The 57,078-nt window shown below is 71.6% G+C and carries 44 protein-coding genes and 5 pseudogenes (2 of these 49 running past the window's edge); 30 read left to right on the top strand and 19 right to left on the bottom strand.

Features of this window, described 5'->3' with window-relative positions; all coding sequences use genetic code 11:
- The 4 genes from ACYVMZ_RS28810 to ACYVMZ_RS28795 all read right to left on the bottom strand — a co-directional run.
- On the bottom strand, window positions 1-448 hold the 5' portion of the coding sequence (locus ACYVMZ_RS28810; RefSeq protein WP_461084721.1) for a carbohydrate ABC transporter permease. It extends 440 nt beyond the left edge of the window; the window shows 448 of its 888 coding nt (coding positions 1-448); its start codon is at window positions 446-448; the stop codon falls past the left edge of the window.
- Window positions 445-1,404 carry a carbohydrate ABC transporter permease gene (locus tag ACYVMZ_RS28805; protein ID WP_461084719.1) on the bottom strand — a complete coding sequence of 320 codons (960 nt, stop codon included), beginning with the start codon at window positions 1,402-1,404 and terminating at the stop codon, window positions 445-447. The genes ACYVMZ_RS28810 and ACYVMZ_RS28805 overlap by 4 nt, the downstream gene beginning before the upstream one ends.
- Window positions 1,405-1,481: 77 nt before the next feature.
- The gene (locus tag ACYVMZ_RS28800; protein ID WP_461084717.1) at window positions 1,482-2,831 is read right to left on the bottom strand and encodes an ABC transporter substrate-binding protein; all 1,350 of its coding nucleotides are present in this window, start codon (window positions 2,829-2,831) and stop codon (window positions 1,482-1,484) included.
- Window positions 2,832-3,047: 216 nt separating this feature from the next.
- Complete coding sequence (locus ACYVMZ_RS28795) at window positions 3,048-8,255, bottom strand: family 43 glycosylhydrolase (protein ID WP_461084715.1); 5,208 nt, start codon at window positions 8,253-8,255, stop codon at window positions 3,048-3,050.
- A gap of 383 nt (window positions 8,256-8,638) precedes the next feature.
- On the opposite strand from ACYVMZ_RS28795, the gene ACYVMZ_RS28790 reads away from it, so the two are divergent.
- From ACYVMZ_RS28790 to ACYVMZ_RS28775, 4 genes are all read left to right on the top strand, one after another.
- On the top strand, window positions 8,639-10,477 hold the full coding sequence (locus ACYVMZ_RS28790) for a S8 family serine peptidase (RefSeq protein WP_461084713.1): 1,839 nt from the start codon (window positions 8,639-8,641) through the stop codon (window positions 10,475-10,477).
- Window positions 10,478-10,507: 30 nt separating this feature from the next.
- Window positions 10,508-11,587 carry a ComEC/Rec2 family competence protein gene (locus ACYVMZ_RS28785; RefSeq protein ID WP_461084711.1) on the top strand — a complete coding sequence of 360 codons (1,080 nt, stop codon included), beginning with the start codon at window positions 10,508-10,510 and terminating at the stop codon, window positions 11,585-11,587.
- A gap of 74 nt (window positions 11,588-11,661) precedes the next feature.
- Complete coding sequence (locus ACYVMZ_RS28780; protein WP_461084709.1) at window positions 11,662-12,864, top strand: patatin-like phospholipase family protein; 1,203 nt, start codon at window positions 11,662-11,664, stop codon at window positions 12,862-12,864.
- Window positions 12,865-12,955: 91 nt separating this feature from the next.
- Window positions 12,956-14,515 carry a serine/threonine-protein kinase gene (locus ACYVMZ_RS28775; protein ID WP_461084707.1) on the top strand — a complete coding sequence of 520 codons (1,560 nt, stop codon included), beginning with the start codon at window positions 12,956-12,958 and terminating at the stop codon, window positions 14,513-14,515.
- A 173-nt stretch (window positions 14,516-14,688) separates the two neighbouring features.
- Here the strand turns inward: ACYVMZ_RS28775 and ACYVMZ_RS28770 are convergent, their stop codons facing one another.
- On the bottom strand, window positions 14,689-15,756 hold the full coding sequence (locus tag ACYVMZ_RS28770) for a LacI family DNA-binding transcriptional regulator (RefSeq protein WP_461084705.1): 1,068 nt from the start codon (window positions 15,754-15,756) through the stop codon (window positions 14,689-14,691).
- A 289-nt stretch (window positions 15,757-16,045) separates the two neighbouring features.
- On the opposite strand from ACYVMZ_RS28770, the gene ACYVMZ_RS28765 reads away from it, so the two are divergent.
- The 5 genes from ACYVMZ_RS28765 to ACYVMZ_RS28745 all read left to right on the top strand — a co-directional run bounded on the left by ACYVMZ_RS28765 (window position 16,046) and on the right by ACYVMZ_RS28745 (window position 22,194).
- The gene (locus ACYVMZ_RS28765) at window positions 16,046-17,341 is read left to right on the top strand and encodes an ABC transporter substrate-binding protein (protein ID WP_461084703.1); all 1,296 of its coding nucleotides are present in this window, start codon (window positions 16,046-16,048) and stop codon (window positions 17,339-17,341) included.
- Window positions 17,338-18,318 carry a carbohydrate ABC transporter permease gene (locus ACYVMZ_RS28760; RefSeq protein ID WP_461084701.1) on the top strand — a complete coding sequence of 327 codons (981 nt, stop codon included), beginning with the start codon at window positions 17,338-17,340 and terminating at the stop codon, window positions 18,316-18,318. Before ACYVMZ_RS28765 ends, ACYVMZ_RS28760 begins: the two co-directional genes overlap by 4 nt.
- The gene (locus ACYVMZ_RS28755; protein ID WP_461084699.1) at window positions 18,315-19,148 is read left to right on the top strand and encodes a carbohydrate ABC transporter permease; all 834 of its coding nucleotides are present in this window, start codon (window positions 18,315-18,317) and stop codon (window positions 19,146-19,148) included. Before ACYVMZ_RS28760 ends, ACYVMZ_RS28755 begins: the two co-directional genes overlap by 4 nt.
- A 34-nt stretch (window positions 19,149-19,182) precedes the next feature.
- Window positions 19,183-20,859, top strand: a complete 1,677-nt coding sequence (locus ACYVMZ_RS28750) for a glycoside hydrolase family 13 protein (protein WP_461084697.1) — start codon at window positions 19,183-19,185, stop codon at window positions 20,857-20,859.
- A 135-nt stretch (window positions 20,860-20,994) separates the two neighbouring features.
- The gene (locus tag ACYVMZ_RS28745) at window positions 20,995-22,194 is read left to right on the top strand and encodes a CaiB/BaiF CoA transferase family protein (RefSeq protein WP_461084695.1); all 1,200 of its coding nucleotides are present in this window, start codon (window positions 20,995-20,997) and stop codon (window positions 22,192-22,194) included.
- 54 nt (window positions 22,195-22,248) lie between these two features.
- Here ACYVMZ_RS28745 and ACYVMZ_RS28740 read toward each other — a convergent pair whose 3' ends face one another.
- The 3 genes and pseudogenes from ACYVMZ_RS28740 to ACYVMZ_RS28730 all read right to left on the bottom strand — a co-directional run bounded on the left by ACYVMZ_RS28740 (window position 22,249) and on the right by ACYVMZ_RS28730 (window position 25,219).
- Window positions 22,249-23,316: a LacI family DNA-binding transcriptional regulator gene (locus ACYVMZ_RS28740; RefSeq protein WP_461084693.1), complete on the bottom strand. Its 1,068-nt coding sequence runs from the start codon at window positions 23,314-23,316 to the stop codon at window positions 22,249-22,251.
- Window positions 23,317-23,439: 123 nt separating this feature from the next.
- Window positions 23,440-24,600: pseudogene (locus ACYVMZ_RS28735) on the bottom strand (beta-galactosidase); the annotation flags it as partial.
- Between the two features lie 298 nt (window positions 24,601-24,898).
- A complete protein-coding gene (locus tag ACYVMZ_RS28730) occupies window positions 24,899-25,219 on the bottom strand; it encodes a DUF2795 domain-containing protein (protein ID WP_461084691.1) in 321 nt (106 codons plus the stop codon).
- A 159-nt stretch (window positions 25,220-25,378) separates the two neighbouring features.
- On the opposite strand from ACYVMZ_RS28730, the gene ACYVMZ_RS28725 reads away from it, so the two are divergent.
- From ACYVMZ_RS28725 to ACYVMZ_RS28715, 3 genes are all read left to right on the top strand, one after another.
- Window positions 25,379-26,872, top strand: a complete 1,494-nt coding sequence (locus tag ACYVMZ_RS28725) for a purine-cytosine permease family protein (protein WP_461084689.1) — start codon at window positions 25,379-25,381, stop codon at window positions 26,870-26,872.
- Complete coding sequence (locus tag ACYVMZ_RS28720; protein WP_461084687.1) at window positions 26,869-27,423, top strand: cysteine hydrolase family protein; 555 nt, start codon at window positions 26,869-26,871, stop codon at window positions 27,421-27,423. Before ACYVMZ_RS28725 ends, ACYVMZ_RS28720 begins: the two co-directional genes overlap by 4 nt.
- A gap of 176 nt (window positions 27,424-27,599) precedes the next feature.
- Window positions 27,600-28,004: an SseB family protein gene (locus tag ACYVMZ_RS28715; protein ID WP_461084685.1), complete on the top strand. Its 405-nt coding sequence runs from the start codon at window positions 27,600-27,602 to the stop codon at window positions 28,002-28,004.
- Window positions 28,005-28,028: 24 nt separating this feature from the next.
- Here the strand turns inward: ACYVMZ_RS28715 and ACYVMZ_RS28710 are convergent, their stop codons facing one another.
- The 5 genes from ACYVMZ_RS28710 to ACYVMZ_RS28690 form a co-directional block, all read right to left on the bottom strand.
- Window positions 28,029-28,433: a MarR family winged helix-turn-helix transcriptional regulator gene (locus ACYVMZ_RS28710; protein WP_461084683.1), complete on the bottom strand. Its 405-nt coding sequence runs from the start codon at window positions 28,431-28,433 to the stop codon at window positions 28,029-28,031.
- A 128-nt stretch (window positions 28,434-28,561) separates the two neighbouring features.
- A complete protein-coding gene (locus ACYVMZ_RS28705; RefSeq protein WP_461084681.1) occupies window positions 28,562-29,593 on the bottom strand; it encodes a LacI family DNA-binding transcriptional regulator in 1,032 nt (343 codons plus the stop codon).
- Window positions 29,590-30,498, bottom strand: coding sequence for a carbohydrate ABC transporter permease (locus tag ACYVMZ_RS28700; protein WP_461084679.1), 909 nt, complete (start codon window positions 30,496-30,498; stop codon window positions 29,590-29,592). Before ACYVMZ_RS28700 ends, ACYVMZ_RS28705 begins: the two co-directional genes overlap by 4 nt.
- The gene (locus tag ACYVMZ_RS28695; RefSeq protein WP_461084677.1) at window positions 30,495-31,472 is read right to left on the bottom strand and encodes a carbohydrate ABC transporter permease; all 978 of its coding nucleotides are present in this window, start codon (window positions 31,470-31,472) and stop codon (window positions 30,495-30,497) included. The genes ACYVMZ_RS28700 and ACYVMZ_RS28695 overlap by 4 nt, the downstream gene beginning before the upstream one ends.
- A complete protein-coding gene (locus tag ACYVMZ_RS28690; protein ID WP_461084675.1) occupies window positions 31,469-32,788 on the bottom strand; it encodes an ABC transporter substrate-binding protein in 1,320 nt (439 codons plus the stop codon). Before ACYVMZ_RS28690 ends, ACYVMZ_RS28695 begins: the two co-directional genes overlap by 4 nt.
- A gap of 230 nt (window positions 32,789-33,018) precedes the next feature.
- On the opposite strand from ACYVMZ_RS28690, the gene ACYVMZ_RS28685 reads away from it, so the two are divergent.
- The 13 genes and pseudogenes from ACYVMZ_RS28685 to ACYVMZ_RS28625 all read left to right on the top strand — a co-directional run bounded on the left by ACYVMZ_RS28685 (window position 33,019) and on the right by ACYVMZ_RS28625 (window position 46,318).
- Window positions 33,019-35,040: a beta-galactosidase gene (locus ACYVMZ_RS28685; RefSeq protein WP_461084673.1), complete on the top strand. Its 2,022-nt coding sequence runs from the start codon at window positions 33,019-33,021 to the stop codon at window positions 35,038-35,040.
- 111 nt (window positions 35,041-35,151) lie between these two features.
- Window positions 35,152-36,711 carry a glycosyl hydrolase 53 family protein gene (locus ACYVMZ_RS28680; protein WP_461084671.1) on the top strand — a complete coding sequence of 520 codons (1,560 nt, stop codon included), beginning with the start codon at window positions 35,152-35,154 and terminating at the stop codon, window positions 36,709-36,711.
- Window positions 36,712-36,943: 232 nt separating this feature from the next.
- The gene (locus ACYVMZ_RS28675; RefSeq protein ID WP_461084669.1) at window positions 36,944-37,201 is read left to right on the top strand and encodes an ArsR/SmtB family transcription factor; all 258 of its coding nucleotides are present in this window, start codon (window positions 36,944-36,946) and stop codon (window positions 37,199-37,201) included.
- Between the two features lie 17 nt (window positions 37,202-37,218).
- A pseudogene (locus tag ACYVMZ_RS28670) lies at window positions 37,219-38,084 on the top strand (SMP-30/gluconolactonase/LRE family protein).
- 164 nt (window positions 38,085-38,248) lie between these two features.
- On the top strand, window positions 38,249-38,710 hold the full coding sequence (crcB, locus tag ACYVMZ_RS28665; protein ID WP_461084667.1) for a fluoride efflux transporter CrcB: 462 nt from the start codon (window positions 38,249-38,251) through the stop codon (window positions 38,708-38,710).
- Window positions 38,707-39,141, top strand: a complete 435-nt coding sequence (locus tag ACYVMZ_RS28660) for a DUF190 domain-containing protein (RefSeq protein ID WP_461084665.1) — start codon at window positions 38,707-38,709, stop codon at window positions 39,139-39,141. The genes crcB (ACYVMZ_RS28665) and ACYVMZ_RS28660 overlap by 4 nt, the downstream gene beginning before the upstream one ends.
- Window positions 39,138-39,512 carry a fluoride efflux transporter CrcB gene (crcB, locus tag ACYVMZ_RS28655; RefSeq protein WP_461084663.1) on the top strand — a complete coding sequence of 125 codons (375 nt, stop codon included), beginning with the start codon at window positions 39,138-39,140 and terminating at the stop codon, window positions 39,510-39,512. Before ACYVMZ_RS28660 ends, crcB (ACYVMZ_RS28655) begins: the two co-directional genes overlap by 4 nt.
- A gap of 98 nt (window positions 39,513-39,610) precedes the next feature.
- Entirely contained in the window at window positions 39,611-40,447 is an 837-nt protein-coding gene (locus tag ACYVMZ_RS28650; RefSeq protein WP_461084661.1) for an undecaprenyl-diphosphate phosphatase, read from the top strand.
- A gap of 152 nt (window positions 40,448-40,599) precedes the next feature.
- Window positions 40,600-41,277 carry a FadR/GntR family transcriptional regulator gene (locus tag ACYVMZ_RS28645; RefSeq protein WP_461084735.1) on the top strand — a complete coding sequence of 226 codons (678 nt, stop codon included), beginning with the start codon at window positions 40,600-40,602 and terminating at the stop codon, window positions 41,275-41,277.
- Window positions 41,274-42,713 (top strand): amino acid permease, encoded by a 1,440-nt coding sequence (locus tag ACYVMZ_RS28640; RefSeq protein ID WP_461084659.1) that lies wholly within the window; start codon window positions 41,274-41,276, stop codon window positions 42,711-42,713. The genes ACYVMZ_RS28645 and ACYVMZ_RS28640 overlap by 4 nt, the downstream gene beginning before the upstream one ends.
- Window positions 42,714-42,757: 44 nt before the next feature.
- A complete protein-coding gene (locus ACYVMZ_RS28635) occupies window positions 42,758-43,780 on the top strand; it encodes an asparaginase (protein WP_461084657.1) in 1,023 nt (340 codons plus the stop codon).
- A gap of 155 nt (window positions 43,781-43,935) precedes the next feature.
- Window positions 43,936-45,348: an aspartate ammonia-lyase gene (gene aspA / locus ACYVMZ_RS28630; RefSeq protein WP_461084655.1), complete on the top strand. Its 1,413-nt coding sequence runs from the start codon at window positions 43,936-43,938 to the stop codon at window positions 45,346-45,348.
- A 37-nt stretch (window positions 45,349-45,385) separates the two neighbouring features.
- On the top strand, window positions 45,386-46,318 hold the full coding sequence (locus ACYVMZ_RS28625) for a glutaminase (RefSeq protein ID WP_461084654.1): 933 nt from the start codon (window positions 45,386-45,388) through the stop codon (window positions 46,316-46,318).
- Window positions 46,319-46,328: 10 nt separating this feature from the next.
- Here ACYVMZ_RS28625 and ACYVMZ_RS28620 read toward each other — a convergent pair whose 3' ends face one another.
- A complete protein-coding gene (locus tag ACYVMZ_RS28620) occupies window positions 46,329-46,787 on the bottom strand; it encodes a DUF6234 family protein (RefSeq protein ID WP_461084652.1) in 459 nt (152 codons plus the stop codon).
- A 128-nt stretch (window positions 46,788-46,915) separates the two neighbouring features.
- On the opposite strand from ACYVMZ_RS28620, the gene ACYVMZ_RS28615 reads away from it, so the two are divergent.
- From ACYVMZ_RS28615 to ACYVMZ_RS28605, 3 genes are all read left to right on the top strand, one after another.
- A complete protein-coding gene (locus ACYVMZ_RS28615; RefSeq protein WP_461084650.1) occupies window positions 46,916-48,235 on the top strand; it encodes a hypothetical protein in 1,320 nt (439 codons plus the stop codon).
- Between the two features lie 104 nt (window positions 48,236-48,339).
- Entirely contained in the window at window positions 48,340-49,734 is a 1,395-nt protein-coding gene (gene mptB / locus ACYVMZ_RS28610) for a polyprenol phosphomannose-dependent alpha 1,6 mannosyltransferase MptB (protein WP_461084648.1), read from the top strand.
- A 2-nt stretch (window positions 49,735-49,736) separates the two neighbouring features.
- Window positions 49,737-51,116: a glycosyltransferase 87 family protein gene (locus ACYVMZ_RS28605; RefSeq protein WP_461084646.1), complete on the top strand. Its 1,380-nt coding sequence runs from the start codon at window positions 49,737-49,739 to the stop codon at window positions 51,114-51,116.
- Between the two features lie 59 nt (window positions 51,117-51,175).
- On the opposite strand, the pseudogene ACYVMZ_RS28600 reads toward ACYVMZ_RS28605, so the two are convergent.
- Window positions 51,176-52,015 (bottom strand): annotated as a pseudogene (locus ACYVMZ_RS28600) (D-alanyl-D-alanine carboxypeptidase family protein); the annotation flags it as partial.
- Window positions 52,016-52,136: 121 nt separating this feature from the next.
- Window positions 52,137-52,829 (bottom strand): annotated as a pseudogene (locus tag ACYVMZ_RS28595) (hypothetical protein); the annotation flags it as partial.
- Here ACYVMZ_RS28595 and ACYVMZ_RS28590 point away from each other — a divergent pair.
- Together ACYVMZ_RS28590 and ACYVMZ_RS28585 are read left to right on the top strand one after the other, a co-directional pair.
- Window positions 52,752-53,042, top strand: a pseudogene (locus ACYVMZ_RS28590) (PadR family transcriptional regulator); the annotation flags it as partial. The pseudogenes ACYVMZ_RS28595 and ACYVMZ_RS28590 sit on opposite strands and share 78 nt — an antisense overlap.
- A 9-nt stretch (window positions 53,043-53,051) precedes the next feature.
- Entirely contained in the window at window positions 53,052-53,777 is a 726-nt protein-coding gene (locus tag ACYVMZ_RS28585; RefSeq protein ID WP_461084644.1) for a class I SAM-dependent methyltransferase, read from the top strand.
- A 478-nt stretch (window positions 53,778-54,255) separates the two neighbouring features.
- Here ACYVMZ_RS28585 and ACYVMZ_RS28580 read toward each other — a convergent pair whose 3' ends face one another.
- From ACYVMZ_RS28580 to ACYVMZ_RS28570, 3 genes are all read right to left on the bottom strand, one after another.
- Window positions 54,256-55,077, bottom strand: a complete 822-nt coding sequence (locus ACYVMZ_RS28580) for an alpha/beta fold hydrolase (RefSeq protein ID WP_461084642.1) — start codon at window positions 55,075-55,077, stop codon at window positions 54,256-54,258.
- Window positions 55,078-55,236: 159 nt separating this feature from the next.
- The gene (locus ACYVMZ_RS28575) at window positions 55,237-55,977 is read right to left on the bottom strand and encodes a GntR family transcriptional regulator (protein WP_461084640.1); all 741 of its coding nucleotides are present in this window, start codon (window positions 55,975-55,977) and stop codon (window positions 55,237-55,239) included.
- Between the two features lie 131 nt (window positions 55,978-56,108).
- Window positions 56,109-57,078: the 3' portion of a serine hydrolase domain-containing protein gene (locus ACYVMZ_RS28570; protein ID WP_461084638.1), read on the bottom strand. The gene runs 197 nt beyond the window's last position; 970 of the gene's 1,167 nt are visible here — the last part of the coding sequence; its start codon lies beyond the right edge, outside the window — the gene reads right to left on this strand; it ends in the stop codon at window positions 56,109-56,111.

Here is a 57,078-nt window from a genome sequence, read left to right as displayed (position 1 = left end):
CGATCATGTAGACCGGCAGCAGGGCCGCGATCGCCGGGAGGAACTTCGTGGACAGGAAGAAGAACATCACATCCGTCCACTTCTCGACCGGCTTGATGGACAGCGCGTAGGCCGTCGGCACCGCCAGCAGCAGGACCAGCAGGGTCGACATGACGCTCGCCATGGCCGAGTTGAGGAGGAACGGGCCGATGTCCCGGCCCAGCAGCGTCTCGTACTGGTCGAAGGTGAGCGGCGCGAACGGCGACGGCGGGTTGGTCGCCGCGTCGGCCTCCTGGTGGAAGGACGTGAGCACCATCCACGCCACCGGCGCGAAGAACGCCAGGGTGGCGAGCCAGGCGACGAACGTCCACAGGGGCGTCAGCCGCGGCGAACCTCCGTGATCCGCCTGGCGGTTCAGGAGCTTCTTGACGCGCGCCCCGGGCGCGGTGACGGCCGTGTGAGCGGTCATCGGGACACCTCCTCGCGGAACAGCGACGCGATGGTGCGCAGCGCGAAGGTCGCGATCACGATCGAGCCGAGCACGACGACCACACCGGCGGCGGCGGCCTCTCCGTACTCGTACTTGCGGAACATGGTCAGGTAGATCTCGTACGGCAGGTTGGTGGTCTCCGAGCCCGGGCCGCCCTGGGTGATGGTGTAGACCGCGTCGAAGGTCTGCACGACGTAGATCGTGCCGAGCAGCACGCCCAGTTCGATGTACTGGCGCAGGTGCGGCAGCGTGATGAAGCGGAAGGTCTCCAGCGCCGACGCCCCGTCGACCCGGGCCGCCTCCAGGACGTCACCCGGCTGTGCCTGCAGGCCCGCCAGGAGGATCAGCATCATGAACGGGGTCCACTGCCACACCAGCGCGATCACCAGGGCGGGCATCGGGAAGGTCGACACCCAGTCGACCGTGGGCCCGTGGCTCGCGCCGAAGAGCTGGTAGACGGCGTTGAGGGTGCCGTTGAGGAGCCCGTAGTCGGGGTTGTAGACGGCGTGTTTCCACAGCAGCGCCGCAGCGACCGGCATCACCAGGAACGGGGCGATGAGCAGGGTGCGCGCCAGGCCGCGGCCAGGGAATCGGCGGTCGAGCAGCAGCGCCAGACCGAGGCCGAGGACCACGCTGAGGATCACCACCGACGCGGTGAGGACGACGGTGTTGAGCACGGCGGCCCGCAGGCGTTCGTCGGTGAAGACGAAGGTGTAGTTGGACAGGCCGATGAAGTGCCGGTCGCCCGGCTTGAGGATGTTCCACTGGAACGCGGAGATCACGAGCGTGGCCACGAAGGGCAGCTGCGTGACGACGACGGTGAAGACCAGCGCCGGCAGCAGCGGGATGCGCCGCCGCCACTTGCCGGGGCCGGAGTGGGCCCGGGGACGGGTGGGTGGTGGTGCTGTCTTGGGGGGAGCGGTGAGTGTGGTCATGGACCTTCCTCCGCCGGTGACACCGGACAGGGCAGCCAGTGCCCGGCCGACACGGGACCGGCCGGGCGCTGAGGGGGCTACTGGTAGTTCTTGGCGACTTCCTCGGCCTGCTTCTGGCCGTCGTTGAGCGCCTTGTCCACGCTGGTCTTGCCTGCGATGGCGGCGGAGATCTCCTGCGTCACCTTGGTCCCGAGGTCCTGGAACTCGGGGATGGCCACGAACTGGATGCCCACCGTGGGCCTGGGCTGGACGCCCGGGTCGGCCGGGTCGGCTCCCTGGATGGACTTCAGCGTGACGTCACCGAACGCGGCGGAGGCCTTCTTGTACTGCGGGATCTCGTACGTGCTGGCCCGCTTGCCGGCCGGGACGCGCGCCCAGCCGAGCTTCTCGCCGACCAGCTGCTCGTACTTCTTGCTGGACGCCCACAGCATGAACTTCGAGGCCGCGTCGGCCTTCTTGGTCGTCTTGGGCATGGCCCACGCCCAGGCCCACAGCCAGCCGCTGCTCTTGGTCGCGACCGTCGGGGCGTAGGCGTAACCGATCTTGCCGGCGGCCTTGCTGGAGCTCCGGTCCTCCAGCGACCCGGCCGCGCTGGTCGCGTCGTACCACATCGCGACCTTGCCCTGGCTCATCGCGTTCAGGCACTCGGTGAACCCGGCCTGTGGGGCGCCTGCCTCGCCGTGCTTGCGGACCAGGTCGACGTAGAAGTTGACGGCCTTCTTGAACGCCGGGCTGTTGACCTGCGCCTTCCAGTCCTTGGTGAACCAGGTGCCGCCGAAGGTGTTGACCACGCTCGTCAGCGGCGCCCCGAGTTCGCCCCAGCCGGGCAGGCCGCGCAGGCAGATGCCCCTCATGCCGGGCTGTGCGCCGTCGGCCTCGGCCGCGAGGTCGGCCACCTGCTGCCAGGTGGGATGCTCGGGCATCTTCAGGCCCTTCTCGGCGAAGACGTCCTTGCGGTACATGAGGAACGACGACTCGCCGTAGAACGGCAGGGCGTAAAGCTTGCCGTCCGAGCCCGACAGCGACGTGACCATGGGCTTGAGCAGGTCGGCCTTGTCGAAGCTCGGGTCCTCGTCGGCGTAGGAGCCGAGCTCGTGCAGCCAGCCGTTCTTCTCCCAGATGGGCACCTCGTAGGCGCCGATGGTGGCGACGTCGTACTGGCCGGCCTTGGTGGCGATGTCCTGGGTGACTTTGTCGCGCAGCTCGTTCTCCGGAAGGATCGTGAAGTTCACCTTGATGCCGGTGTCCTTCGTGAACGTGTCCTTCGTGAGCTTCGCGATGTCCTCCATCTGCGGATTGCCGACCATCAGCACGTTGATGGACTTGTCCCCGCTGCTGCTGCCGCCTCCTCCGGCGCCGGCGCATCCGGTGGCCAGCAGGGCGACGGCGGCCGTACCCGCGATGAGGGTCTGTCTGGTCGATGGCATGGGTGGGGTCCTCTTCTCATGAGGCGTGGTGGGTGGGGGCCTCCTCGATGCAGGGGAATTGTTAGCAGAAGTTGGCGTCGTTATTAACGCATCTTGCGAGATATTTTCGCCGGACCTATCGTTGAGCTGCCGGAACGGATCGTTCCCGGGCATGGAAAAGAGCCGAGCCGTGCCCGGGGACTGCCCCGGGCACGGCTCGGCTCGTTCTGTCGGCCGTCAGCGATCGCCGATGGTGATGACTCCGCTGGTCTTCGTGCCGGTGAGGTTGTCGTAGACGACGTCGCCGGTGGACTTCTTCCAAATCCTGATGCGGAAGGTGTCCGGGCCGTCGGTGGCGGTGATGCGGAAGCCGTAGCCGCTGGTGCCGCCCACCGTGCCGGAGCCCTGGTACACGGCCCGGGAGCCGGTGACCACGAGCCAGTCGGAAGCGGTGGAGCGGAACTTCAGCCTGGCCGGGCCGAAGTCGAAGGACGCCCGCCCGGCCGGGGCCGTGGCTCCCTTCGCGTAGTGCGCGGCGAAGGAGAAGGCTGCCTTGCCGGTCAGGCCCGGCTCGGCCGGGTGGGCGCCGGCCGGGGAGGTGAGGACGCCGGTGCCGAGCGCGGGGCCGGCGGTGCGGTCGTACACGATCAGCTCGGGGAGCGTCGTGCTGTCCGAGGCGCCGTCGTCGTCGGTCACGGTGACGACCGGGCGGTGGATGCCGGCCTGGGCGTAGGTGTGCTCGGCCCGGCAGCCGGTGGCTGTGACGGTGGCGGAGTGTGGCTCGGTGCCGTCCTTCCAGTCGACCTCGCAGGTGTGGGTGTCACTCGTCCCCGCGTCGGTGAACTCGGCCGTGACGACCGCCCGTTCGCCGGCCGGCAGGGGGGAGTGCGGGCCCTTGGCCGAGGTGATGACCGGCGCCGCGTCGGCGACCTCGACGGTGGCCGTGTCCCTGCCGCGGCCGCCGGTCAGGGTGACCTCGTACGTGCCGTCGTCGGTGCAGGTGATCGAGGTGCGGGCCGCGGCGGGGTCGGCGAAGGCGCACGGTGCTCCCTCCTCGACCGTCCACTTCGGGCTGCCCGCCCCGGAGAGCGTGCCGTTCAGCTCGATCGCCCCGCCCTCGGTGCCGTCGGTGTCCGGGCCGGCGCGGACGATGGCGACCGGATCGATGCTGGTGAGCGTCGGGACGACCTTCTTGAGCAGGCCGTCGGAGCCGAACTCCAGCCTGTCGACGGTCGTTTCGCGGTGCGTGCCGTCACCGCCCGGTATCGCGAAGCGGTGATAGGCGATGTACCAGTCGTCGGTGTTCGGGACGTGGACGACGGAGTGGTGGCCGGGGCCCTTGATGCCCAGGGAGAGGTCCTTCTCCAGGATCACGCCCCGCTTGGTCCAGGGGCCGGTGGGGGAGGGGCCGGTGGCGTAGGCGACGCGGTAGTTCTCGTCCCGGGTGTCGTTCTCCGACCACATGAAGTAGTAGGTGCCCTCGCGCTTGATGACGAAGGTGCCCTCGTTGTAGCCGCTCGGGGTGATGTCCTTGACCTTCGAGGTGTCGAGGGAGGTCATGTCGTCGTTCAGCGGGGCGACGTACGCCCTGCCGTTGCCCCAGTAGAGGTACGAGGTGCCGTCGTCGTCGGTGAGGACGGCCGGGTCGATCATCTGGCCGGGGTACTGGCCCGCCTTGAGCAGCGGCTTGCCCAGGGCGTCCTTGAACGGGCCGGTGGGCGAGTCGGAGACCGCGACCCCGATGTTCGCGTCGGCGCAGAAGTAGAAGTAGTACTTCCCGTTCCGCTCCTCGATCGCCGGGGCCCAGGCCCTGCTGTCGGCCCAGCCGACGTCCGGACCGAGGTCGAGGACGACGCCGTGGTCCTTCCAGTGGACCAGGTCCTTGGAGGAGTACGCCTTGAACCGGGTGCCGCTCCAGCCCGGGAAGCCGTCGGTGGTCGGGTACATGTAGAAGGTGTCGCCGAACCTCGTGATGTTCGGGTCGGCGGTGAGCCCCGGCAGCACCGGGCTCCTCATGATCAGGGCCGAGACGGTCCAGGTGCGTTTCTTCCCGTCCGAGCCGGTCACCTCGTACGTCACCGGCTCGGTGAAGTCGTGGACGCTGCCGGAGGCGGGGCTGATGGCCGCGCCGTGGGCGAGGGTGAACTCCGGGGCGAGCGCGGTGAGATCGCTGCCCTCGGTCAGCGGGAGGGTGATCCTGCTGTGCGCGTCGTCGACGATCGCGTCGACCTTGAGGGCGGGGTGGGTCGCCGCGGCGATGCCCGTGGTGTTGCCGCTGAGCTCCAGGACCTCGGCGGGCGACAGCGCGCGGTTGTAGACGCGGAAGTCGTCCACCTCGCCGCCGAAGTACGGGTCGGGGGAGTACAGGGACCTGCCGATGTAGCCGCTGTAGCCCTTGTTCGCGTCGTACAGCTCGGACGGCTTGATGGTGACGCCGGTCGCGCGGGCCGCCTCGATGCCGTCCACGTACAGCACCGCCGTCCCGGTCGCGCCGTTCACGGTGACGGTGACGTGCTGCCACTCGCCGGGCGTGAGCCGCGAGCCGCCGACCATCTGCTTCTCGCCCGACCAGGTGGCCTTGGTGATCGCGGAGAACAGCTTGCCGCCGCCGTTGGAGGGGGTGGCGAAGAGGTACTTGTCGCTGTCGGGGCCCAGGCCGAACAGCCACTGGAAGTTGTCGCCGCCCTTCCACTTGACGTGGGTGGAGACGGTGACGCTGTCGGTGTCCTTCAGCACGCCGTTCGGGATCCTGACGTACGGCGAGGTGGTGGAGGAGCTGGAACCGCCGGACATCTTGAACGAGCCGCCGTCGACACCCGTGCCGAAGGCGGGCGTACGGACGTACGTGCCGTGGTAGCCGTGGCCGCTGGAGTCGCGGGCGATGGTGCCGCCGGTCTCGTCGAAGGCGTAGTGCAGGAGGAGATCGGCCGGGACGTCGGGGCCTTCCGCGGAGACCGTGACCTCGGCGCGGGCCTCGATCGACGCGCCGTCCGGCAGGCTGCCCTCGACCGTGAACGTGCCGGGCTGCGCGTACGCCGAGGCCGGGACCTCGTCCCAGGTGACGGCGACGGGACGCCTGACGCCGTCGGCGTACCCGGCGATGACGGTGGCCGGCAGGACCGGGGCGTCGCCGACGCGGGTCTTCACCGGGACGTCCTCGACGCTCTCCACCAGCTGGTCCGGCTGGTAGGCGCGCAGCAGCCGGTCGTACTCGGCTTGAGTGACCGGGAGCACCGTGCCGTGGCGGGGCTTGGCGGGCAGGTCGTAGCCGGTGGACGGGGTCCACACGCCTGAGCCGAGGTCCGTCGCCTCGAACGGGATGTAGCCGCGTCCGCCGAACTCGTCGAGGAACGCGTACCACTTCTCCTCGGTGTTGGACTTGAACACCAGCGGCCCCTCGGCCGCGTTCATCGCGCCCTTGCCGATGCCTTCGGCGACCGCGTCCCAGGAGGTGTCGAGGAGGGAGTCGCTCTTCTCCTCGAAGATGAACTTGCTGTTGGGGGTGGAGGAGGTGTTGTTCCGCTCGTCCTTCGACAGGCGATAGTACGTCCCGTCGTGCTGGATCACCGTGGAGTCGATGACCGAGTAGCCGCGGTCGATCCACACCTTGGGCTCGCTGAAGGTGTGGAAGTCGCGCGTGGTGGCGTACATCATGCGGTTGTACGTGTCGCCGGAGTGCGCCTCGTCGGCGTACAGCTTTGACGCCCAGAAGACCACGTACTCGCCGCGCCGTGCGTCGTAGAACGCCTCCGGCGCCCAGGTGTTGCCCGCGCTGTCGGGGGAGACCTTCACCAGCCGCTGGTCCGTCCAGTGCACCAGGTCGGTGGACTCCCACACCATGATGGACTTGCTGCCGGTGCGCTGTGCGGCGTCCCAGTCGCCGTTGCCGTAGATCCTGAGGTCGGTGGCGATCTGGTAGAACTTGTCGCCCTCCGGGGAGCGGATGATGAACGGGTCGCGCAGGCCCTTCTCACCGAGGGTGGAGGTCAGGACCGGCTTTCCGTCGTTCAACTCCCGCCATTTCAGTGGGTCGTCGCCCTTGCTGAGGGCGAAGTGGAGCTGCTCGCCGTCAAAGGTGCCCTCGCCGGTGAAGTAGCTGAACAGGTAGCCCTTGAGGGCCTGCCCGGCAGGGAGCTCGGGCACCTCGGCGGTGAAGGCGCGGGTCGTCTTGGCATCACCCTTGGTGACGGTGGCGGTCAGCTCGACGGTGGTGGCGCCCTCGCCGTGCGCGGGGCGGTGGACCACGCCGTCGGCGGAGATGACGTCCGGTTGCGCGGAGGTCCAGGTGACTTCGGTGCCGTACGAACCGGTCGCCGGGAGGGTGAGGTTGCCGCGCACGTCGCCGAGGTTGTGGACAGTGAGCGCCTCGGCGGCCTGTTGGGTGGCCGTCTTGTCGTCGAAGGCGGGCAGGACCGTGACGTCGAAGGTCCTGGTGTCGGTCACCGTGCCCTTCTTCAGGGTCGCGGTGAGCGTGGCGTGTCCGTTCGGCTCACCGGCGGCGGGGCGCGTCACCTCGCCGGAGTCCGACACCACGGCGGGGTTGTCGCTCGCCCAGCTGATCGTGGAACCGCCCGCCGTGCCCGTCTTGGGGAGGTCCAGATCCGAGACGACGGCGCTGGTGTCACCCAGGCTCAGGGCGGCCTTGTCGTCGGCGACGCCCCGCGTGGCGACGGGGAGCGAGAGCTGCTCGACCTCGGCGGCGGCGAGCGCCCGGTCGTACACCCGGACGTCGCGGATCCTGCCCTTGAAGAGCTTGTCGCCGGAGTAGACGGACTTGCCGATGTAGTTGGCGGTGGTGGTGCCGGAGCCGATCGCGCCGGGGGTGATGGTGACCGACGTGTTGCGGCCGACCTCCACGCCGTCCTCGTACAGCACACCCGTGGTGCCGGTCTGGGTGTAGGTGAGGTGCTTCCACACCGAGCGGGTCAGGTTTTGCGAGTCGGACGGCTTGGTGGTCTGCTCCGTCGACCAGTTGCCGGTCGCGATCGAGGTCCTGAAGGAGTTCCCGGTGGTGAACAGGTAGCCGTTTCCGCTGCTGCCGCTGGAGTTGCCGAAGCCGTAGATGAAGTACGGCGTCGTCTGGGCGGAGTCGATCAGCACGTCCATCGAGACGGTGATCGCGTCCATGCCCTTCATGATGTCGTTCGGCACCTTGAGGTAGGTGTCGGTCCCGTTGAAGGCGAGCCCCTGACCGGTGTCCGACCAGTCGGCGGTGCCGTGCACCGTGCCGTCCCGGCCGTTGCCGGAGGCGTCGGGGACGGTGCTGCCGGAGGCGGTGTCGAGCTGGTACCACAGGGCCAGGCCGTCGGTGACGTCCGCGGGCTCCGCCGCCTGTGCGGAGGCGACGGGTGCGGCAAGGCCCAGGATCAGCGACGCGGCGGTCAGGCCGGCGAGAAGGCCCGCCCGGCGTCTCGCGCGGTTGCGCGGACGTGCGATGTACGGCATGTGGGGTTTCCCTGCTGAGACATGGCGGACGGGGGACGGGAGGAAGGCAAGGAGGGAGGAAGGGAGAAGGAAGGGAGAAGGAAGGGGGAGCAGGCCGGTGACGGGTGCCGTGGCCGGGGCACCCGGTCGTTTCGCCTGTGTGACGTCGTGTTGCGAGAGTGTCAATCGGGGTCTGGTGCAGCGTCAAGGGGTTTCGAACGATGTCCGATGGGTCGAACGAGCGGCTTTCCTGTCGATGTCCATGCCACACCCGCCGGTCCCGCCGGTCCCTCCGGTTGCAGTGCTCATGACCACGGCAGAGAATGAAATCAGCCCTTCGGCTGATACCGCCGTCTCCCACCGCCCCGCCCACGGCGCGGACGCACAGCGCATCGGGAGCACTGATGGACCGAGCGGACCTCGCGGCGGTGTTCTACGGGGAGGGACCCGTACCCGTCCTGTGGGCCACCGACTGCCCCGTGCACTTCGACGTGTGGCTGGCGTTCGCCACCCCGCCGTCGCCGTCGCCGTCGCCGCCGGGCGGGACGGACGCGGGGCCGGAACCGGTGCCGGGCCCGGAGCCCCGGCACCGGCGGGACGCGGGGCGCCAGGACCTGATCCTCGCGATCCGTGAGGAGTACGGCGTCGAGCGGGTCCTGGACCGTTTCCAGGAGCTCCGGTTGACGGACCGGTGCCGTCCGGTCGCGGCCGGCAGCTTCGTGGCGGCGCGGCTGACCCTGGAGGAGCTCGTCAGCGCCCTGCTGCCCCTGACCAGCCTCGCCGGAGTGGTCCGCATCGCCCACGAACTGGCCCGCTTCGGCGGGACGGAGGGCGTCGCCGCGGCCCTGAACGGACTGATCAGGACGCCGGCCACCAGCGAGATCCACGACAGCATGGAGCGCCGTCACGAACGCGGCCGGCACCTGACCTGGTTCCTGAACCTGCTGCGGCGGGTCGTCGAGGGCGCACGGCCGGACCTGGCCCGCCCCGAGGCGGGGGAACGGGACGTGATCGCCGTGCTCGTCGACCTGCTGGACGACGTGGTCGTGGACACGGCCCCGGTGCGGGGCGCCCACACACCCGTCGGGCGCGTGGTGGACCGCAGGCAGAAGTACGCGATCGTCTCCGTGACGACGAACCGCCGGGCGACCCGCGCGGTCGTACGCTCCCGGCGGACGATCAAGGCCGACGCCGCGGAGCAGGTCTTCTCGGTCGACAGCGCCTCCATCGGCTGGGCCGTGGTCGACAGCGGCATCGACGCGCGGCATCCCGCCTTCCACGACTGGGACAGCACCGTCTCCCCGCCGCGCACCCTGGGGTCGCGCATCGCCCGCGCCTTCGACTTCACCTGCGTACGGGAGAAGCTCTCCGCCGACGTACTGGTGGGCGGACTCGTCAACTGGACCGCCGCCCTGCCGTCCGTCGAGACCGGCACCGGGCCAGGTCCGCCCGCCGGACAGCCGGACGCCTACACACCGCCCGGCGACCAGCACGGCACCCACATCGCCGGCATCATCGGAGGCTGGTGGCCGGACCTGGAGTTCCGCGGGATCTGCCCGCGCATCCGGCTCTACGACTTCCGGGTCCTCAACGACCGCGGCGAAGGCGACGAGTTCTCCATCGTCACCGCGCTGCAGGCGGTCCGGCACATCAACGAACAGGCCGGACGGTTCGTCATCGCCGGGGTCAACATCAGCCTGTCGGTGCCGCACGACGTCGCCACCCACTCCACCGGGTGGACACCCGTCTGCGTCGAATGCGACCGGCTGACCCGGTCGGGCGTCGTGGTCGTCACCGCCGCCGGGAACGCCGGGTTCACCGGGACGGTGCGCACTTTGGGCGCCGACTACCGCAACATCAGCATCTCCGATCCCGGCAACGCTGAGTCCGTCATCACCGTCGGCTCCACTCACCGCAGCAATCCGCACCGCCACGGCGTCAGTTACTTCTCCAGCCGGGGCCCCACCGGCGACGGGCGGCCCAAGCCCGACCTCGTGGCACCGGGGGAGGACATCGACGGACCCATCCCCGGCGAGGGCATCGCCGCCATGCACGGGACCAGCCAGGCCGCGGCACACGTCAGCGGGGCCGCGGCCATGCTGCTGGCCCGCCACCGGGAGTTGCTCGGCCGCCCCGAACGCGTGAAGGAGATCCTGTGCGCGACGGCGACCGACCTCTCCCGTGAACGCGACTTCCAAGGCCACGGGCTCGTCGACGTGCTGCGCGCCATGCAGTCCGTCTGACGGCCCGCACCACCAGCGAGGCAGGCCGACATGCTCACCTTCGATTTCCTCGACGCCCGTCACGGCGACTGCTTCCTCGTCCACTGGGGCGCACCCGACGAACGCGTCATGCTCGTCGACGGCGGCCCCGGCGGCGTCTACCGGGCCACCCTCCGCGGCCGGCTGCGACAACTCGCGGGGCACAGCGGCGGGGCACCGCACCTCGACGTCGTGTGCCTGTCCCACGTCGACGACGACCACGCCGGCGGGCTCGTACGGCTCCTGCGCGACATGCGGCAGGCCCAGCAGGACGGGGACGACCTGCCGTACGCGGTGGACACGTTGTGGTTCAACTCCGTGGAGGAACTGGTCGACCAGCGCGCCCCCGGGCTGAGCGCCTCCGTCCGGCCGCTCGTCGAGAGCGCCGCCCGCGACGACGCGGCGGTCACGGCCAGCTACCACCAGGGACGGGACATCCGCAACGCGGCCACCGCGCTCCGCCTGGACGGCAACGCCCCGTTCGGCGGCCCCCTCATGGAGGGCGCCGAGGCGACCCTGCACGACCTGGACGTCACCGTCGTCGCGCCCGACGACGCGGCCCTGGCGGAACTGGAGGAATGCTGGCGCAAGGCGAAACAGCGCGGCGACCCCGACGTCATCGCGGCGGCGTACGACGACGGTTCGGTGCCGAACCTCTCCAGCATCGTCCTGCTCCTGCGCCACGAGGGCCGGACCGCACTGCTCACCGGAGACGCCCGCGGCGACCACGTCCTGGCCGGGCTGCGCGAACTCGGCCTGCTCGGCGACTCCGAGCCGCTCCACGTCGACCTGCTCAAGCTCCCGCACCACGGCAGCGACCGCAACGTCGAACCCGGCTTCTTCGAGCAGGTGCACGCCGACCACTACGTCATCTCCGCCGACGGCGTGCGCCACCACCATCCGCACGAGGACACCCTGCGCTGGCTCGTCGAGTCCCGCGCCCCGGACGACGCCTACGTCATCCACCTGACCAACCACATCCCCTTCGCCGAGGAGACACTGACCCGGCTGCGCGAGGGCCGTGCCTTCGACGTCGACGTCCGGGCGCCCACCGACCAGGCGCTCGTCATCCCGATCGGAGAACGGCCATGACCCCGTCCCGGCACGCCCCGGCCCCTCCCTCACCCCGGACCGACGCCCCGACGGCCACCGGCCCGGCGTGGAGCGTGGACTCTCCCGCCGTCGGCACGGGCCTGGTGGCCCGCCCCTGCGGCGACACCCTCCGCCCGGCCGAACCGCCCGCCACCGCCGACCCGGTCGCGCTCGCGCTGTCCGGCGGAGGCTTCCGCGCCACCCTCTCCGCGCTGGGCTTCATCCGGCTGCTGGCCGACACCGGGCTGCTGCCCCGGCTGCGGTACTCCTCCTCCGTCTCCGGAGGATCGATCGCCAACGGCTGCCTCGCCACCGCCTGGCCGTCCCTGCGGAAGGAGGACTTCACGCCCCGGGCCGTCGACGACCTCGTCATCGCGCCGCTCGTCGACCGCGTCTCCTCCCGCTCCCTCAAGGGGGCCCTGGTCCGCGGGGTATGGCGGACCCTCGGCCCCACCACCCGCACCGACCTGCTGGCCAGGCGCCTGGACGAATGGTTCTTCCGGGGGACCGAACTGGAGCGGCTGGATGCGCAGGTGCGCTGGATCGTCAACGCCGCCAACCTGACCACCGGCGTCCGCTTCACCTTCGAACGCGACGTGTACGGCGACTACACCATCGGCCTGGCCCCCACGGCCGGTACCGGGCTGCGGCTGAGCCGCGCCGTGTCGGCCTCCGCCGCCGTGCCCGGCGCCTTCCCGCCCGTGGTCCTGGACCGCTCCCCGTTCCCGTGCGCCACCCACCCGCCCGCCCTCCTCGACGGCGGTACGTACGACAACACCGGTCTGGAGGCCCTCGACGGGGACCGCTACCGCCACACCTTCCTGTGCGTCCTCAACGCCGGAGGACTGCTGCGCCCCGGCGTCTACGGCCGCGTCCCGGTCGTCCGCGACCTGGCCCGGGCCAACTCCCTGCTGTACCGGCAGAGCACCACGCTGCGCACCCGGGCCGTCGTCGAACGCTTCGAACGCGGCCGGGCCGTGGGCCCCGACGCCGAACTCCCGCCCGGCGCCCGCCGGGGCGTCCTCGTCCAGCTCTCCACCGACTTCCCGGCCGACGGCCCGGAGACCCTGCGCCGCTGGCACGCCGCCTTCCCCGAACACCGTGCCCACGACGGCCGCGACCTGTCCCTCGTCCCGACCGTCTTCGACCGCCTCGACCCGGGCCTGTGCCGGGCCCTGGTGTACCGCGGCTGGTGGCTCGGCGGCGCCGGACTGGCCGCGTACCACCCCGAGCTGCTGCCGGACGACCTGACGGAACTGCGGCCGCCGCGGCGGTGACCGGGCGGGCACCCGCCGCCGTGGCACCCGGACGGGCCCATGCTGCCCGGCACCGCCCCGGGCCGCCGCCTCCTGCCCTACCCTGACGCCCATGAACGCACCGGGGGACATGATCGACGGACGCTTCGAGCTGATCGAGCGGCTGGGCAGCGGGGGGATGGGTACGGTGTGGCGGGCCCGGGACACCGTGCTGCACCGCGAGGTCGCCCTCAAGGCCGTACGTCCGGACGCGGAGGCGTCGGACGCCGTACGCGAACGGGTGATGCGCGAGGCGAGAGCGCTGGCACGGCTCAACTCCCCGCACGTGGTGACGGTCCATCAGATCATCGAGGCGGATCCGCACCCGTGGATCGTGATGGAGCTGGTGCCCGGTGTCTCGCTCCAACAACGGCTGACCGACGGCCCCTTGACGCCCGTGGAGGCGGCCCGCGTCGGCCGTCAGGTGCTCGCCGCCCTGCGCGTCGCGCACGCGGCCGGCATCCAGCACCGGGACGTCAAGCCCGCGAACGTCCTCCTCCGCCCCGACGGCACCGCCGTCCTCACCGACTTCGGCATCGCCGCCCTCCAGGGCGCGACCGCGCTGACGGTCACCGGCGAACTCGTGGGCTCCCCGGAGTACATGGCCCCCGAGCGCATCCGCGGCCACGACGACGACCCGGCGTCCGACCTGTGGTCCCTCGGGCTGGTCCTGTACGTGTGCGTGGAGGGCGTGAGCCCGCTGCGCCGCGCGACCACGCTCGCCACGCTGGCCGCCGTCCTCGACGACCCGGTCCCGCCGCCCGTGCGCTCCGGCGCGCTCGCCCCCGTCCTGCAGTCCCTCCTGGTACGTGACCCGGCGGCCCGCCCCAGCGCCGAACAGCTGGACGCGCTGCTGGCCCAGGCCGAGTCCGGCGCCACACCGCACTGGGCCCAGCCGACGGTGACGGCGGCACCGGATCCGACGCCGACGCCGACTCCGACGCCGGTTTCCACTCCCGCCCCCGGTCCGACTCCGACGCCGGTCCCGGCGGTGACGCCCACGCAGCCGGACGTGCCGCCGCCCGGACAGCCGCGGCGCCGCCTCGCACCCGTCCTCCTCGGCGTGACCGCCGTCCTCGCCGTCGTCGCCGCGGCCGTCCTCGTCCTCACCCTGCGCGGGCCCGGCGACGACGAGAAGACCGTCGGCGCACAGGGCGGTGCCACGGCGAGCACGTCCCCCGCACCGGCCACCCGGACGCCGTCTGACAGCCCGGCACCGAAACGGTCCCCCGGCCCGACCCCGAGCAAGATCCCTTCGCCCGCACCGACCGCGGCCGAGTCGCCCTCCGCCCCGGCCGGAGGCGGCCGCTGGATCGCCCAGCTGCACTCCGAGCCCGTTTCCTCGGGCACCGCGGCCCGCGACCGCAGTCTCGCCCGGATCCGCGCGTCCGTGCCCGAGGCGGTCCTCCTGCGCAGCGACGACTACGCCTCCCTCCGCCCGGGCTACTGGGTCATCCACGCCCCCGGCCCGTTCGCCGACGGCCGCGCGGCGCTCGCCTTCTGCGCCGAGCGCGGTCGTACGACGGCGAACACCTGCATCGGCCGCTATCTGAGCACCGACCCGGCCGACTTCCCCCTCCAGTGCCGTCCGCCGGCGACGGCCCCGACGGGCCGCTGCACCCGCGGGACGTAGGCACACCGCCCCGACGCACGCCGCCCCGACGCACGCCGCCCCGATGGTCCTGCCGGCCGAGGCGCCCCCGGCGCTCGACGGCGGGAAACAGGCCGCCGCCCAACCGGCCCTGGCCGCGCTCACCGCGCACCGCGCGGTGGGCGCGACGGCGGGCGGATCGCCCGCTGTGCCCGTCAGCCGGGCGGCAGGTGACCCTGGTCGTCCTGCGGTCCCGTACGAAGGGCCAGCGGCGCCGTGGTCGCCCGGGGAATGACATGCGTGGGCAGGACGATGTGCCGCTCACGGTCGGCGTCGGAGTGGTTGATGAGCGACAGGGCGAGTCCGCCGGCCTCGCGGCCGATGTCCGAGGGGGACTGCGCCACGGTGGTCAGGTCGAACCACTGGGCCAGCGGCTGGTCGTCGAAGCCGAGGACCGACACCTGCCCGGGCACCTCGATCCCCGTCCTGCGCAGCGCCCGGATGACGGCCACGGCGATCTCGTCCTGCTCGGCGAAGACGGCGGTGGGCGGCTCACGCAGGCTCAGCAGCCTGCCGACCGCCTCGGCGGCGCCCCGCTCGTCGCCGGCCGGGGTGGCGGCCACCAGGTCGTCGTCCACGGGAAGGCCCGCTTCGGTGAGCGCCTGCCGGTAGCCGAGCAGCCGCTCGTGGGAGCTGAAGGAGAAGCCTCTGGTGCTCACGCTCGGCACGAACGCGATCCGCCGGTGGCCGAGGTTGAGCAGGTGCCGGGTGCCGTGCAGGGCCCCGGCCACGTCGTCGACGTAGACGCTCGGGCGTCCGGTGACGTGCTGGCTGACGTGGATGACCGGCATGCCGAGGGCGTCCAGCCGAGTGCTCTCCTCGTCGGTGAGGTCGAAGGAGAACACCAGCAGCGCGTCGGCGTTGCGCCGGGCCGGGAGACGCTCGAAGAACGAGGTGCGCTCGGCCACGTCCGCGATCACATAGACCGTCAGTTCCATGCCGGCCGCCCGCAGTACGGGACTCAGGCCGGACAGGGCCGAGCCCACGAACCACGAGGTGAGCGTGGGCACGAGCACGCCGACGCTGCCGGTGCGGCCCGTGACCAGACTGGCGGCGTGCCGCGAGACCGCGAAGTGCAGTTCACGGGCGGCCTTTTCGACGCGGGCGCGGACCTCGGGCGAGACGGTGGGCAGGCCGCGCAGCGTGCGCGAAACGGTGGATGTGGAGACCCCGGCCCGTTCGGCCACGTCAGCCATGGTGGGGTGCCGTTGAGCGGGTGGCATGCGGCGGACGGTAGCACAGGCATATCGCCCTGCGGCGGCTCGTATTGCAAACGCTGTCTCACCATCTTCTTGCCTTCTTACCACGCGAAGACGCATTGACTTCCCCGACACCGCACTCCTAGCGTGCAAACGTTGTCGCGAGGAATAAGACACCCTCTTCGAAAAGGGCGCCTTTCACCTTCCTGAAGTGGTGTTTTTGTCAACGAAATACCGTGACAACGCAATCTCTTGACCAGAGGTATTCCGGGGGAGCAGCCACGACTTCGGTTCCGCACGACCAGGAGAGACAGTGAAAACCAGCACCGCCAGAGCCATTCAGTGTTCCGCAGCGCTCACCGCCGCCGGACTCCTCCTCACCGCCTGCGGCTCGTCCGGCGGCAGCGGCTCCGCGCAGGCCGCGACGACCTCGTTCAAGGGTCGCGGCCCCATCACGTACGTGGCCGGCAAGGACACCACCGGCACCGTCCAGACGATCATCAACCGGTGGAACAAGCTGCACCCGAAGGAGAAGGTCACCTTCATCCAGCTCCCGACGGACGCCGACTCGCAGCGCCAGCAGATGATCCAGAACGCGGAGACGAAGTCCGACGCCTACACCGTGCTCGCCACCGACGTCGTGTGGACGTCGGAGTTCGCCGCCCATCAGTGGATCGAGCCGCTGCCCGCGAACCAGTTCCCGCTGCGGAAGATGCTCAAGCCGGTGACGGAGACGGGCATGTACCGCGGCAAGCTGTATGCCGTACCGGCCAGTTCCAACGGCGGCCTGCTGTTCTACCGCACCGACCTGCTGAAGAAGGCGGGCCTCACCCGGCCACCGTCCACCTGGGCGGAGATGAAGTCCGACTGCGCCAAGGTGGAGAAGCTGCCCGAGGCCAAGGGCATGTCCTGCTACGCCGGGCAGTTCCAGAAGTACGAGGGCCTGACGGTGAACTTCGCCGAGGCCGTCGACTCGGCGGGCGGCCGGATCACCGACGCCAACGGCACGCCCCAAGTCGACACCCCGCAGGCCAAGAAGGGCCTGGACTTCCTGGTCGACTCCTTCAAGAACAAGACGATCCCCAAGGAGGCCATCACCTACCAGGAGGAGGACAGCCGTCAGGCCTTCCAGGCCGGAAAACTGATCTTCCTGCGCAACTGGCCGTACGTGTATTCCCTGGCGGAGAAGAGCAAAATCGCGGGCAAGTTCGCGGTCGCGCCGCTGCCCGGACTGAACGGACCCGGCGCCTCCAGCCTCGGCGGTTCCAACCTCGCCCTGTCGTCCTTCGCCAAGAACAAGGCCACCGCGCTGGACTTCATGAAGTACTTCAGCAGTGAGGAAAGCGCCGCCTACTTTTTGAAGAACGCCTCCCTCGCCCCGCCGTACGCGGACCTGTACGACAACGCCTCGCTGGACAAGCAGTATCCGTACCTGCCCGACCTCAAGCAGTCCATCACGCACGCCGTGCCGCGTCCGCGGGTCGTGCAGTACGGCGATGTGACCTCCGCGATCCAGCAGGAGGCCTACGCCGCGCTGACCGGCAAGAAGAGCAGCGCGCAGGCGCTGAAGGACCTCCAGGCCGATCTGCGGAAGCTGACGGCGCAGTGAGGACCCGGTTCGCGCCCAGGACGGCGGGCGCGGGGCGGCTGGCGGCGCTGCTCGTCTCCCCGACGCTCCTCGTGCTGACGATCGTCGTGGTCTACCCGACGCTCATGGCGCTGGACGAGTCGCTGTACGGCCCGAAGGGCCTGGACCCGAGGACGGGCTTCATCTCCAGCACCGAGCCGTTCGTGGGGCTGCGGAACTACACCGACATCTTCACCCAGGCCGGGGACCGGTTCTGGAACGCCTTCTGGAACACCACGTTCTTCACCGTCGTCACGGTGTCACTGGAGACGGTGATCGGGGTGGCGATGGCGCTGATCATGCACAGGGCCTTCCGGGGCCGGTCGCTGGTGCGCGCGAGCATCCTGGTGCCCTGGGCGATTCCCACGGCCATCTCCGGCCTGCTCTGGAAGTGGATCTTCAACGCCGACGGCATCGCCAACGTCCTCCTCGGCCACCAGGTCCTGTGGACCGCCGACGGCTTCCAGGCCAAGCTCGCGGTCATCGTCGCCGACGTGTGGAAGACCGCCCCGTTCATCGGGCTGCTGGTCCTGGCCGGACTACAGGTGATCCCGAAGGAGGTCCACGAGGCGGCCCGGATCGACGGGGCCGGCGCCTGGACCCGGTTCTGGCACATCACCCTGCCCCTGGTGAAGCCCGCGCTGCTGGTGGCGGTGCTGTTCCGGTGCCTGGACGCGCTGCGGATGTTCGACCTGCCCTACATCCTGATCGGCGCGCAGAAGGGCTCGGTGGAGACCCTGTCGATGCTCGCGCAGAACGAGGCCTCCAACGTCCGCTTCGGACCGGCCTCCGCGTACGCGGTGCTCCTGTTCCTCTACGTCTTCCTCATCGCGCTCGCCTTCGTCCGGCTGCTGGGCGCCGACCTCATCGGCGACGGCGGCGCGAAAGGCAGGCGGGTGGCCAGGACCAGTCGCCGGAAGGCCGCCGCGGCGCCGCGTCCCGCGGAGGTGATGGCATGACCGTCACGGCCAGTTGGCGGCGGTGGCTGCCGTACGCGGGTATCGCCGCCGTGGTGGCGTACTGCCTGGCCCCGTTCTACTGGATGCTGGTCTCCAGCCTGCGCCGCACCACCGACATCTTCAGCACCTCGCTGTTCCCCTCCCCGGTGTCCTTCGACAACTACCGGTCGGTGTTCAGCCCGTCCCAGGGGTTCGGGCGTGCGCTGCTCAACAGCCTGATCGTCGCCGGCGTCACGACCGTACTGTCGCTGCTGCTGGCCACGTTCACCGCTTATGCGATGGCCCGGCTGGAGTTCCGCTTCAAGCGGCTGATCCTCACCCTGATCATCGCCACCTCGATGTTCCCGGTGGTGTCGATCGTGGTCCCGCTGCTGAAGCTCTTCACGGACATCGGCTGGATCAACACCTACCAGGCCATGATCGTGCCGAGCATGTCCTTCACGCTGCCGCTGGCCGTGTGGAACCTGACCACCTTCTTCCGGCAGATGCCGGACGAGCTGGAGCACGCCGCCATGGTCGACGGCTGCACCCGCGGCCAGGCGTTCCGCAGGATCATCGTCCCGCTCGCCGCGCCCGGCATCTTCACCACCGCGATCATCACCTTCATCGCCGCCTGGAACGAGTTCCTCATCGCCCTGTCGATGACGAACAAGCCCGGCATGCAGACGGCGACGGTCGCCATCTCGAAGTTCAGCGGTGCCACGACGTACCAGACGCCGTTCGGCAGCCAGATGGCGGCGGGCGTTCTCGTGACCATCCCGCTGGTGGTCATGGTGCTGGTCTTCCAGCGCCGTATCGTCGCCGGGCTCACGGCCGGCGCGGCGAAGTAGACACCCTTCCACGTCCAAGGAGCAACGCAGCAGCATGTCCGGAACCGCTCCGTGGTGGCGCAGCGCCGTCATCTACCAGGTCTACATCCGCAGTTTCGCCGACGGAAACGGTGACGGCGTCGGCGACATCGCCGGCCTCCGCTCCCGCCTGCCGTATCTGAAGTCGCTCGGCGTCGACGCCATATGGATCAACCCGTGGTACAAGTCGCCGATGGCCGACCACGGATACGACGTGGCCGACTTCCGCGACATCGACCCGCTGTTCGGCACCCTCGCCGAGGCCGAGCAGCTCATCGAGGACGCGCACGAGCACGGCATCCGCGTCATCCCCGACATCGTGCCCAACCACACCTCCGACCAGCACACCTGGTTCCGGGCGGCGCTCGCGGCCGGACCGGGCAGCCCGGAACGCGAACGCTACGTCTTCCGCCCCGGCCGCGGACCCGACGGCGCCCAGCCGCCCAACGACTGGGTCTCCTGCTTCGGGGGGCCCGCCTGGACCCGGCTGCCCGACGGCGAGTGGTACCTGCACCTGTTCGCCCCCCAGCAGCCCGACCTCAACTGGCAACACCCCGAGGTGCGGGCGGAGTTCGAGTCCGTCCTGCGGGTCTGGTTCAGCCGGGGCGTGGACGGCTTCCGTATCGACGTCGCCCACGGCCTCGTGAAGGACCCGGAGCTGCCCGACCTGCCGCCCCGCGACGAGCCCGCGGGGGTGCTGGGGCCGAACGCCCGCCGGGACGACGCGGACGAGCGACCGCGCCGGCACATCGATCACCCGCACTGGGACCGCGACGAGGTGCACGACATCTACCGCGCCTGGCGCAAGGTGGCCGACGAGTTCCCCGGCGACCGGGCCTTCGTCGCCGAGGCCTGGGCGGACACCCCGGAGCGGCTCGCCGCCTACCTCCGCCGGGACGGCCTGCACACCGCGTTCAACTTCGACTTCCTCATGGCTAGTTGGGACTCCAAGGACCTGCGCGCGGTCATCGACGACTCCCTCGCCATGCTCCGCGCGGTCGGCGCCCCCGCCACCTGGGTGCTCTCCAACCACGACGTCATGCGCCACGTCAGCCGCTACGGCCGTAGGACGGTCAGGCGCTGGGTGGCCAACGAGCCCTACCGCCCCGACGGCCCGCTGGACCTGGCGCTCGGCACCCGCCGCGCCCGCGCGGCCGCCCTGCTGATGCTCGCCCTGCCCGGCGGCGCGTACGTCTACCAGGGCGAGGAGCTCGGCCTGCCGGAGGTCGAGGACCTGCCCGAAGCGGTCCTCCAGGACCCGATCTGGGAGCGGTCCGGGCACACCGACCGCGGCCGTGACGGCTGCCGGGTGCCGATTCCCTGGTCCGGGCGGAGCGCGCCGTACGGGTTCAGCCCCGAGGACGCCACCACCACACCCTGGCTGCCGCAGCCCGCGGACTGGGCCGAGCGCAGTGTGGCGGCCCAGACCGGGGACGAGACCTCGATGCTGGAGCTGTACCGCGCCGCCCTGCGCCTGCGCCGCGATCACCCCGCGCTCGGCGACGGCGACATGACCTGGCTGCACGCCCCCGACGGAGTCCTCACCTTCCGCCGCGAACCCGGACTCGTCTGCGCGGTCAACCTCTCCGCGGAGCCGTGCCCCCTGCCCGAGCACACCTCCGTCCTCCTGACCAGCGGCCCCCTCGAAGACGGCCTGCTGCCGCCGGACCACGCGGTCTGGCTGGAGGTGTAGTCCGAGCCGCGCGGACGCGAGCACGAGCAGCTGAGCCCGCGGGGTGACGGCGGGGACCTTGGTGGCGGCTCTTCCCGCCGCCGCCGTCCACGGGGAACATGGGGTGATCACGTACACGCTCCTGGAGGCCCCCGCATGACCGAACGCCCCGCGGACCTGCCGCTCGCCGGTATCACCGTCGTCAGTGTCGAGCAGGCGGTGGCGGCTCCCTTCGCCACCCGTCAGCTGGCCGACCTCGGCGCGCGGGTGATCAAGGTGGAGCGGCCGGGCGGGGGCGACTTCGCCCGCCGGTACGACACGACCGTGCACGGCGAGTCCAGCTACTTCGTCTGGCTGAACCGGTCCAAGGAGTCCCTGACGCTCGACCTCAAGGCCGAGCGGGGGCGGCGGATCCTGGAGCGGCTGCTCGCGGACGCCGACGTGTTCGTGCAGAACCTGGCCCCGGGCGCGGCCGCCAGGATGAGCCTGGACGCGGCCGCCCTGAAGGAGCGCCACCCCTCCCTCATCCCGTGCACCATCTCCGGGTACGGCACCACCGGGCCGTGGGCCGACCGCAAGGCGTACGACCTGCTGGTGCAGTGCCAGACCGGCCTGGTCTCACTGACCGGCAACGAGCACGGCTCCGCGCGGGCGGGCATCTCGGTCGCCGACATCGCCGCCGGCATGTACGCCTACTCCGGCATCCTCACCGCCCTGTTCACACGCGCGACCACCGGTGTCGCCCGCGCCGTGGAGCTCTCGCTGTTCGAGGCGCTGGCCGAGTGGATGCACCAGCCCGCCTACTACACCCGCTACGGCGGCACCCCGCCCCCGCGCATCGGCACCCAGCACGCCACCATCGCCCCGTACGGCGCGTACACCGCGGCCGACGGCAAGGACGTGCTGTTCTCCATCCAGAACGAGCGCGAGTGGGTCGCCCTGTGCGAGCGGTTCCTGCGGCGCCCGGACCTCGTCGACGATCCCCGCTTCGCCACCGGCGCGGACCGCGTGGCGCACCGCGAGGAACTGAACGCGATCGTCGCCGCCCGCTTCGCCGAGCTGGACAGTGGCGCGATCGTGAAGCTGCTGGACGAGGCGGGCGTCGCCAACGCAGGCGTCAACGGGATCGAGGACTTCCTGGCCCACCCCGTACTGAGCGACAGGGACCGCTGGCGGGACGTACGGATCCCCGGCGGAGCGATGGTCTCGGCGCTCCTGCCGCCCGTCGACCTGTCCGGGACCGCGCCCCGCATGGACGCCGTCCCGGCCGTCGGCGAGCACACGGAGAGCATCCTGACGGAACTCGGCTACGACCCGGCCGGGATCGCCGCCCTGCGGGCCGACCGGGTCATCTGAACGCCCCCAGGGGGGCATGACGGTCCCAGCCCTGGCGCGGCGACGCGTTTTCGCTCAGCGCCCCGCCGCCGGGCCGGTGCTGGCGCGGACGACGAGGTCGACGGGGACGAGGGTGTCGACCCGGGGAGGCTCGTCCGTGCCGTCGATCCGGCTCAGCAGCAGACGCAGCGAACGGGTGCCGATCTCGGCGAAGTCGGTGCGCACCGTGGTGAGCGGGGGCAGGAAGTGGGCGGCCTCGGGGATGTCGTCGTAGCCGACGACGCTGATGTCACCGGGAACGGAGCGCCCGGCCTCGTGCAGGGCGTGCAGGACGCCGAGCGCCATCTGGTCGTTGGAGACGAACACCGCGGTCACCTCCGGGCTCCGGGCCAGCCGCCGGCCCAGGTCGTAGCCGGAACCGGAGCTCCAGTCACCGACGAGGGGAGCCGGGACCTCGGCCCCTGCCGCCCGGAGGGTGGCCTGCCAGCTCGCCAGGCGGTGGTCGGCGGAGGTCCAGCCGGCCGGGCCCGCGACGTGCCAGACGGTGCGGTGCCCCAGGTCGAGGAGGTGCGCGGTGGCCTTGCGGGCTCCGGTGCGGGAGTCGCCGGTGACCAGGGGGGTGCCGTCGTCGAGGGGGCTCTCCAGTACCACCAGGGGAGTGTCGAGGTCGGTCTCGGCCAGGGCCCGGCTCACCCACAGCTGCGGGGCGATGGCGATCACGCCGTCCGCGCCCTCGGCCGACAACCGGTTCACGGCCTCGACGACGGTGGCGTGGTCGGCCGTGTCCAGCGCGATGGAGCTCACCAGGTAACCGGCCTCCTGGGCCGCGGTGTTGATCGCGGTCAGGATGGCGGCGGGGCCGTAGCGGGCGGCGTCGAAGGTGATGACCCCGAGCATCCGGGTCCGGCCGCTGGCCAGGGACCGGGCGCTGCGGCTGGGCCGGTAGCCGAGCGTCCGTATGGCGTCCAGGACCGCCTCGCGTGTCGCGGGCCGCACGGCAGGATGGTCGTTGAGCACCCGGGAGACGGTCTGCTTGGACACCCCGGCCAGCCGTGCCACGTCGTCCATCACCGGGCGCGACCCCGCGAAGTTGCGTCTGCTGCGCCCCTTGGTGACGGAGCCGTCGGCGGCGCTCGGTGTCATGGCGGGTGATGTCCTCGGCGTCGGATGCGGCGGTCCTGTCCCGCCGGGCAGGACCCCAGCATAGGCCGGGTGCCCGGGAGGACGGCCCCGAGGGCGACGGAGCCCCCGGGACCACGGGCGGCCTCATCCCGTCCGGACCGCCCAGCGGCGGGTGAGCACCCACTCGGCGCTCGGCACGGCGGCCGCCCGCCAGGAGTCCCCCGCCTGCTCCGGCACGTACACCGGGGCGTCCGCGGCCATCGGCAGCACCTTCAGCCGCAGGCCCTCGGTGCGCGGCGCCCCGCCGGGGAGCCGGTCGAGGCCGATGTCCCAGACCCGCCCCGAGAAGAACTGGTCGGCGACGAGCGTGCCGCCGACGTACGCCCGCGCCAGGTCCCCGGTCCAGCGCAGCCGCAGCAGGACTCCGCCCGGGTCGTGCGGCAGGTCCTCCGGTATGTCGACGTCGTACTCGGCGGCCAGGGCGTCGACGTGCTGGTCCGCCGGTACGCTCGCCCGCCCCAGCACACCGGTGACGGGCTCGGGCGCCTCACCGGCCGGCCGTACGAGAGTGACCCGCGCGGCAGCCGGGTGCAGGGCGTCGGCGGGCTCGACCGTGTAGCGGGTGAAGACCCCGTCCGCCGCCTCCCGCACGGCCGCCCCGGCCACCAGCGGGGCCCGGTCCGGCGCGGGCAGCACCGCGAACGACGGCCGCGCGGCCGTGCTGTGCAGCCGTACCTCGTCACCGTCGAAGACGACGCCGTCACCGGACAGCACCAGCCGCTGTGCTCCCCAGGCGACACCCCGGTAGGCGGTCCGCGCGGTCGCCGCGTCCAGGACCAGCAGGCCGATACGTCCGCCGTCGGCCGTGTCCACCTCGACCAGGGCGTCGGTGCCGGGGCGCAGCCCGGTCACCAGCACGCGGCCGTCGACGCGGGTGACATCCCCCGAGGGAGCGCGGACCGACGCCACCGTGCCCGCGTCCAGGGCCAGTTCGGGGGCGATGCCGTCCGTGGCGGCCAGTACCAGGACCGTCCGCCCGTCCGCGTCGACGGTGCACACCGGCTGCGCGGTGGCCCACTCCAGCCGCAGACCGGCGACGTCGAGCCGGAGCGGCCAGCAGAAGTAGGCGCCGGAGGGGACGGTGACAGGGGTGCTGGGCAGGGTCAGCGCGGGGGCGTCCGGGAACTCGACCGTGAACGTCTCGCCGAGCGGCGCCTGGAAGTCGTACGTCAGGACGGGCAGGTCGTTGGGGTAGCCGGTGGCGTGCGACTGCCCGGAACACCCGTTCATGCCGGCCGGTGTGGTCGGGACGCCCGCGACCGGCATACGTCGGTCCCGGACCCGGCGCGGCCGGATCCCGCATCTCCCGCTCGGCCGCATCGCCGGTGCGCCACTGCTGCTTGCCGCGGCGCAGGGCGCCGACCCGCTCCTCGTGTGTCCGGGAGGTGCGACCGGCCAGGTGCGCGCGTTGCTTCGACGCCCCGGTCGTCTCGCCCCGGGCGCTCGGAGTCGTCCCGGCCTCCTGCGCTTCGCGGGCCGCCGTCGCACGTTGCTGTCGTCGTCACGTTGTCGTGGTCACGTAGTCGTGGTCACGTTGGCGTGGTCAGCGGTCGAGTTCCTCCTGCACCGGGGGCTTGGGCACGTCCCGCAGGTGCTGGGACTGGCCGGGCTTGCCGCCCGCGCGGGCCTGCTCGGCGCGCTGCGCGGGGCTCAGGCCGAGGTCGGAGTCCGGGTCCACCCGCACCGACCGGGCCACCTCCTCCTTGTTGGCGTAGCCCTCCGGCGGAATGCCGCGCAGCGCCGCGACGACCTCCTCGGAGGCGCCCGCCCTGCGTGCGGCGTCGATCAGTTCGTCCTTGCTCGCCGGGAAGCGGACGTCCTTGATGGCGTCCACCACGTCCCGGGCGCTCGTCGTGTGGGCCATGACTGCCTCTTTCCATGGATCATGCGGTGTTGTTCCGGGTATCCACCGGTGGCGCGGTCCTCACCCCGGCGGCCACCCAGGTCACTCCTGACGCCGGGGGACCCGCCCGCTCAGTTTCCGCTGGCTTTCGCTCGACCCTCACGGACAGGCAGGCCGACCATGACGGACCCACTCGACAGCAAACCAGCGGCCCGGCAGCTCCAGGTGGAGACGCACGGCCTGGACGTGATCGGGGACGCCGAGCGCAAGGGCACCCCCCGGACCCTGTTCTGGCCGTGGTTCGGCGCCAACGTCTCCGTCCTCGGACTGAGCTACGGCGCGTTCGTGCTCGGCTTCGGGATCTCCTTCTGGCAGGCACTGATCGCCGGAGTGACCGGCATCGTCTTCTCGTTCCTGCTGTGCGGCCTCGTCGCGGTGGCCGGCAAACGCGGCTCCGCGCCGACGATGGTCCTCAGCCGCGCCGCCTACGGAGTGCGCGGCAACCGCCTGCCCTCGGTGATCTCCTGGATGCTGACCGTCGGCTGGGAGACCGTGCTGTGCGCCCTGGCCACCCTGGCCACGGCCACGGTCTTCGGACGGCTCGGCTGGGGCGGCGGCACGGAGACCAAGGTGGTCGCCCTGATCCTGGTCAGCGCCCTGACCGTCGTCGTCGGCGTCATGGGCTTCGACCTGATCATGCGGCTGCAGACCGTGATCACCGTGGTCACGGGCGTCCTCACCCTCGCCTACGTGGCGCTCGTCGCCGACCACGTGCACTGGAGCACCGTCGGCGCGATCCCGTCCGGCTCCGCCCAGGAGTTCATCGGCGCGCTGGTGTTCATGATGACCGGCTTCGGCCTCGGCTGGGTCAACGCCGCCGCCGACTACTCCCGCTATCTGCCGCGCACCTCCTCCAGCCGGGGCGTGGCCGGCTGGACCGCCTTCGGCGCCTCGCTCGCCCCGCTGCTCCTGCTGGTCTTCGGGCTGCTGCTGGCCGGCTCCTCCAGCACCCTGAACGCGGCCGTCGCCGCCGACCCGATCGGCGCGCTGACCACGATCCTGCCCACCTGGTTCCTGGTGCCGTTCGCCGTGGTCGCGGTGCTGGGGCTGGTCGGCGGCGCGGTCCTCGACATCTACTCCTCGGGCCTGGCCCTGCTCTCCGCGGGCCTGCGGATACCCCGCCCGCTGGCCGCCCTCGTCGACGGCCTCCTGATGATCGCGGGCGCGGTGTACATCGTGTTCTTCGCCGACGACTTCCTCGGCCCGTTCATGGGCTTCCTGACGACCCTGGGCGTGCCCATCGCCGCCTGGTGCGGCGTCATGCTCGCCGACCTGGCCCTACGCCGCCGCGCCTACGACGAGAGTGACCTGTACCGCCCGCGCGGCCGCTACGGCGACGTACCGTTCGCCCCGCTCCTGCTCACGCTCGCCGCCACCGCCGTCGGCTGGGGGCTGGTCACCAACTCGGCCGCCGGCTGGCTGGACTGGCAGGGCTATCTGCTCGGACCAGTAGGCCTGGGCGGCCGCACCGGCTCCTGGGCGTACGCCAACCTCGGCGTCCTGGCCGCCCTCGCCCTCGGCTTCCTCGGCACCCTGGCGTTGCGGCGCGGACAGGTCCGCCGCCAGGAGGAACTGCCCGCGAGCCCCGCAGAGACGGAAGCGCCGGTCGTATGAGTGACCCCGTCGGACGGCTCGCCGTCATCGACATGCAGCACGTCTTCGCCGACCCCGCGAGCCCCTGGGCGGCCCCCCGGTTCGCCGCGGCGGCGGCCGGCGTACGGCGCCTGCTACTGGCCTTCGCCAACCACGTCACCTTCACCCGTTTCGTGCCGCCCGCCGAACCGGTCGGCGCCTGGCGGGCCTACTACGAGCAGTGGTCCTTCGCCCGCCGGCCGCCGGACGACCCGCTGTGGCGGCTGACCGACGAGTTCGCCGCCCGGGCCCTGCATGTCCTGGACGCCCCGACCTTCGGCAAGTGGACCCCGGAACTCGCCGAGCACGTCGGCCCGCAGGGCCGCCTGGTCCTGGCCGGCGTCAGCACCGACTGCTGCGTGCTGTCCACGGCCCTCGCCGCCGCCGACGCGGGCGTCGAGGTGCTGGTCGTCGCGGACGCCTGCGCGGGTGCCGACGACGACTCCCATGCCAAGGCGCTGCAGATCATGGACCTGTACCGGCCGCTGGTCCGGGTGACGACCGTCGCGGAACTGCTGGGGGAGTCGGCATGAGTGACACCGGGACCCGCCTGGCCCCGCTCGGCGGAGGCAGATCCCCTGATCATCATCAGAACCTCATGGGTCACGGAGGATTGCCCCGGACCCGACCGGGTACGCGAGGCAGAACGCGCCCGGGAGCGATCATGTCCCGGGCGGGCCGCTCAACCTTCGCTACCAGGGAAGCTGCCATGGAGACACCCGCCAACAACGCCCCGACGCCCGCCCAGCGCGCCCTGGACGTGCTCGCTGAGAACACCGAGGACCAGGCGGCGCTGGACGCCCTGGCCAACAGCGACGTACTCATCCCCGTGCCCGACGACGCGAGCGACGAGGACGCCGCCAGCCCCACGGCGGTGGCGCTGCCGGTGCTGGAGCAGCCGGGCGGCGAGCCGGTGGTGCCCGTGTTCACCTCGGAGACGGAGATGGCCGACCTGCTGCCGTTCGTCTCCCGCTACCGCCTCGTGCCCCTCGGCGCCCTCGCCGCGCAGTGGCCCGCCGACGACCTGTCGCTCACCATCGACGGCAGCTCGTCCCACCGTCTGACACTGACCTCGGAGGGGGTACGCACCCTACTGGCGCGCCCGCAGCACTGACGGGCCGCATTCCGCGGGGCCGCCCTACTCGGCCGGTGCCCCTTCGCCCAGCGTGCGGGCCAGCGCGGCCCGCTGCAGCGGGAGCACCCGGGCGTGCAGGTCGCGGCCCTCGCGCGTGAGGGCGACCCAGACGCCGCGCCGGTCCTCCACGCACACGGACCGCGTCACCAGGCCGTCCTTCTCCAGTCGCGCGATGAGGCGGGACAGCGCGCTCTGGCTGAGATGCACCCGCCCCACCAGGTTCTGCACCCGGCACTGGGCGCCCTCCTCGGGCGCCGCGGTCGCCAGGATGTCCAGCACCTCGAAGTCGGACGCGCCCAGACCATGCGGATGCAGTGCGCGGTCGATCTCGCACATCGTGCGCGCGTGCACCGACAGGATGTCCCGCCACCGCTCCTCGAGCCGCGCGCCGGCCGTCTTCGCTGCCATACCCGAACGGTAACACCGGAACGGCCATTCGATGAACGTGCAACTACTGTCGGGCGACGACCGCTCGGCAGGTCAGGCGGCGCCCCCAGTGCGCGGTCGGCGCCTGCGTGCAGCCACCCTCCCGCGCGCTACGTGGACTCCCGCTTCACCAGCTCCGTCGGCAGGATCACCGCTGCCGGATCCTCCCCGCCGATCTGGGCGAGCAGCACCCGCACCATCTCGGCACTGATCCGGTCCCAGGGCTGCCGGATGGTGGTGAGCTCGGGGCTGGAGGCCAGGGCGGCGGGGGAGTCGTCGAAGCCGCCGACCGCGACGTCCTGCGGGACCAGCCGCCCGGCCCGGTGCAGCGCCGTCAGCACGCCCTGCGCCATCAGGTCGGACGCGACGAACACCGCGTCGATGTCGGGGGCCTGGGCCAGCAGCCGCTCGGCGCCCGCCTCACCGCTGGCCCGGCTGTAGTCGCCGGAGACGATGAGCTTGTCGTCGATCGCGACGCCCGCCTCGGTGAGGACCTCCTTGTAGCCGGCGAGACGCTCGACACCGCCGGGCGTGTCCAGCGGGCCGGTCACCATGCCCACCCGGCGCCGCCCGAGCGACAGCAGGTGGCGGACCATGTCCCGGGCGCCGTCCCGGTCGTCGGCGGCCACGTAACTCACCTTGGAGCCCAGCCCGATCGGCTTGCCGCACGCGACCAGCGGCACGCCCGCCTCGCGCAGCTGCTCGGCGACCGGGTCCCCGGAGTGGCTGGAGACCAGCAGCACCCCGTCGACGTGTCCGGCGGTGATGTACCGCGTGATGCGCCGTCGTTCGTCCTCGGTGCCCGCCAGCATCAGCAGCAGCGGGATGTCGTGCGCGGCCAGCGCCTGCGTGCAGCCACGCAGCAGGACGTTGAAGTTGGGGTCCTCGAAGAAGCGCTCCTGCGGCTCCGTCAGCAGGAAGCCGATCGAGTCGGAGCGCCCGGTGATCAGGGAGCGGGCGTGCCGGTTGACCACGTACCCCGTCTTGCGGATCGCCGCGTTGACCGCCTCCTGGGCGGCCGGACTGACGTAGTGGCCGCCGTTGAGCACGCGCGAGACGGTGCCGCGCGAGACACCCGCCTCGCGCGCCACGTCGTGGATCGTCGGCGGCCTGCGCCTGCCCCCCGTGTTGCTCATGGTCATGACTTTACGGCCCCGGACAGCAGATCCAGGCTCCAGAACCGCTGGATGACCAGGAAGAGAGCGACCAGCGGCAGCACCGCGAGGAACGCGCCCGTGATCACCAGCGTGTACAGCGCCGGCGTGTTGGCGCCCTGTTCGAGGAGTGTGTACAGGCCGAGCGTGATCGGGAACTTCTCGTCGTCGCTGAGCATGATGTACGGCAGCAGGAAGTTGTTCCAGATCGCGACGAACTGGAACAGGAACACCGTCACCATCCCGGGGATCATCATCGGCAGCGCGATCCGCGTGAAGATCCGCCACTCGCTCGCCCCGTCCATCCGCCCGGCCTCCACCACGTCGGCGGGCACGGCCGCGGCGGCGTAGATCCGCGACAGGTAGACGCCGTACGGCGACAGGATCTGCGGCAGCAGCACCGACAGGTACGAGTCCGTCAGGTCGGCCTTCGCCAGCAGCAGGTACTGCGGGACGGCCAGGATCACCGGCGGCATCAGCACACCCGCGAGCAGGACGTTGAACATCGTCTCGCGGCCCCGGAAGCGGTAGGTCGCCAGCGCGTAGCCGCTGAACGCCGACACGCACGCCGACAGCAGCGCGCCGAGACCGGCGTACAGGGCGGAGTTGCCCATCCACTCCCAGTACACGCCGTCGCGGTAGGCGCTGAGGTCCGAGAAGTTGTCGGCGAAGCCGGTACCCGGCAGGAACGTGAACGTGGAGAACAGCTCACGGCCGGATTTGGTGGCCGCGATGATCACCCAGGCGACCGGCAGCAGGCAGTAGACCGCGCCGAGCAGCAGCGTGATCGTCGGGACCAGCGCGATCCGGCGGCGCAGCGGCGGGCGGTCCTGGGCGGTGCCGGGCGTGGTGCCCGCCGCCGGCTCGGCCTTGCCGATGACGAGAGAACTCATCGTCCCGCCTCCTGCTTCTGACGACGGTTCGCGGCCCGCAGGAAGCCGAAGGACAGCAGCAGCGTGGCCAGGGCGATGATCGTGGCCTGGGCGGCGGCCGCGTAGATGTCGCCCTTGCCGAAGGCGTCCTGGTACACCTTCATCAGCGGACTCCAGGTGGTGGACACGGAGTTGGTGAGCGGCTTCAGTGTGGTCGGCTCGTTGAACACCTGGAGCGTCGCGGTGATCGAGAAGAAGAAGGTCAGCACCAGCGAGGGCGCCACCATCGGAATCTTGATCTTCAGGGCGATCTGCAGCGGGGTGGCGCCGTCCAGCTTCGCCGCCTCGTACACCTCGGCCGGGATGGCCTGCAACGAGGTGTAGATGACGATCATGTTGAAGCCGGTGCCGCCCCAGATCGCGATGTTCGACAGGGCCAGGTACAGCGGGCCACCGTCCAGCAGGTCGGGCTGCGGCAGGCCCAGCCTGTCGAGCACGAAGTAGAAGGGGCTCACGTCCGGCAGGTACAGAAAGCCCCACAGCAGGGCCGCCACCACGCCGGGGACGGCGTACGGCAGGAAGATCGCGAGCCGGGTGAAGGGGGCGAGCCGCACCTTCTCGGAGTCGAGCATCAGCGCGAACAGCAGGGCCAGGCCCAGCATCACCGGGACGACGACGCAGCCGTAGCCGAGCACGCGCAGCGCGCCGTGCAGCAGCTCGCTGTCGGAGAGGGCGTCGGTGTAGTTCTCCAGGCCGGCCCAGACCTCCCTGCGGGCGCCGGAGCCGAGGCCCAGGCCCGAGACCTTCACCTTGCGGAAGCTGAGCCAGACCGCGTAGCCGATGGGCAGTGCGAAGAACAGCGCGAAGAGGACGGTTGCGGGGAGGAGGAAGACATAGGGGGCGCTGCGCGCTCGTTTGAGGGTGGCGGTGGGAGACGGGTGGGCGTACGGGGCCCCCTCGACCCCGTACGACCTCCGGCGTGCCGTGCTTTTCACCGAGCGACCTCGAAGCCCTGCTTCTTCATGTCGGCGACCGTGTCGTCCTGCATCTCGTTCAGCGCGGCGACGAAGTCCGACTTGTTCTTCGCGGCGGCACCGAAGGCGTCCTTGAAGGTCGTGTAGGCGACGTTGACGTTCGGGCCCCACGCGGAGGGCGCGGTGGTCTCGGCGATCTCGGCGGCCTTGGTGTAGAAGTCCGCCTGGTTGGAGAAGTAGGCCGGCGGCTCGAGGAAGGCGCCGGACGTCTGGGCGTTCGTGGCGGCCGGGTAGATGCCGCTCTCCTTCGCCAGCGCGTTGAGGGCCTCACCGTCGGTGTTCAGCCAGGCGGCGAACTTCGCGGCGGCCTCCTGGTGCTTGGAGTCCGTGGTGACGGCGGTGGAGGAGCCGCCCCAGCTGCCGGTGACGTTCTCGCTCTCGGACCACTGGGGGAGCGGGGCCATGGCCCACTTGCCCTTGGTGTCGGGCGCGGCCGTGGTCAGCGTGCCCGGCGCCCACACCGCGCTGACCCAGGCGATCTGCTTGCCGGTGTTGAGCGCCTTGTTCCAGGCCGGGGTGTACATCGGCTGGTTGTCGATGGCGCCCTCCTTGACGAGACCGCCCCAGAACTCGGCGACCTTCTTCGTCGCCTCGTCGTTGATGCCGACCTTCCACTTCTCGCCCTCGGTCGTCCACCACTTGGCGCCGGCCTGCTGGGCCAGGCCCGCGAAGAGGCCGGAGTCGTTGGCGGAGAAGGTGGTGAGGTCCTTGTCCGGGGCCTTCTTCTTCAGCTCACGGGCGGTCTCGGCGAACTCGTCCCAGGTGGCTGGGACCTTCAGGCCGTACTGCTTGAACAGGTCCTCGCGGTAGTAGAACATCATCGGCCCGATGTCCTGCGGGACCGCGTAGACCGCGTCCGTGCCCAGCGTGGTCTGCTGCCACACGCCGTCGGCGAACTTGTCCTTGGCGTCGCCCACGTGCTTCGAGATGTCCGCGAGCGCGTCGTTGCTGACCAGCGTGGGCAGCGCCTGGTACTCGGCCTGCACCAGGTCGGGCGCCTTGCCCGCCTTGTGCGCGGTGAGGATCTTGGTGACCAGCGTGTCGCCGGACGCCTGCTTCTTCACCGTGACGGTGATCTGGTCCTTCTTGCCCTGGCCCTTGTTCCACAGGTCGACGACCTTGTCCATGCCGGGCGTCCAGGTCCAGTACGTCAGCGAGACCGGGCCCGACTGGGCCTCGCTGTCGTCGTCGGGCGAGCCGCAGGCGGCGAGGGCGGTGGCGCCGAGCGCGATGGCGACGGCGGAAGTCACGAGGCGACGGCGCTTCGTGTACGGCATGGAGTTCTCCCCTGACCTGGGCCCCCGCCTGCTGCGGGGACCTGCCATGCAGATGTGCGCTGACCTGGGTCCCGCCCGTCGCGAGGCCCTGTCATGCTTCTGTGAGCGTTCACAGTAGAGAAACATCCCGGACACTTGTCAATGGTTGTTGCTGTGCGGTTATGTTGGGCTCCGCACCGCGCCGTTGTGTGTGCACGTTCCCAATTGATCGATCAACCGGGAGAGAATCCATGCCGGAGACCACCCCCAGGGGCCTCACCAGGCTCGCCTTCGGTGGGGACTACAACCCCGAGCAGTGGCCGGAAAGCGTCTGGCACGAGGACGTCCGGCTGATGCGGGAGGCCGGCGTCACCATGGTGAGTGTCGGCATCTTCTCCTGGGCGCTCCTGGAGCCCTCGCCCGGGGTGTACGACTTCGGCTGGCTGGACCGGCTGTTCGATCTGCTGCACGACAACGGCATCCGTGTCGACCTGGGCACGCCCACGGTGGCCCCGCCCGCCTGGTTCTACCGCGCCCACCCCGAGGCGCTGCCCGTGACGGCGGAGGGCGTGCGCTACGAGTTCGGCTCCCGCGCCGCGATCTGCCACAGCAACGCCGACTACCGTACGGCCGCCGCGACCATCACGACGCGGCTCGCCGAGCGCTACGGCAGCCACCCCGCGCTCTCCATGTGGCATGTGCACAACGAGTACGGCGTCCCGGTCTCGGCCTGCTACTGCGACTCCTGCGCCGCCCACTTCCGCCGCTGGCTCGCGACGACGTACGGCACGGTCGACGCCGTCAACGAGGCCTGGGGCACCGCCTTCTGGGGCCAGCGCTACGCCGGCTTCGAGCAGATCAACCCGCCGCGCCTGACGCCCACGGTCGGCAACCCGGCCCACGCGCTGGACTACAAGCGCTTCGCCGACGCCACCATGCGCGAGAACTTCTGCAGGGAGCGGGACATCCTGCACCGCCTCTCGCCCGGCATCCCGGTCACCACCAACTTCATGACCGCGCTCAGCCAGTGCGACTCCGTCGACTACTGGGCCTGGGGCCGCGAGGTCGACATCGTCACCAACGACCACTACCTCATCACCGACGGCCGCCGCACCCAGGTCAACCTCGCGATGGCCGCCGACCTCACCCGCTCGGTGGCGGGCGGCGCCCCCTGGCTGCTGCTCGAACACTCCACCTCGGGCGTCAACTGGCAGCCCCGGAACCCGGCCAAGGCGCCCGGCCAGATGGCCCGCAACTCCCTGGCCCACGTGGCGCGCGGCTCCGAGGGCGTCATGTTCTTCCAGTGGCGGCAGTCCCGGCGCGGCGCCGAGAAGTTCCACTCGGCGATGCTGCCGCACGGCGGAACCGACACGCGGGTGTGGCGCGAGGCCGTCGAACTCGGCGCCTTTCTCGACTCGCTGGCACAGATCCGCGGCACCCGAACCGAGGCCGACGTGGCGATGCTCTGGGACTGGCACTCCTGGTGGGCGCAGAACCTCCCCTGGCGCCCCAGCGAGGACCACGACGCCCGCGAACGCGCCGACGCCTTCTACGAGACGCTCTACGATCGCCACCTCACCGTCGACTTCGCCCACCCGGAAGCCGACTTGTCGAGGTATCCCCTTGTCGTCGTTCCCGCGCTGTACCTGATGACTCAGGCGGCCGGGAACAACGTGCGCGAGTACGTCCGGAACGGCGGCACCCTCGTCGTCTCGTACTTCTCCGGCATCGTCGACGAGCACGACGCCGTCCATGAGGGCGCATATCCGGGCGCCCTGCGGGACGTGCTCGGCCTGACGGTGGAGGAGTTCTCGCCGCTGCTGCCCGGCGAGCGGGTGCGGATCAGCGGCCCGGACGGCTCCGAGCTCGCCGCCGACGTGTGGACGGAGTTCGTGGTGCCGCGCGGTGCCGAGACCGTCTGGACGTACGCCGACGGCCTGACCGCCGGCCACCCGGCCGTCACCCGTCACCGCCTCGGCGAGGGCACCGCCTGGTACGTCTCCACCCGCCTGGGCGCCGACGGCCTCGACGCCCTGCTCGGCCGGGCGATCGAGGACGCGCGGCTCGCCCCGCGCGCCGACCTGCCCCGGGACGTCGAAGTCGTCCGCCGCACCGGCGAGTCGGGCCGCTACCTGTTCGCCATCAACCACACCGCCACCGACGCCAAGGTGCCGCTGGACACCCCCGGCACCGAGTTGCTGACCGGTGAGCGCGCCGCGGGCCGCCTCGCGGTCCCGGCCGGAGCCGTCCGGGTCGTGCGACTCGGCGGCTGAGCCGACTCCCCTCCACCCGTGTGAGCCGCGAGCCGCGGGCGGAGGGGCTCCTCCCGCCGCCATGGCGGGAGGCACCCCCATCCCCTTACGTCGAAGGGACGACGGACGACGATGTTCCATCCCAGACGCACCCTCAGGGCCCTGCTGCTGCCGCTCGCAGCGGGTCTCGCCCTCACCGCCCTGCCCGCCACGACCGCCCAGGCCGCCAGCACCCTCACCAACGGCGGCTTCGAGGCCGACGGCGCGGGCGCGGCCACCCCCAGGGACTGGTCGGAGTACGGCTCGAGTGCCGCCTCGTTCGTCGAGTCCGGCGGCCACAGCGGCAGCTACCGGCTGAGCCACTGGGCGTCCTCCGCCTACAAGGTGGAGACGTACCAGTACCTGTCCGGGCTGACGAACGGCACCTACAAGCTCACCGCCTGGGTCCGTTCCGGCGGCGGGCAGAACGCCGCGTACATAGCCCTGAAGAACTGCGGAGGCGCCGAGCAGCGCACCAACCTGCCGGTCTCGGCCAGCGGGTGGATCCGGATCGTCGTGCCGGTCAATGTGACCAACAACCAGTGCACGATCAGCATCAACAGTGACGCGAACGCGGGCAACTGGATCAATGTCGACGACCTGACCTTCACGTCCGGTACGTCGGGTACGTCGATCAAGGGTGCCGACATCTCGTCGCTCGCCAAGAGCGAGGCCAAGGGCGGGGTGTACCGGACCAGTTCCGGCTCCACCGCCGACGCGCTCGGCATCCTCAAGTCCTCCGGCATGAACTACGCCCGCCTGAAGGTCTGGGTGAACCCGGCCGACGGCTACAACAACAAGGCACGCGTCCTGGCCATGGCCAAGCGCATCAAGGCGCAGGGCATGAAGCTGCTGGTCGACTTCCACTACTCGGACACCTGGGCCGACCCGGGCGCCCAGTCCAAGCCGGCCGCCTGGGCGGGCCATTCGTACAGTCAGCTCAAGACGGACGTGTACAACCACACGTACGACGTGTTGAACGCCTTGAAGGCGCAGGGCACCACCGCCGACATGGTCCAGGTCGGCAACGAGATCAACGGCGGCATGCTGTGGAACGAGGGATCCACGTCCAACTGGTCGCAGCTCGCCGGACTGCTCAACAGTGGATACGACGCCGTCAAGGCGGTCAACTCGTCCACCACCGTCGCGCTGCACCTCGCCAAGGGCGGTGACCTGTCCGGCACCCGCTGGTGGTTCGACAGCGCGGTCTCCAACGGGGTGAGGTTCGACGCGATCGGCCTGTCGTACTACGGCTACTGGCACGGCACGCTGGCCGAGTTCCAGACCACCCTCGACGACGCGGCCTCCCGCTACGGCAAGCCGGTCTTCGTCGCCGAGACGGCCTACCCGTTCCGCCTGGACAGCGAGGACGCGCACGAGAACATCATCAACACCACCGACGAGCTGGTCTCCGGCTACCCGGCGACCGTGGCCGGGCAGACCCGGTGGATGAACGACGTGGCCAGCATCGTGGAGGCCGTCCCGAACGGCCGCGGCCTCGGCGTCTTCTACTGGGAGGCGACCTGGACCGCCGTCAACGGCAACGGCTGGGACCCGACCGACGCCTCCTCCGGCAACGGCTGGGAGAACCAGGCCCTGTTCGGCTACGACGACCGGGCGCTGTCGTCCATGTCGTGGTTCAGTCACCGCTGACCCGGGCCGGCCACCGCTGACCCGAGCGCTCAAAGGGCCCGGCCGCACCCGCGCGGCCGGGCCCTCGCCCGTCATCCGGCGGGCCGAACGGCCCTTTTCCCCAAGGCCGTTCGGTACCGGACAAGGGCCGCGGAGTCCCGGACAAAGGGTCGCGGAGTCCCGCACCGCATGGCATCGGCTGCGGGACAGTGGGAAGACGCAAGAGGAGGGAACCCGGGCGAAGGGGCACGAGATGCTGAGGACTCCCGCCGGTGAGACGCGTCGGGACATCCTGGAGTGGCTCAAGGATCCCGGCCTCGCCCGGGACGGCGTCACCGCCGACGCCGTCGCCGCACGGTTCGGCCTGTCCCCCGCGGTCGCCGCCACCCACCTCCGGCTGCTCGCGGCCGTCGGTCTGCTGCGCACCAGCAGGCGCGCGGACCGCCTCCACTACCGGCGCGACGAGATGCGTGTCGCCGAGGTCGCGCGCCTGTTTGAGAAGGGCTGGTAGAGGCACTGGAGGGCGTCATGGACCGACCCTCGGCTCTCGTCCCGCTCCGGTACGTCGCGATCGGCGGCCTCGGCCCCGAGGACGTCGTCACCGATCCCCGCGGGCGCGTGCTGACCGGCGTGGCGGACGGCCGGACGGTGGGCTGTTGGTGTGCGACGCCGAGCGCGGCCTGCTGCGCGTCGACCTCGGCGACGGCACCGTCCGCGTCCTCGTGGACATGGTGGCGGGGGAGCGGCTGCGGTTCTGCAGCAACGTCACCGCCCTGTCCGACGGCAGCGTCTGCTTCACCGTCTCCAGCCGCCGCCACCCCCTGGAGCACTGGATCGGCGACATCGTCGAACACACCGGAACCGGCCGCCTCCTGCGCCTGCCACCCGGCGGCGACACCCCGGAGGTACTGCTGGAAGGCCTGCAGTTCGCCAACGGACTCGCCCCCAGCGACGACGAGTCCTTCCTGATCGTCGCCGAGACCGGCGCGTACCGGCTCACCCGCTACTGGCTCACCGGGCCACGGGCCGGACGCGGCGAGCCGCTCGCCGAGCACCTCCCGGGCATGCCCGACAACCTCTGGCGCGGCGCACCCGGCGGACCCGTCTGGGTGGCGCTGGCCGCACCCCGCGTCCCGCCCCTGGACCTGCTGCACCGAGCCCCGCACGCCGTGGGCCGCACCGCCGCCCGCGCGGCCGTGCACGCCCCCTTCCGCCCCGGCGGCAGGATCGGCGTCCTCGCGGTCGACGACGACGGACACGTCGTCCACCACCTCACCCGCGGCCACTCCGGCTTCCGCATGGTCACCGGCGTGTGCGAGGCCGGCGGCCACCTCGTCCTGGGCAGCCTGTGGGAACGCGGCGTGGCGGTCTGCGAGGCGCCCGCCGCGAAGTGACCCGGACCCTCTCCGGCGTTACCCTGTTGACCGGTCGCGATCACCTCGCGGCGCGGTGGTGGGGCCCGCCGTACCCGAACCGCGGCACCGGTGCCGCCAACGGTCCCTACTTGCGATGGAGCGCGCCCGCGTGCCCGGGCCCCGGCGAGTAGGAGACGTACGACATGACAACCCCGGAAGGGGAGAGCCTCCGTATCCCGACACCCCCCGCGCGGCCACCCGCCTGGCGTGCCCAGGCGCCCGTCGTCGCGGTGGTCGCGGCCGGCGGGGCGGTGGGGGCCGCCGCCCGGTACGCGGCCTCCCTGTGGTGGCCTTCGGCAGCGGGCGCATTCCCCTGGACGACCTTCTGGGTCAACGTCGCCGGCTGCGCCGTGATCGGCGTGTTCATGGTGGTCATCACCGAGATCCGGCCCGCGCACCGCCTCCTCCGCCCCTTCGTCGGCACCGGCGTCCTCGGCGGTTTCACCACCTTCTCGACGTACGCCGTCGACAGCCAGCAACTCCTCGACCACGGCCGGACCGGCACGGCACTGGCCTACCTCGCCGCGACCCCGCTCGTGGCCCTCACGGCGGTGTGGCTCGCGGCCACGGCGACCCGCCGCGTCCTGAAGAGGAGGCACCCATGACAAGGCTGACCGGCCGCGCCCTGCGCGTCACCGTCTTCGTCGGCGAGCACGACACCTGGCACCACCGGCCCCTCTACTCGGAGATCGTCCACCGGGCCCATACGGCGGGCCTGGCGGGCGCCAGCGTCTTCCGGGGCATCGAGGGCTTCGGCGCCTCCTCCCTGATCCACACCTCGCGGCTGCTGTCCCTCAGCGAGGACCTCCCGGTGGCGGTCGTCATCGTCGACACCGAGGAGCGCGTACGGTCCTTCCTGCCGCAGCTCGACGAGCTGGTCACCGAGGGCCTCGTGGTCCTCGACGACTGCGAGGTCATCCGGTACGTCGGCCGCGAAGCACGCGCGGCCGGGGAAGGGAGCCCGGCCGAGGAAGCAGGCTCGGACAAGGAAGCAAGCGCGGACGAAACGGACGCGAAGGGTAAGAGGTCGTTGTGAACTGGCTGCTGGTCGTCGCGGGTGCCATGGTCGGCGCGCCGCTCCGCTACCTCACCGACCGCGCGGTGCAGTCCCGGCACGACTCGGTCTTCCCCTGGGGCACGTTCACGGTGAACGTCGTCGGCTGTCTGGTCCTCGGCCTGCTGACCGGCGCGGCAGCGGCGGGTGCGGCGAGCTCCCACCTGCGGTTGCTGATCGGCACCGGGCTGTGCGGGGCCCTGACGACGTACTCGACCTTCTCGTACGAGACGCTCCGGCTGACCGAGACGGGGGCGCGTGGCTACGCGGCCGTCAATGTGCTGGCGAGCGTGGCGGCCGGCCTGGGGGCGGCGTTCGCGGGCCTGGCGCTGGCCCGGGGGATCTGGGCGTAGGCATCAGCAGGCGTCGCTCTTGCCCGCGTGTAGTAGGACGGCCCCTGTCATGCAGTAGGACGGTCCTCCCCGCAGGCCCCTGAGCAGAACTGGATCCCATGAGCGTCATCACCGTCGGTCAGGCCGTCGTCCTCGGAGCAGTCGAGGGGGTGACCGAGTTCCTGCCCGTCTCCTCCACCGGCCATCTGAAGATCGTGGAAGGGCTGATGGGAATCCCCGTCGACGACCACGCCGTCGTCGGCTTCTCGGCCGTCATCCAGGTCGGCGCGATCGCCGCCGTGCTCGTGTACTTCTTCAAGGACATCGTGCGGATCCTCTCCGCCTGGTTCCGCGGGCTGGCCCGCAAGGAGGAGCGGTACCACCACGACTACAAGTTCGCCTGGTGGGTGATCTGCGCGACCCTCCCGATCGTCGCCGTCGGCCTGGCCGCCAAGCCGCTCATCGAGGGTCCGCTCGCCTCCCTGTGGGTGGTGGCCGGCTCGCTGATCGCCGGCAGCGGTGTCATGTGGGCCGCGGACCAGATGGGCCGCCACAAGCGCGGCGAGGACGACACGTCGTTCAAGGACGCGATGCTGGTCGGCAGCTCCCAGATCCTCGCCCTGCTCTTCCCCGGCTTCTCCCGCTCCGGCGCCACCATGTCCACCGCCCTCATCCTCGACCTCGACCGCGTGACCGCCACCCGCCTCTCCTTCTTCCTCGGCATCCCGGCCCTGACGGGCGCCGGCCTGTACGAGCTGAAGGACGCCCTGGGGGCCGGAGTGGGGGCGGCCCCGCTGGCCGCCGGCACGATCGTGTCGTTCGTCGTGGCCTACGCCTCCATCGCCTGGTTGCTGAAGTTCATCGCCAAGCACTCCTTCAACGCCTTCGTGATCTACCGGATCGTGGTCGGCGTCCTGCTGTTCGGGCTGCTGGCCACGGGGGCACTGAGCAACTGACCCCTTCCGCGGGAAGTCGTCATTCAGGCTTCCCGCGCCCTGAATCATTTCTTTCAGGCCCCTTGACAGTCACCTCACGTCACCCGCAGGATCACCCCGTGAACCTGTCAGACAGCCAGACAGGTGGTGCGGGGCCGCGGCGCGTCAGCGCGATGGAAGCGGTGCTCTCCCACCTCCGCGGCGCCATCGAGCGCGGCGAGTACGCCATCGGCGACAAGCTCCCCTCCGAGGCGGAGCTGTGCCGCACCCTGGAGGTCTCCCGGCCCGTGCTGCGCGAGGCCCTGCGGGCGCTGCAGACCATGGGCCTGACCGTGTCCAAGACCGGCAAGGGCACCTTCGTCGTCGCCAGCACCGTCGAGGACCCCACCTTCGGCGACTACGCGGCCAGCGACCTGCTGGAGGTGCGCCGCCACGTCGAGATCCCGGTCGCCGGGTACGCGGCCCGGCGCCGCACCCCGGAGAACCTCGACCACCTGGCCCACCTGCTGGAGCGGATGGAGCGGGAGACGGACACCACCGCGTGGGTCGCGATGGACACCCTCTTCCACCTGGCCGTGGCCGAGGCCGCCCAGAACCCGGTGTTCCGCCGGGTCATCGAGGAGATCCGGGACGCGCTGGCCCGCCAGTCCGCCTTCCTCAACGAGCTGGGCGGCCGCCGCGAGCAGTCCAACCGCGAGCACCAGGCGATCGTCGAGGCCCTGATCGACGGCTGTGCACATGACGCGGAGGAAGCGATGGCCCATCACATCGACCGCGTCGAGACGACCCTCACCGACATCGTGCGCCCCGCGCGCACGGACATCCCCACGGAAGGCGGACCCGAGGCGTGAGCGAGCAGTCCCTGCACGAAGAGGTGCGCGAACCCACCGGTCACGTCGACGCCGGAGACGCGGGCTACAGCAAGTCCCTCAAGTCCCGGCACGTCAACATGATCGCCATCGGCGGCGCCATCGGCACCGGCCTCTTCCTCGGCGCGGGCGGCCGCCTCGTCGACGCCGGCCCGTCCCTCTTCATCGCCTACGCGGTCTGCGGCGTCTTCGCGTTCCTGGTCGTGCGCGCCCTCGGCGAACTCGTCCTGTACCGGCCGTCCTCGGGCGCCTTCGTGTCGTACGCCCGGGAGTTCCTGGGGGAGAAGGGCGCGTACACCGCGGGCTGGATGTACTTCCTCAACTGGGCGACCACCGGCATCGCCGACATCACCGCGGTGGCCACGTACACCCACTACTGGGGCATGTTCTCCGACATCCCGCAGTGGGTGATCGCGTTGATCGCCTTGACCGTGGTCCTCGCCGTCAACCTGATCTCGGTCAAGATATTCGGCGAGCTGGAGTTCTGGTTCGCCATCGTCAAGGTCGGCGCCCTCGTCGTCTTCATGTGCATCGGCATCTTCCTGCTCGTCACCCAGCACCCGGTCGACGGCCACACCCCGGGCCCGTCCCTGATCACCGACAATGGCGGCGTCTTCCCCAACGGCCTGCTGCCCATGCTGCTGATCATCCAGGGCGTCGTCTTCGCCTACGCCTCCGTCGAACTGGTCGGCGTCGCGGCCGGTGAGACCGAGAACCCCGAGAAGATCATGCCGAGGGCGATCAACTCGATCATGTGGCGGGTCGGCCTGTTCTACGTCGGCTCGGTCGTCCTGCTGGCGATGCTGCTGCCCTGGAACAAGTACAGCGCGGGGGAGAGCCCCTTCGTGACCGTGCTGTCCAACATCGGCGTCCCGGCGGCCGGCGGCGTGATGAACCTCGTCGTCCTCACCGCGGCCATGTCCTCGCTCAACTCCGGCCTGTACTCCACCGGCCGCATCCTGCGCTCCATGGCGATGGCCGGCTCCGCGCCGAAGTTCACCTCCGTCATGAGCCGCAGCAAGGTCCCGTACGGCGGCATCCTGCTGACCAGCGGCTTCTGCGTGCTCGGCGTCGGCCTCAACTTCGTCGTCCCGGCCGAGGCGTTCGAGATCGTGCTGAACTTCGCCGCGATCGGCATCCTCTCCACCTGGGGCATGATCATGATCTGTCACCTGCTCTTCTGGCAGAAGACCCAGAACGGCGAGCTGACCCGCCCCGGCTACCGGCTGCCGGGCTCCCCCTGGACCGAAGTCGTGACGCTGGCGTTCCTCGCCTCCGTCCTGGTCCTCATGTACGCCGACGGCGGCGCCGGACGCACCACCGTGCTGTGCCTGCCGCTGATCGTCGCGGCGCTGGTCGCCGGATGGTTCGCCGTCCGGGGCCGTGTCGCACGCACCTCCACCCGGGCCGACGCGTGACCCGCGTGCCCGGCCACCCCAACCCACCAGTGATACAGGCAGCGATGTACAGCAGTTCCCTCGCGGACGCACCCCTGATCCGTGAACCCCTCCACGCCCCCGTCGCCCACCTCATACGCGGCGGGGTGGTGGAGGGCATCCACTACGGCTCCGTCGTCGTCCTCGGCGCCCACGGCGAGGTCCGGCTCCAACTCGGCGACATCGAGGCCGCCTTCTACCCCCGCTCCGCGCTCAAGCCGGTCCAGGCCGTCGCCATGGTCCGGGCCGGGCTCCCGCTCGACGGCGAGCTGCTGTCGCTGACCGCGGCCAGCCACTCCGGCGAGGAACGCCACCTCGCCGGCACCCGGCGCATCCTCGAACTGGCCGGGCTCACCGAGGACCACCTGCGCAACGTCCCGGACCTGCCGTTCGACCCGGTGGTCCGGGACGCCTGGGTGCGCGAGGGCCGCCCGCCCTCCCGGCTCGCCCAGAACTGCTCCGGCAAGCACGCGGCCATGCTCTACACCTGCGTGCTCAACGGCTGGTCCCTGGACGACTACCTCGACCCCGCCCACCCGCTTCAGCAGGCCATCGCCGAGATCGTCGAGGACCTCACCGGGCAGCGCATCGCCCGGGTGACCGTCGACGGCTGCGGCGCCCCCCTGTTCTCGATCTCCCTGCACGGCCTGGCCCGCGCCGCCGCCCGCATCACCGCCGCCGCGCCCGGCACCCCCGAGGCCCGCGTCGCCGACGCGATGCGCGAGCACGCCGAGATGGCTTCCGGCTCCGGCCGGGACGTGGCCGCGCTGATGCGGGCCGTACCCGGGCTGCTCACCAAGGACGGCTTCGAGGGCGTCCAGGTCGCCGCCCTGCCCGACGGCCGCGCCGTCGCCGTGAAGATCGCCGACGGCGCCAACCGGGCGCGCATCCCGGTGGCCGCGGCCGCCCTCGCCCGGGCCGGGGTCGACCCGGCCGCACTGGCCGAGTTCGCGGGGGAGCCGCTGCTCGGCGGCGGCGAACCCGTCGGCAGCGTACGGCCGGTCCGCGCGCTCGATCCGCTGCCCTGGCTCACCCGCACCGCTGTTTGAGGCTCATCCGCACCGCCGTCTGAGACGCACCCGCACCACTGCCTGAGGCTCATCCGCACGGCGTCTGAGACCCACCCGCACCGGCGTCTGAAACTCATGCACCCCGCCGTCTGAAACTCCTTCACACCACCCTCCGAGAGAAGGCCCGCACCGCCATGACCGCCGCAGCCACCCGTAGCGAGCACGACCTGCTCGGCGATCGCGACGTCCCCGCCGACGCCTACTGGGGCATCCACACCCTGCGCGCCACGGAGAACTTCCCCATCACCGGCACGCCGATCTCCGCCTACCCGCACCTCATCGACGCCCTGGCCGCCGTCAAGGAGGCCGCCGCCCTCGCGAACGAGGAACTCGGCCTGCTGGAGCCGCGGAAGGCCGCCGCGATCGTCGAGGCCTGCCGTGAGATCCGCGACGGCAAGCTGCACGACCAGTTCGTCGTCGACGTCGTCCAGGGCGGCGCCGGCACCTCCACCAACATGAACGCCAACGAGGTCGTGGCGAACCGGGCGCTGGAGCTGCTGGGCCACGCCAAGGGCCAGTACCAGCACCTGCACCCCAACGAGGACGTCAACCTCGGCCAGTCCACCAACGACGTCTACCCCACCGCCGTGAAGATCGCGACGGTGTTCGCGGTGCGCGGCCTGCTCAAGGCCATGTCCGTCCTGCAGGACGCCTTCGCGCGCAAGGCGGTGGAGTTCCGCGACGTGCTGAAGATGGGGCGCACGCAGTTGCAGGACGCGGTACCGATGACGCTCGGGCAGGAGTTCTCCGCGTACGCCGTCATGCTGGACGAGGACCGCAGCCGCCTCGCGGAGGCCGTCGAGCTGATCCACGAGATCAACCTCGGCGCGACCGCGATCGGTACGGGCCTCAACGCCCCCGCCGGATACGCCGAGGCCGCCCGCCGCCACCTCGCTGCCCTCACCGGGCTGCCGCTGGTCACCGCCGCCAATCTGGTCGAGGCCACGCAGGACTGCGGCGCGTTCGTGCAGATGTCCGGCGTCCTCAAGCGGATCGCCGTCAAGCTGTCCAAGAGCTGCAACGACCTGCGCCTGTTGTCCTCCGGCCCGCGCGCGGGCCTGGGCGAGATCAACCTGCCGCCCGTACAGGCCGGTTCGTCGATCATGCCCGGCAAGGTCAACCCGGTGATCCCGGAAGTCGTCAACCAGGTCGCCTTCGAGGTGATCGGCAACGACGTCACCATCACCATGGCCGCCGAGGCCGGACAACTCCAGCTCAACGCCTTCGAGCCGATCATCCTGCACTCCCTGTCGGAGTCCATCACGCACCTGCAGAGCGCCTGCCTCACCCTGGCCGAGCGCTGCGTGTCCGGCATCACCGCCAACACCGAGGCCCTGCGCGCCACCGTCGAGAACTCCATCGGCCTGGTCACCGCCCTCAACCCGCACATCGGGTACACGGCCGCCACCGACATCGCCAAGGAAGCCCTCGCCACCGGCCGGGGCGTGGCCGAACTCGTCCTGGAGAAGGGCCTGTTGCCCGCCGAGACGCTCGCCGACCTGCTGCGGCCGGAGGTCGTCGCGGGCAGCGGCCAGGCCCTCGCCTGAACCGCACACCCGTCATCAGGACCGGCGCGGAGAGAGAATGGTGATCATGACATCGTCGCTGACCTTCCAGCCGGTCCTGGAGCGCATCGCCGAGGAGATCGAGCGGACCCCCGGCCGCGGCCGGCCCGCCGACTACATCCCGGCGCTCGCGGCCTGCGACCCGCGCCGCTTCGGCATGGCCGTCGCCGAGCTGGACGGCACGGTGTACGGGGTGGGGGACTGGCGGCAGCCGTTCTCCGCTCAGTCCATCACCAAGGTCTTCACCCTCGCCCTCGAATTGGCCCGCGAGGGCGACGCCCTGTGGGAGCACGTGGGCCGCGAGCCCTCCGGCAACCCCTTCAACTCCCTGGTGCAGCTGGAGTACGAGGACGGCATTCCGCGCAACCCGTTCATCAACGCCGGTGCCCTCGTCGTCACCGACCGGCTGCACACCCGTACCGGCGACGCTGCGGGCGAACTCCTCGCGTTCCTGCGCACCGAGAGCGGCAACCCGAACCTCACCTTCGACAAGGAGATCGCCGCCTCCGAGTCCGCCCACGGCGACCGCAACGCCGCCCTCGCCCACTTCATGGCGTCCTACGGCAACATCGACAACCCGGTGCCGGTCCTGCTCGACCAGTACTTCCGCCAGTGCTCGATCGCCGCGTCCTGCGCCGACCTGGCGCTTGCCACCACCTTCCTCGCCCGGCACGGCGTCCGCGCCGACGGCACCCGCCTGCTCACCCGCAGCCAGGCCAAGCAGGTCAACGCCATCATGCTGACCTGCGGCACGTACGACGCGGCCGGTGACTTCGCCTACCGCGTGGGCCTGCCCGGCAAGAGCGGTGTCGGCGGCGGCATCATCGCCGTCGTCCCGGGCCGCTGCACCCTGTGCGTGTGGAGCCCGGGGCTGGACGAGCGGGGCAACTCGGTGGCGGGCGTGGCGGCGCTGGACCGCTTCACGACGCTGACCGGGCTGTCGGTGTTCTGAGGGCCCGGGCTCACGAACCGTTGCACTCGCTGTTGTCCCCGCCGGACAGGCACTGCGAGTGCGGTCCGCTGTAGCCGGGCTCCGGAGCCGGCGGATGGTCCTGGCGGGACTCCTCGGCCTGTCCGAGCACCGAGGCGAGCAGCAGCGTGAGTCCGGCCACGACCTGGACGACGGCGGTGACGTACGCCTTGCCCCGTCCCGCCAGGAACGCCGTGCCCAGGAAGACGGCGCTCACGACGGCGAGCGTCACGGCGACCGGGGTGAAGCTCACGTCCGTGTTGTCACCGCCGAAAAAGGCGAAGCCGGCCGCGTTCATGCTCCACAGGTACGCCACCAGCGCCACCACGGCGTCCGCCCCGAGCAGCAGGAGCGCGAGGAACACGTCCGCCACCGGGTGCGGACCAGTCCGCTCGGAGCCGGATGCACCGGGCCTGCCGGACGCGTCGGATGTGCCGGAGGGGACGGTCATGACACCAGACTCACCCCCCACCGGCCCCGCGTCCTGAGTACGGATACTCAACATCCGCTCCACTTACCTGCGGTCAGTGCAGCTAATGCAGTTGTGAGCAAACACGGTCACGGGTGAAGATCCTCCGCATGTTCTCGCGCAAGCACCGCCGCCCCAAGTCCCCCGAACTGCTCAAGGCCTGGCAGAGCCTGGACGAAGGGGACGTCCACGGTGCCCTGCGGCAACTCCGGCACGGCACCGACACCCTGCCCCTGGAGGAGGTCGCCCTCGTGGTGGCCCGGGCCGCCGGCATGACGGGTTTCGCCGACCTCCAGGAAGCCGCCACGACCCTGTCGGCCCACCCCGGCAAGGCGCGCCCGCTCTACGACTTCGGATACGCCTGCATCGAGCGGGGCGTGTCCTACCTGGCGATCCCCGCGCTGCGCGAGGCGCTGCGGCTGGCGGCGGGCGCACCCCCGGTGCTGCGGGAACTGGTCTCGGCCTACGAAGACGAGGGCCGGCACCGTGAGGCCGCCGACGTTCTGCTGGCCCACGAGGACGGCTTCGCCGACTGGCCCGACCGCTACCTGCTGGTGTTCAACGCGCTCATGGCGGGCGACCTGGCCCTCGCCCGCCGCCAGCACGCCCTGCTGCCCGACCCGGACGACGAGATGTGGCAGCCCGCGCAGGCCCGCCAGCGCCGCACGCTGGAACGGGCGGCCGTCGCCGAGCAGGCCGGTCCGCTGGACCTGACCGACCTGCGCGGCTGGCAGTACGTCATCGGCGGCACCGTCCTCGGCACGCTCTCCCCGTTCGGTTTCGACGCGGGCATGACCGGCCGGTACGCCTGGCTTCAGGACACCCACGCAGGCTGCCTGCGGGGCCTGCTGCGCCTGAAGACCGTGCTCGACGCGGCCGAGGTACGGCCCGAGACGGTGTCCCTGCTGCCCGACCGCGGCAGCCGCATCCTGGGCCTGGCCGCCGCCGAGGTGCTCGGCCTCCCGGCGCGGCCCTTCGAGCCCGGCCTGGGAAACACCGTCGTCGTCGCCTACGACCTGAACGACCTGGCCGCGGAGGACGGCGGCCCCGAGCTCATCGGGCAGCTGTTCCACCGGGCACCCGGCCAGGTGCTCCACGAGCACGCGAGCTGCTGGACCGACCCGCCGGCCGTCACCCCGGACAGCGTGGCGCTGCTCCACCAGTCGGCGGTGGCACCGTGGGGAGCGGGACTGCGGCAGAGCGCCGACGGCGGCGTCGAACGGGGCGAGCCCGACGACCGGCCGGAGGCGGAGATCGCCGCCGAGATCGTGGCCGCCGACCCCGCCCCGGACGAGGGCGACGGGGAGACCCCCGCCGACCCGGACACACGGCTCACCGACTTCGTCACGGCCGTCCGCGGCACCTGGCTGCAAGGCGACCGGGCCGCCCTGAAGACATCCGGACCCGTGCGGAGTTCCCGGTTCCTCTGACCGGCCCGACGCGATCACACGTCGGTCACCCGCACGCTTCCGACCGGAGAGGGGAGCGTCGCTTTCCGGCCACCCGGCGTTGACACGCTGCCCGAGTGTTGGCCATGGCTTTTCCCGTCGATCTCCGCCGCTGCCAGATACTCGGTCTGGCCGGCACCGCCTTTCTCGCGCTGGGTGGTGAGACGGCCGGAGCCCTGCCCGTCCGCGAGCTCCTCGCCCCGGCCTCCGCCCGCGCCGCCCTCGGCCTGGTCGGCGTGTACTTCGGCCTCGTCCTGCTGATCGCGGCCTGGGTGCTGCTGGGGCGGCTGGTGCGTGGCCCCGAGCCGCCCACGCCGCGTGCCCTGCTGCTGGTCCTCGCCGCCTGGGCGGCGCCCCTGCTGCTGGCGCCGCCGCTGTTCAGCCGGGACGTCTACAGCTATCTCGCGCAGGGCGCCATGGTCGAGGCCCACATCGACGTGTACGCGCACGGCCCGTCCCGGCTCGGCGGGCCGCTCGCCGACGAGGTCGCCCCGCTCTGGCAGCACACCGGCGCCCCGTACGGGCCGGTGTTCCTCGCCGTCGCCGCCGCCCTGTCCGACCTGACCCGCGGCACACTGGCCGCCGGCCTGGTCGGCATGCGGCTCGTCGCCCTGGCCGGCGTGGCACTGATGGCGGCCGCGCTGCCGCGTCTCGCCCGGCACAACGGCGCCGACCCCTCCGCCGCGCTCTGGCTCGGCGCCCTCAACCCGCTCGTGCTGCTGCACCTGGTGGCGGGCGCCCACAACGACGCCATCATGCTCGGTCTGCTCGGCGCCGGCCTGGTCGCGGCCCTGGGCCGGTGGCCGGTGCTCGGCGCCGTCCTCGTCACGCTCGCCGCCCTGGTCAAGGCACCGGCCGTACTCGGGCTCGCCGCGGTCGTCGCCCTCCAGATACACGCGGGCCACCGCCCCGCACCAGCCGTCCTGACCACGGGCGCGGCGGCCGCCGCCACCACCGTCGCCGCGACCGCCGCCGCAGGCACCGGATACGGCTGGATCAGCGCCCTCAACACCCCCGTCTCCCCGCAGAACTGGGCCCTCACCAGCCTCCTCGGCCGCGCCACCCGCGCCCTGCTGGAACACCTCGGCAGCGACCTCGCGCCGCTGGCCGTGCCCGCCTGGCACACCCTCGGCGTCGCGACCGCCGTGGTCGCGATCCCCGTCATCTGGCTGCGGCTGCGCCCCCGACCGGTGTACGCGCTCGGCCTGAGCCTGGCCGCGGTGGCCGCCCTCGGCCCGGCGCTCCGCCCCTGGTACGCCCTGTGGGGCCTGTTCCTCATCGCCGCCGCCGCGCCCAGCACATCCGTACGGCACCGGACGGCGGCCGTGACCGGCGTCCTCGCGCTCTCCGTGCTGCCCAGCGGCGGCCCGGCCGACACCGGGCAGCTGGTCCTGGCCGCATCGGGCGGCGCGCTCGCGGTCGTCGTCCTCTGGCAGGCACACCAGGCGGAACTGGCACCGGCGTTGGGACGTACGGCATGACCATGAGACCGCCCCGCACCGGCCGCGGACGGCTGCTGCTGGTCCTCGCCCTCGCCACCGCCGTGACCGTGTTCACCGCGACCGTGCCGCTGCTGCGCGACTGGTTCGACCTGCGCGTCTACTACGGCACCGTGGACAGCTGGATCCACCACGGCGGCCGCATCTACGACTACCGGGTCCCGGGCACGACGTACGGCTTCACCTACCCGCCGTTCGCGGCGGTCGCCATGCTGCCGATGGCCCTGCTCGGCTGGCACACCGCGATCGCGCTGGCCCTGCTGCTCAACCTGGCCGCCCTGGCCGTCGTCCTGCGCATCCTCACGGGACCGGGCTGGCGGCGGCACGGCTGGTACGGCTGCGCGCTGGCCGCCTGTCTGCTCGCGCTGTTCGAACCGCTGCGCGACACCCTCAGCTTCGGACAGGTCAACGTCCTGCTGCTGGCCCTCGTCCTGGTCGACGCGTGGCTGCTGGCCACCGGGCGGGGACGCTGGGCCGGCGCCGGGACCGGCCTCGCGGCGGCGATCAAGCTCACGCCCGCGCTGTTCATCGCCCTGCTGCTCCTGGCCCGGCGATGGCGCGCCGCGGCCGTCGCCACGGCGGTCGCCGCCGCGGCCACGGCCCTCGCGGCCTGGGTGGCCCCGGACGCCTCCCGGTTCTACTGGACCGAGGCCATGTGGGACACGACCCGGGTGGGCCGCCTCGACTACGTGTCCAACCAGTCCCTGCAGGGCGTCCTGGCCCGGCTCGGCGAACCGGACCGCCCCCTGTGGGCGGCGGCGGTCCTGCTGGTGCTGGGCGTCTGGGCGTGGCGGGCGCGCCGGGCGGCCGCCGCCGGGGACTTCACGGGCGCGTTCGCCCTCACCGGGCTCACCGCCTGCCTCGTCAGCCCGATCACCTGGGTGCACCACCTGGTGTGGCTGCTGCCGTCCTTCGCCGTACTGATCCGCGCCGGGCACCCGCGCGTCGCGGGCGTCTTGTACGCGGTGCTGTGCAGCAGTGTGGTGTGGCTGTGGTTCGACGACTTCTCGGGCGTCGACGGGTTCGTCGGCGGCAACGCCTACACCTGGATCACCCTGGGCCTGCTGCTGTGGCTGCCGACCGGTCAACTCTCCTCGGGCCGGCAACCCTTGCGTCGCAGCACGAGCGCGACGGCCCCCGCGCCGAGACCGGCGGCACCTGCGATCGCCCCGGCCTCCGCCCAGCCGGGCGCGCCCTCCTCCTCAGCGGCCGCCGCGACCACGGGCCGCGCGTCCGGCCCCGGCCGCGCGCGGGAGCGCAGTGCGTCCAGGGAGCCCACCGGATCGACCCGCCCGGCTGCCGCGAACCCCCAGTCGAGCAGCGAGCGCGTCTCCTCGTACACGGCGGAACCGCCGCCGTCCTGAGGGTTCATCACCGTCACCACCAGCGTGCGCCCGTCCCGGCGGGCCGCCGCGACGAGCGTGTGGCCCGCCTTGCTGGTGTAGCCGTTCTTGACACCGATCAGCCTCCGGTACGGCCTGACCCCGTCGGAGCCGCTCAGCAGCCGGTTGGTGTTGCGGATCGGGTACGACCAGCCGCCGCGCCCCGGGAACCTGGCCTCGACCGTGGCGCAGTACCGCGCGAAGTCGGGGTTGCGCAGCCCCGCCCGGCCGAAGACGGCCAGGTCGTACGCCGACGACACTTGGCCCGGCGCGTCGTAGCCGTCCGGCGACAGCACGCGGGTGTCGTGGGCGCCGAGCGCCCGGGCCCTGGCCTCCATCCGCTCGGCCGTGGCCCGCCGGCCCCCGTTGAGCCCGGTCAGGACGTGCACGGCATCGTTGCCGGAGTTGAGGAACACGCCGTGCCACAGGTCGGCGACCCGGTACGTCTGCCCCTCGTTGACCCCGACCAGGCTGCTGCCGGACCCGACGCCCTTCAGCTCCCGTGCGCTGACCTTGTGCCGGATGCCGCCGGGCAGGACCGGCAGCACCGTGAGCGCGAACAGGGTCTTGAGGGTGCTGGCGGGTGGCAGTTTGCGGTGCGCGTCGTGCGCGGCGAGGACCTCGCCGGTGCGGGCGTCGGCCACCAGCCACGACAGGGCGGAGACGGACGGGACCGCGGGCGCCCCCGTGCGCGGCCGGACCTGCGTGCCGGAGCGGTACAGCAGGGACGGCTGCGGCAGCCCCGCGTGCGGCCCGCCTTCGAGCGGGCCGGGATCCGCCCCCGTACGGGCGGCCGCCGCGGCGGGAAACAGCGCCAGCAGCCCTGCCACACAGAGGGCGCAGGTGGACACGGCAGCCCGGGAAGGAAATCCGATAGTCATACCGCAAACGTAGGAACGGACCTTTCGAACGCGACGCTGCCCGGGCCGAGCGGCACCCGCGAGCACCCGGACGGGGGAAGCGGTGAAGGCCCGGCGGTGACGGCCCGGCGGTGACGGCCCGTCAGTCGGTCGGCAGTGTCGGCTGGATGCGCCGCAGGAACGTCGCGTTGTCGGGTGTCTCGCGCATCCGCTCCAGCAGCGTCTCCAGGCCGCCCTGCCCGTCCCGGGGCTGCAGGGCCCGTCGCAGTCCGCGTACGGCGGTCAACTCGGCTGCGGAGAGCAGGAGTTCCTCGCGGCGCGTACCGGAGGGGTTGATGTCGACGGCCGGGAACACCCGGCGGGAAGCCGTCTCGCGGCTCAGGCGGAGCTCCATGTTGCCGGTGCCCTTGAGCTCCTCGAAGTAGAAGTCGTCGGCGCGTGAGCCGGTCTCCACCAGGGCGGTGGCGAGGATGGTGAGCGAGCCGCCCTCCTCGGCCTGGCGGGCGGCGCCGAAGAACCGCTTCGGCCCGATCAGCGCGGACGCGTCCACGCCGCCGCTGAGGGTGCGGCCACCGGCGGCGGCCGCGTTGTTGTGCGCCCGGCACAGCCGGGTGAGGGAGTCGAGCAGGATCACGACGTCCTCGCCCGCCTCGACGAGCCGCTTGGCCCGCTCGATCACCAGCTCGGCCAGCGCGATGTGCTGCCTGGGCGCCTGGTCGAAGGTCGAGGCGTACACCTCGCCCCGCACGGAGCGCCGCACGAACTCCTGATCAAGATCCAGGCCATGGACGGCGTGGACCCCGAGGCGACCCGGGCGCTGATCGAGGAGCGCAGGGCGTGGGCGCGCGCCAAACTCGCCCGCTACGAGCGCGTCCGCGAGCGCCTCCTGGACGGCCGGAGCGAGGAGGAGTACCTGGCGGAGACCGGCCGCGTCGGGCCGTATCTCACCCTCATGGGAGGAATCTCCTACGAGCAGGAGAACCTGCGCTGGTGCGAGCGCGTTCTCGCGGTCCTGACACAGCGTGCTCGACACGGCGTGCTCCCCTAGGCTGACGAGATGTTCAGCCCCGAAGGCCCCAGCCTGCGTGAGCTCGCCGTCCAGGCGCTGTCGTCCGTCGAACGCGGTTACGACCTGCTCGCGCCGAAGTTCGACCACACCCCATTCCGGACGCCCGCCGCGGTGCTCGACGCGGTCGGGGCGGCGCTGGAGCGAAGGGGACCCTTCGGCGCCGGGCTCGACCTGTGCTGCGGCACCGGTGCGGGCGTCGACGTGCTGGCCCGGGTGTGCCGGGACAGCGTCACCGGGGTCGACTTCAGCGCGGGCATGCTCACCGTCGCCCGCGAGCGCACCCGACCCGCGGGGCCGCCGGTCTCCTGGGTCCGCGCGGACGCCCGGGCCCTGCCCTTCGCGCCGGCCTTCGACCTGGTGGTGAGCTTCGGGGCGTTCGGCCACTTCCTGCCCCGCGAGCTGACGGCGCTGTTCACCCAGGTCCACTCCGTCCTGCGGCCGGGCGGCTGCTTCGCGTTCCCCCTGGTCGCACCGCCCCGCCCGGGCGAGCTCGGGTACTGGATGCTGCTCGGCTTCGACCTGGTCATGCGGGTGCGCAACGCGCTGTGGCGCCCGCCGTTCGTCATGTACTACCGGACCTTCCGGCTCGGCGACGTCCGTCGGGAGCTGACGCGGGCCGGGTTCCAGGTGGAGCTCCAGGCACTGCCCGAGTTCGGACGGCGGCAGGACGGCAGTCCGCGCGTGCGGATGGTGGTGGCCCGGCGGCAGCCGTAACCCACGGCGGCGGCATGGCCGCCGTGCGCTCCCTCCTGTGTGTTCACCGGCCACCAGCACGGGACGCCGGTCCTGCTCGGCTCGGCTCGGCCCGGTTCGGCCCGGCCCGCTCCGGCCCCGGGCACGACGGACAGCCGGCCCCGACGTGCCGGGACCGGAGGACTGCCCGCCGCACGAACTCAGCAATGGCTGGCCCCCTTCACCCGGCGGCTTCGGCCCGCCACGCGGACCGTCCGCTCGCGGGCGGCACCGGGCCGACCCCGTCGCCTGGATGCGTGTCCTCGACGGACAGAGCCTCGACGCCGCCGCGGTCACCACCCTCACCGACGTCCTGCCACCCGCCCTGTACGCGCCCCGGCGCACCCCGCACCCGGTCCCACCGCGGAGCTGACCGTCCACTTCACCGTGGGCTGGGGAGCCAGGCACGGATCGTACGGGCCGAGCAGCGCCCGGCCGCTGACTGAGCGCGACCGGTGCGTCAGCTCCGGATGAACTCCAGCAGGTCGGCGTTGAACGCCTTCTCGAAGTCGCCCACCAGACCGTGTGGGGCGCCCGGATAGACCTTCAGCCTCGCGTCCTTGACGAGCTGGGCCGTCTTGTGGGCGGAGGCACCGATCGGCACGATCTGGTCGTCGTCGCCGTGCGCGACCAGCGTCGGCACGTCGATGCGCCCCAGGTCCTCGGTGAAGTCGGTCTCCGAGAACTGCTCGACGCAGTCGTACGCCCCCTTGAGGCCGACCTGCATGCTCCACAGCCAGAACGCGCGCCGCATGCCCTCCGACTCGATGGCGCCGGGCCGGTTGTAGCCGTAGAAGCTCTTGCTCAGGTCCCAGTAGAACTGCGACCGGTCGGCCTCGACGCCCGCGCGGATCCCGTCGAAGGCCTCCTTCGGCGTGCCCTCCGGATTGGCCTCGGTCCGCAGCATCAGCGGCGGCACCGCGCCCAGCAGCACGGCCTTCGCAACCCGCGCGGTGCCGTGCCGCCCGATGTAGCGGACCACCTCGCCGCCGCCGGTCGAGTGTCCCACCAGGATCACGTCGTCGAGGTTCAGCGACTCGATCAGCTCGGCCAGGTCGTCCGCGTACCGGTCCATGTGGTTGCCTTGCCAGGGCTGCCCGGAACGGCCGTGCCCCCGCCGGTCGTGCGCGATCGCGCGGAACCCGTGCTCCGCGACCAGGCGGGCCTGCCCGTCCCAGGCGTCCGCGTTGAGCGGCCAGCCGTGACTGAACACGACGGGCTGTCCGTCGCCCCAGTCCTTGTAGAAGATCTCGGTTCCGTCGGAGGTCGTGAACGTGCTCATGAGAACCCTCTCTCCAGGTCGTGCGCCCGAGGCTATGCGCGGATCGGAGGAAGCGCCCTACGACATCAGGGCGGTGTCCGCGATCTCCTTCCGGCCACGGTCGATAACCGGCGCGTCACCGCGGTCGATGAGGAGCGGCGCAGGGCGGCCGGCCCCGGGTCAGCCCGCGGCCGGCAGCGTGAACTCGTAGATCAGCGCGTCCTGGGCGTTCACGACGAGGTCGGTGATCTCCAGCGGTCGGGCGTACTGGTCGTGCACCCGCCGGGTGACGCGGACCGACGGCGTGCCCGCGAGCGGGGTGATGCAGTCGCGGTGGTGCAGGGTCAGGCCCGCGGTGCGCATCCAGTCGTAGGCCCGCCGCAGCTGGGCGGCGGCCGCATCGTCGGCGCGGTCGCGGTAGCGGGCCAGCTCCTCGACCTCCGCGAGGGCCACGGCGGAGAACGACGTCACCGCCGTCCGCAGCCCGCGTCCGTCGGCGGCCGACGACCGGTAGCGGTGCACCAGCGTCGGCCGGTCCGGGGCCAGCCCCAGGGCCTCGGCATGCTCCGGCGGAGGAGACTCCCAGGCGACGGTGGCCCGGGACAGGGCACCGGCGTCCGCGGCTCGGGCGCCGACCGGGAAGGTGAGGGAGGCCGGGGTCTGCACCGGCGGGCCGGGCAGCGTCGCGTGGCTGCCCCGCCGGTCGGTGGCGACCAGGCCGTCCCGGCGCAGCACCTGGAGCGCCTGACGTACGGTCTCCCGGCTGACCCCGAAGTGCTCGGCCAACTGCCGCTCCGCCGGCAGCCGTTCACCGGGTGTGATGGTTCCGTCGCGCAGCTCGCCGAGCAACTGCGTCGCGATCCGCCGGTACAGGGGCCCTCCTTCGGCGAGCGGGGTCTCGTGCGGGGTGGTGCGGGCCATGCCGCGCCTCCTGATGGTCACGTACGGTAGCCGCGTGGGCTCGGTGCGCCACCAGATCTAGCATTGGTCTAAACCAGCAGGGAAGGGCGGCCCGGCGGTTCGGCCGAAACCGGTCCGCGGGGGCGCCCGTGTCAGAGCGCGCTGTATACGGCGTCGACGAGGGCCATCTTGCGCGGGTCGTCGGCGATGCGCGGCCCCATGCGGTTCATGGCGTAGCCCAGCGACACGCCGGCCTCCGGATCGGCGAGGCCGCAGGAGCCGCCGAAGCCGTCGTGTCCGAAAGCGCGCGGGTTGGGCCCGTAGGAGCCGTTCGGCCCGCTGAGCCACAGGCCCAGCGCCGCCTCGGTGTCGCGCTCGAAGCCCGCCCCGAGCACCAGATCCCGGCAACTGCCCTGCCCCTCACGCGCCCGCTCGGCCGCCTCGGGGGACAGGACGCGGTGGCCGTCGTACGTGCCGCGCCCCGCGAAGACCGCGTACAGCGCGGCGACGGCCCGCGCGGTGCCGTGCCCGTTCACGGCCGGTAACTCCGCGGCCCGCCACTCGGGCGTGTTGGCGTCGGTCGCGCCCACCGGCGGATTGGTCAGCGCGGCGACGGCGGCGGGCGTCAACCGGCTGAAGATCGCCGCCTGTTCACTGGTCGGTGCGACCGGCGGCTGCACCAGCTCGGCCGCCCGGCCGGACTCCTTCTCCGGCAGCCCGATCGTGAAGTCGATCCCGAGCGGCCCGGTCACCTCCCGCTCCAGGAACGCCCCCGGCGGCATCCCGGACACCCGCCGTACGACCTCGCCAACGAGATGGCCGTACGTCAGCGCGTGGTACCCGGACCGCGTGCCCGGCTCCCACCAGGGCTGCATCGCCGCGAGCCGCTGCGTCGTCAGCTCCCAGTCGTACAGCTGGGCGAGCGAGTGCGGCTCCCGCAGGCCCGCCAGGCCGGCGCGGTGCGACAGCAGATGCCGTACCAGGACCTTCTCCTTGCCCGCCGCGGCGAACTCCGGCCAGTACGCGGCCACCGGCGCGTCGAGGTCGAGCAGCCCCCGGTCCGCGAGGATGTGCGCGCACAGCGCCACGGGACCCTTCGACGTCGACCACACGTTGACCAGC

The organism is Streptomyces deserti, assembly GCF_054782695.1.
Note: the sequence above shows the minus strand (reverse complement) of the source record. Positions and strands in the feature narration are given on the sequence as shown.

Coding starts and splice junctions, on each gene's coding strand:
- ACYVMZ_RS28805 (WP_461084719.1), bottom strand. CDS start 1,404: ATGACCACACTCACCGCTCCCCCCAAGACAGCACCACCACCCACCCGT.
- ACYVMZ_RS28800 (WP_461084717.1), bottom strand. CDS start 2,831: ATGCCATCGACCAGACAGACCCTCATCGCGGGTACGGCCGCCGTCGCC.
- ACYVMZ_RS28795 (WP_461084715.1), bottom strand. CDS start 8,255: ATGCCGTACATCGCACGTCCGCGCAACCGCGCGAGACGCCGGGCGGGC.
- ACYVMZ_RS28790 (WP_461084713.1), top strand. CDS start 8,639: ATGGACCGAGCGGACCTCGCGGCGGTGTTCTACGGGGAGGGACCCGTA.
- ACYVMZ_RS28785 (WP_461084711.1), top strand. CDS start 10,508: ATGCTCACCTTCGATTTCCTCGACGCCCGTCACGGCGACTGCTTCCTC.
- ACYVMZ_RS28775 (WP_461084707.1), top strand. CDS start 12,956: ATGAACGCACCGGGGGACATGATCGACGGACGCTTCGAGCTGATCGAG.
- ACYVMZ_RS28770 (WP_461084705.1), bottom strand. CDS start 15,756: ATGCCACCCGCTCAACGGCACCCCACCATGGCTGACGTGGCCGAACGG.
- ACYVMZ_RS28755 (WP_461084699.1), top strand. CDS start 18,315: ATGACCGTCACGGCCAGTTGGCGGCGGTGGCTGCCGTACGCGGGTATC.
- ACYVMZ_RS28750 (WP_461084697.1), top strand. CDS start 19,183: ATGTCCGGAACCGCTCCGTGGTGGCGCAGCGCCGTCATCTACCAGGTC.
- ACYVMZ_RS28745 (WP_461084695.1), top strand. CDS start 20,995: ATGACCGAACGCCCCGCGGACCTGCCGCTCGCCGGTATCACCGTCGTC.
- ACYVMZ_RS28740 (WP_461084693.1), bottom strand. CDS start 23,316: ATGACACCGAGCGCCGCCGACGGCTCCGTCACCAAGGGGCGCAGCAGA.
- ACYVMZ_RS28730 (WP_461084691.1), bottom strand. CDS start 25,219: ATGGCCCACACGACGAGCGCCCGGGACGTGGTGGACGCCATCAAGGAC.
- ACYVMZ_RS28725 (WP_461084689.1), top strand. CDS start 25,379: ATGACGGACCCACTCGACAGCAAACCAGCGGCCCGGCAGCTCCAGGTG.
- ACYVMZ_RS28720 (WP_461084687.1), top strand. CDS start 26,869: ATGAGTGACCCCGTCGGACGGCTCGCCGTCATCGACATGCAGCACGTC.
- ACYVMZ_RS28715 (WP_461084685.1), top strand. CDS start 27,600: ATGGAGACACCCGCCAACAACGCCCCGACGCCCGCCCAGCGCGCCCTG.
- ACYVMZ_RS28710 (WP_461084683.1), bottom strand. CDS start 28,433: ATGGCAGCGAAGACGGCCGGCGCGCGGCTCGAGGAGCGGTGGCGGGAC.
- ACYVMZ_RS28705 (WP_461084681.1), bottom strand. CDS start 29,593: ATGACCATGAGCAACACGGGGGGCAGGCGCAGGCCGCCGACGATCCAC.
- ACYVMZ_RS28700 (WP_461084679.1), bottom strand. CDS start 30,498: ATGAGTTCTCTCGTCATCGGCAAGGCCGAGCCGGCGGCGGGCACCACG.
- ACYVMZ_RS28690 (WP_461084675.1), bottom strand. CDS start 32,788: ATGCCGTACACGAAGCGCCGTCGCCTCGTGACTTCCGCCGTCGCCATC.
- ACYVMZ_RS28685 (WP_461084673.1), top strand. CDS start 33,019: ATGCCGGAGACCACCCCCAGGGGCCTCACCAGGCTCGCCTTCGGTGGG.
- ACYVMZ_RS28680 (WP_461084671.1), top strand. CDS start 35,152: ATGTTCCATCCCAGACGCACCCTCAGGGCCCTGCTGCTGCCGCTCGCA.
- ACYVMZ_RS28675 (WP_461084669.1), top strand. CDS start 36,944: ATGCTGAGGACTCCCGCCGGTGAGACGCGTCGGGACATCCTGGAGTGG.
- crcB (WP_461084667.1), top strand. CDS start 38,249: ATGACAACCCCGGAAGGGGAGAGCCTCCGTATCCCGACACCCCCCGCG.
- ACYVMZ_RS28660 (WP_461084665.1), top strand. CDS start 38,707: ATGACAAGGCTGACCGGCCGCGCCCTGCGCGTCACCGTCTTCGTCGGC.
- ACYVMZ_RS28650 (WP_461084661.1), top strand. CDS start 39,611: ATGAGCGTCATCACCGTCGGTCAGGCCGTCGTCCTCGGAGCAGTCGAG.
- ACYVMZ_RS28645 (WP_461084735.1), top strand. CDS start 40,600: ATGGAAGCGGTGCTCTCCCACCTCCGCGGCGCCATCGAGCGCGGCGAG.
- ACYVMZ_RS28635 (WP_461084657.1), top strand. CDS start 42,758: ATGTACAGCAGTTCCCTCGCGGACGCACCCCTGATCCGTGAACCCCTC.
- aspA (WP_461084655.1), top strand. CDS start 43,936: ATGACCGCCGCAGCCACCCGTAGCGAGCACGACCTGCTCGGCGATCGC.
- ACYVMZ_RS28625 (WP_461084654.1), top strand. CDS start 45,386: ATGGTGATCATGACATCGTCGCTGACCTTCCAGCCGGTCCTGGAGCGC.
- ACYVMZ_RS28620 (WP_461084652.1), bottom strand. CDS start 46,787: ATGACCGTCCCCTCCGGCACATCCGACGCGTCCGGCAGGCCCGGTGCA.
- ACYVMZ_RS28615 (WP_461084650.1), top strand. CDS start 46,916: ATGTTCTCGCGCAAGCACCGCCGCCCCAAGTCCCCCGAACTGCTCAAG.
- mptB (WP_461084648.1), top strand. CDS start 48,340: ATGGCTTTTCCCGTCGATCTCCGCCGCTGCCAGATACTCGGTCTGGCC.
- ACYVMZ_RS28605 (WP_461084646.1), top strand. CDS start 49,737: ATGAGACCGCCCCGCACCGGCCGCGGACGGCTGCTGCTGGTCCTCGCC.
- ACYVMZ_RS28585 (WP_461084644.1), top strand. CDS start 53,052: ATGTTCAGCCCCGAAGGCCCCAGCCTGCGTGAGCTCGCCGTCCAGGCG.
- ACYVMZ_RS28580 (WP_461084642.1), bottom strand. CDS start 55,077: ATGAGCACGTTCACGACCTCCGACGGAACCGAGATCTTCTACAAGGAC.
- ACYVMZ_RS28575 (WP_461084640.1), bottom strand. CDS start 55,977: ATGGCCCGCACCACCCCGCACGAGACCCCGCTCGCCGAAGGAGGGCCC.